The organism is Rhodanobacter sp. UC4437_H4 (assembly GCF_052978425.1).
The window spans coordinates 3,730,691-3,785,273 of sequence record NZ_CM129673.1 but is presented as its reverse complement, the minus strand read 5'-3'; the positions used below and the strand labels follow the sequence as shown (position 1 = coordinate 3,785,273).

General features: G+C 66.2%; 58 protein-coding genes and 2 pseudogenes (2 of these 60 cut by a window edge). 30 read left to right on the top strand and 30 right to left on the bottom strand.

Translation table 11 applies throughout. The features are described from left to right. The 4 genes in view from ACVCL3_RS17190 to ACVCL3_RS17175 are tightly spaced (at most 53 nt apart) and all read left to right on the top strand, a layout consistent with a single transcriptional unit that may run on beyond the window. Positions 1–743, top strand: the 3' portion of a protein-coding gene (locus tag ACVCL3_RS17190) for a saccharopine dehydrogenase NADP-binding domain-containing protein (RefSeq protein ID WP_447100068.1). The gene continues 268 nt to the left of window position 1, outside the view; 743 of the gene's 1,011 nt are visible here — the last part of the coding sequence; its start codon lies beyond the left edge, outside the window; its stop codon occupies positions 741–743. Between the two features lie 53 nt (positions 744–796). After that, positions 797–1,678, top strand: coding sequence for an acyl-CoA thioesterase (locus ACVCL3_RS17185; protein ID WP_447098522.1), 882 nt, complete (start codon positions 797–799; stop codon positions 1,676–1,678). A gap of 36 nt (positions 1,679–1,714) precedes the next feature. Further along, positions 1,715–2,107 carry a hypothetical protein gene (locus tag ACVCL3_RS17180; RefSeq protein WP_395119432.1) on the top strand — a complete coding sequence of 131 codons (393 nt, stop codon included), beginning with the start codon at positions 1,715–1,717 and terminating at the stop codon, positions 2,105–2,107. A 29-nt stretch (positions 2,108–2,136) separates the two neighbouring features. Then, complete coding sequence (locus ACVCL3_RS17175; protein ID WP_447100067.1) at positions 2,137–2,844, top strand: arginyltransferase; 708 nt, start codon at positions 2,137–2,139, stop codon at positions 2,842–2,844. Positions 2,845–2,929: 85 nt separating this feature from the next. Here the strand turns inward: ACVCL3_RS17175 and ACVCL3_RS17170 are convergent, their stop codons facing one another. Continuing rightward, a complete protein-coding gene (locus tag ACVCL3_RS17170; protein ID WP_395119436.1) occupies positions 2,930–4,450 on the bottom strand; it encodes an FMN-binding glutamate synthase family protein in 1,521 nt (506 codons plus the stop codon). A 68-nt stretch (positions 4,451–4,518) separates the two neighbouring features. Then, complete coding sequence (gene purT / locus ACVCL3_RS17165) at positions 4,519–5,700, bottom strand: formate-dependent phosphoribosylglycinamide formyltransferase (protein ID WP_447100066.1); 1,182 nt, start codon at positions 5,698–5,700, stop codon at positions 4,519–4,521. 139 nt (positions 5,701–5,839) lie between these two features. Here purT and ACVCL3_RS17160 point away from each other — a divergent pair, with 139 nt between their 5' ends. Continuing rightward, on the top strand, positions 5,840–6,715 hold the full coding sequence (locus tag ACVCL3_RS17160) for an SPFH domain-containing protein (protein ID WP_395119438.1): 876 nt from the start codon (positions 5,840–5,842) through the stop codon (positions 6,713–6,715). A gap of 3 nt (positions 6,716–6,718) precedes the next feature. Continuing rightward, the gene (locus ACVCL3_RS17155) at positions 6,719–6,910 is read left to right on the top strand and encodes an Arc family DNA binding domain-containing protein (RefSeq protein WP_447100065.1); all 192 of its coding nucleotides are present in this window, start codon (positions 6,719–6,721) and stop codon (positions 6,908–6,910) included. A 36-nt stretch (positions 6,911–6,946) separates the two neighbouring features. Here ACVCL3_RS17155 and ACVCL3_RS17150 read toward each other — a convergent pair whose 3' ends face one another. Together ACVCL3_RS17150 and ACVCL3_RS17145 are read right to left on the bottom strand one after the other, a co-directional pair. Further along, positions 6,947–7,366, bottom strand: coding sequence for a hypothetical protein (locus ACVCL3_RS17150; protein WP_447098519.1), 420 nt, complete (start codon positions 7,364–7,366; stop codon positions 6,947–6,949). A gap of 49 nt (positions 7,367–7,415) precedes the next feature. Further along, complete coding sequence (locus ACVCL3_RS17145; protein ID WP_447098518.1) at positions 7,416–7,793, bottom strand: DUF423 domain-containing protein; 378 nt, start codon at positions 7,791–7,793, stop codon at positions 7,416–7,418. 82 nt (positions 7,794–7,875) lie between these two features. Here ACVCL3_RS17145 and ACVCL3_RS17140 point away from each other — a divergent pair, with 82 nt between their 5' ends. Both ACVCL3_RS17140 and ACVCL3_RS17135 read left to right on the top strand, forming a co-directional pair. Then, entirely contained in the window at positions 7,876–8,490 is a 615-nt protein-coding gene (locus ACVCL3_RS17140) for an SCO family protein (protein ID WP_395119449.1), read from the top strand. Continuing rightward, a complete protein-coding gene (locus ACVCL3_RS17135) occupies positions 8,487–8,963 on the top strand; it encodes a copper chaperone PCu(A)C (RefSeq protein WP_447100064.1) in 477 nt (158 codons plus the stop codon). Before ACVCL3_RS17140 ends, ACVCL3_RS17135 begins: the two co-directional genes overlap by 4 nt. Before the next feature lie 10 nt (positions 8,964–8,973). Here ACVCL3_RS17135 and ACVCL3_RS17130 read toward each other — a convergent pair whose 3' ends face one another. From ACVCL3_RS17130 to ACVCL3_RS17100, 7 genes are all read right to left on the bottom strand, one after another. Beyond that, entirely contained in the window at positions 8,974–9,837 is an 864-nt protein-coding gene (locus ACVCL3_RS17130) for a cytochrome c oxidase assembly protein (protein ID WP_447100063.1), read from the bottom strand. A gap of 120 nt (positions 9,838–9,957) precedes the next feature. Next, the gene (locus ACVCL3_RS17125; RefSeq protein WP_447100062.1) at positions 9,958–11,874 is read right to left on the bottom strand and encodes a GldG family protein; all 1,917 of its coding nucleotides are present in this window, start codon (positions 11,872–11,874) and stop codon (positions 9,958–9,960) included. A gap of 3 nt (positions 11,875–11,877) precedes the next feature. Next, positions 11,878–12,612, bottom strand: coding sequence for an ABC transporter permease subunit (locus ACVCL3_RS17120; protein WP_395119457.1), 735 nt, complete (start codon positions 12,610–12,612; stop codon positions 11,878–11,880). After that, positions 12,609–13,553, bottom strand: coding sequence for an ABC transporter ATP-binding protein (locus ACVCL3_RS17115; RefSeq protein WP_395119459.1), 945 nt, complete (start codon positions 13,551–13,553; stop codon positions 12,609–12,611). The genes ACVCL3_RS17120 and ACVCL3_RS17115 overlap by 4 nt, the downstream gene beginning before the upstream one ends. A gap of 192 nt (positions 13,554–13,745) precedes the next feature. Beyond that, entirely contained in the window at positions 13,746–15,113 is a 1,368-nt protein-coding gene (locus tag ACVCL3_RS17110) for a polyketide cyclase (RefSeq protein WP_395119461.1), read from the bottom strand. Between the two features lie 202 nt (positions 15,114–15,315). Further along, positions 15,316–15,957, bottom strand: a complete 642-nt coding sequence (locus tag ACVCL3_RS17105; RefSeq protein WP_395119463.1) for a response regulator — start codon at positions 15,955–15,957, stop codon at positions 15,316–15,318. Positions 15,958–16,079: 122 nt separating this feature from the next. Further along, positions 16,080–17,303 carry a sensor histidine kinase gene (locus ACVCL3_RS17100; RefSeq protein ID WP_395119465.1) on the bottom strand — a complete coding sequence of 408 codons (1,224 nt, stop codon included), beginning with the start codon at positions 17,301–17,303 and terminating at the stop codon, positions 16,080–16,082. A gap of 195 nt (positions 17,304–17,498) precedes the next feature. Here ACVCL3_RS17100 and ACVCL3_RS17095 point away from each other — a divergent pair, with 195 nt between their 5' ends. The 5 genes from ACVCL3_RS17095 to ACVCL3_RS17075 all read left to right on the top strand — a co-directional run bounded on the left by ACVCL3_RS17095 (position 17,499) and on the right by ACVCL3_RS17075 (position 20,632). Further along, positions 17,499–18,116: a GNAT family N-acetyltransferase gene (locus tag ACVCL3_RS17095; RefSeq protein WP_395119467.1), complete on the top strand. Its 618-nt coding sequence runs from the start codon at positions 17,499–17,501 to the stop codon at positions 18,114–18,116. Beyond that, positions 18,113–18,874, top strand: a complete 762-nt coding sequence (gene minC / locus ACVCL3_RS17090; protein WP_395119469.1) for a septum site-determining protein MinC — start codon at positions 18,113–18,115, stop codon at positions 18,872–18,874. Before ACVCL3_RS17095 ends, minC begins: the two co-directional genes overlap by 4 nt. Before the next feature lie 51 nt (positions 18,875–18,925). Next, positions 18,926–19,741, top strand: coding sequence for a septum site-determining protein MinD (gene minD / locus ACVCL3_RS17085; protein WP_395119471.1), 816 nt, complete (start codon positions 18,926–18,928; stop codon positions 19,739–19,741). 5 nt (positions 19,742–19,746) lie between these two features. Then, a complete protein-coding gene (gene minE / locus ACVCL3_RS17080; RefSeq protein ID WP_395119473.1) occupies positions 19,747–20,043 on the top strand; it encodes a cell division topological specificity factor MinE in 297 nt (98 codons plus the stop codon). Between the two features lie 91 nt (positions 20,044–20,134). Next, on the top strand, positions 20,135–20,632 hold the full coding sequence (locus tag ACVCL3_RS17075; protein WP_395119475.1) for a hypothetical protein: 498 nt from the start codon (positions 20,135–20,137) through the stop codon (positions 20,630–20,632). Between the two features lie 33 nt (positions 20,633–20,665). Here the strand turns inward: ACVCL3_RS17075 and chaB are convergent, their stop codons facing one another. From chaB to ACVCL3_RS17055, 4 genes are all read right to left on the bottom strand, one after another. Next, a complete protein-coding gene (chaB, locus tag ACVCL3_RS17070) occupies positions 20,666–20,893 on the bottom strand; it encodes a putative cation transport regulator ChaB (RefSeq protein ID WP_395119477.1) in 228 nt (75 codons plus the stop codon). 100 nt (positions 20,894–20,993) lie between these two features. Next, positions 20,994–21,569, bottom strand: coding sequence for a DNA-3-methyladenine glycosylase (locus ACVCL3_RS17065; RefSeq protein ID WP_447099441.1), 576 nt, complete (start codon positions 21,567–21,569; stop codon positions 20,994–20,996). A gap of 7 nt (positions 21,570–21,576) precedes the next feature. Beyond that, positions 21,577–22,038: a carboxymuconolactone decarboxylase family protein gene (locus tag ACVCL3_RS17060; protein ID WP_447098513.1), complete on the bottom strand. Its 462-nt coding sequence runs from the start codon at positions 22,036–22,038 to the stop codon at positions 21,577–21,579. Positions 22,039–22,043: 5 nt separating this feature from the next. Further along, entirely contained in the window at positions 22,044–22,874 is an 831-nt protein-coding gene (locus ACVCL3_RS17055; protein WP_447100061.1) for an isocitrate lyase/PEP mutase family protein, read from the bottom strand. Between the two features lie 161 nt (positions 22,875–23,035). Here ACVCL3_RS17055 and ACVCL3_RS17050 point away from each other — a divergent pair, with 161 nt between their 5' ends. The 10 genes from ACVCL3_RS17050 (at position 23,036) to ACVCL3_RS17005 (ending at position 32,282) form a co-directional block, all read left to right on the top strand. Beyond that, positions 23,036–24,178, top strand: coding sequence for a DUF2235 domain-containing protein (locus ACVCL3_RS17050; protein ID WP_447100060.1), 1,143 nt, complete (start codon positions 23,036–23,038; stop codon positions 24,176–24,178). Positions 24,179–24,388: 210 nt separating this feature from the next. Then, a complete protein-coding gene (gene crcB, locus ACVCL3_RS17045; protein ID WP_395119485.1) occupies positions 24,389–24,775 on the top strand; it encodes a fluoride efflux transporter CrcB in 387 nt (128 codons plus the stop codon). Positions 24,776–24,787: 12 nt separating this feature from the next. Next, a complete protein-coding gene (locus ACVCL3_RS17040; RefSeq protein ID WP_447098511.1) occupies positions 24,788–25,159 on the top strand; it encodes a DUF190 domain-containing protein in 372 nt (123 codons plus the stop codon). Between the two features lie 3 nt (positions 25,160–25,162). Beyond that, entirely contained in the window at positions 25,163–26,281 is a 1,119-nt protein-coding gene (gene cfa / locus ACVCL3_RS17035) for a cyclopropane fatty acyl phospholipid synthase (protein ID WP_447098510.1), read from the top strand. 133 nt (positions 26,282–26,414) lie between these two features. Beyond that, positions 26,415–26,732 carry a hypothetical protein gene (locus tag ACVCL3_RS17030; protein ID WP_447100059.1) on the top strand — a complete coding sequence of 106 codons (318 nt, stop codon included), beginning with the start codon at positions 26,415–26,417 and terminating at the stop codon, positions 26,730–26,732. A gap of 152 nt (positions 26,733–26,884) precedes the next feature. Next, positions 26,885–27,292, top strand: a complete 408-nt coding sequence (locus tag ACVCL3_RS17025) for an MAPEG family protein (RefSeq protein WP_447100058.1) — start codon at positions 26,885–26,887, stop codon at positions 27,290–27,292. A 379-nt stretch (positions 27,293–27,671) separates the two neighbouring features. Beyond that, positions 27,672–28,538, top strand: a complete 867-nt coding sequence (locus tag ACVCL3_RS17020; protein ID WP_447100057.1) for a TraB/GumN family protein — start codon at positions 27,672–27,674, stop codon at positions 28,536–28,538. Positions 28,539–28,551: 13 nt separating this feature from the next. Continuing rightward, a complete protein-coding gene (locus ACVCL3_RS17015; RefSeq protein ID WP_447101545.1) occupies positions 28,552–29,196 on the top strand; it encodes a carbapenem self-resistance protein CarG family protein in 645 nt (214 codons plus the stop codon). 82 nt (positions 29,197–29,278) lie between these two features. Next, positions 29,279–31,516 carry a DNA topoisomerase IV subunit A gene (gene parC / locus ACVCL3_RS17010; protein ID WP_447100056.1) on the top strand — a complete coding sequence of 746 codons (2,238 nt, stop codon included), beginning with the start codon at positions 29,279–29,281 and terminating at the stop codon, positions 31,514–31,516. A gap of 259 nt (positions 31,517–31,775) precedes the next feature. After that, positions 31,776–32,282, top strand: coding sequence for a hypothetical protein (locus ACVCL3_RS17005; RefSeq protein ID WP_447100055.1), 507 nt, complete (start codon positions 31,776–31,778; stop codon positions 32,280–32,282). 318 nt (positions 32,283–32,600) lie between these two features. Here ACVCL3_RS17005 and ACVCL3_RS17000 read toward each other — a convergent pair whose 3' ends face one another. Genes ACVCL3_RS17000 through ACVCL3_RS16990 form a run of 3 tightly spaced genes read right to left on the bottom strand, consistent with a single transcriptional unit; the run spans position 32,601 to position 34,947 of the window. Further along, entirely contained in the window at positions 32,601–33,947 is a 1,347-nt protein-coding gene (locus ACVCL3_RS17000; protein WP_447100054.1) for an ATP-binding protein, read from the bottom strand. Continuing rightward, positions 33,944–34,606 carry a response regulator transcription factor gene (locus tag ACVCL3_RS16995; RefSeq protein WP_447100053.1) on the bottom strand — a complete coding sequence of 221 codons (663 nt, stop codon included), beginning with the start codon at positions 34,604–34,606 and terminating at the stop codon, positions 33,944–33,946. Before ACVCL3_RS16995 ends, ACVCL3_RS17000 begins: the two co-directional genes overlap by 4 nt. Then, complete coding sequence (locus ACVCL3_RS16990; protein WP_447100052.1) at positions 34,606–34,947, bottom strand: PepSY domain-containing protein; 342 nt, start codon at positions 34,945–34,947, stop codon at positions 34,606–34,608. The genes ACVCL3_RS16995 and ACVCL3_RS16990 overlap by 1 nt, the downstream gene beginning before the upstream one ends. A 108-nt stretch (positions 34,948–35,055) precedes the next feature. Here ACVCL3_RS16990 and ACVCL3_RS16985 point away from each other — a divergent pair, with 108 nt between their 5' ends. From ACVCL3_RS16985 to ACVCL3_RS16975, 3 genes are all read left to right on the top strand, one after another. After that, positions 35,056–37,110 carry a TonB-dependent receptor plug domain-containing protein gene (locus ACVCL3_RS16985; RefSeq protein ID WP_293385562.1) on the top strand — a complete coding sequence of 685 codons (2,055 nt, stop codon included), beginning with the start codon at positions 35,056–35,058 and terminating at the stop codon, positions 37,108–37,110. Between the two features lie 165 nt (positions 37,111–37,275). Continuing rightward, a complete protein-coding gene (locus ACVCL3_RS16980; protein ID WP_293385565.1) occupies positions 37,276–37,521 on the top strand; it encodes a type II toxin-antitoxin system Phd/YefM family antitoxin in 246 nt (81 codons plus the stop codon). After that, a complete protein-coding gene (locus ACVCL3_RS16975) occupies positions 37,511–37,795 on the top strand; it encodes a type II toxin-antitoxin system RelE family toxin (protein ID WP_293385567.1) in 285 nt (94 codons plus the stop codon). The genes ACVCL3_RS16980 and ACVCL3_RS16975 overlap by 11 nt, the downstream gene beginning before the upstream one ends. Positions 37,796–38,012: 217 nt before the next feature. Here the strand turns inward: ACVCL3_RS16975 and ACVCL3_RS16970 are convergent, their stop codons facing one another. The 3 genes from ACVCL3_RS16970 to ACVCL3_RS16960 all read right to left on the bottom strand — a co-directional run bounded on the left by ACVCL3_RS16970 (position 38,013) and on the right by ACVCL3_RS16960 (position 40,860). Then, the gene (locus tag ACVCL3_RS16970) at positions 38,013–38,333 is read right to left on the bottom strand and encodes an alpha/beta hydrolase domain-containing protein (protein ID WP_447100051.1); all 321 of its coding nucleotides are present in this window, start codon (positions 38,331–38,333) and stop codon (positions 38,013–38,015) included. Positions 38,334–38,519: 186 nt separating this feature from the next. After that, on the bottom strand, positions 38,520–39,356 hold the full coding sequence (locus tag ACVCL3_RS16965; protein WP_447100050.1) for a transposase: 837 nt from the start codon (positions 39,354–39,356) through the stop codon (positions 38,520–38,522). 283 nt (positions 39,357–39,639) lie between these two features. Further along, complete coding sequence (locus ACVCL3_RS16960) at positions 39,640–40,860, bottom strand: eCIS core domain-containing protein (RefSeq protein ID WP_447100049.1); 1,221 nt, start codon at positions 40,858–40,860, stop codon at positions 39,640–39,642. Positions 40,861–41,518: 658 nt separating this feature from the next. On the opposite strand from ACVCL3_RS16960, the gene ACVCL3_RS16955 reads away from it, so the two are divergent. After that, positions 41,519–42,196: a transposase gene (locus ACVCL3_RS16955; protein WP_447100048.1), complete on the top strand. Its 678-nt coding sequence runs from the start codon at positions 41,519–41,521 to the stop codon at positions 42,194–42,196. Between the two features lie 490 nt (positions 42,197–42,686). Next, positions 42,687–43,892: an IS4 family transposase gene (locus ACVCL3_RS16950; protein WP_447100046.1), complete on the top strand. Its 1,206-nt coding sequence runs from the start codon at positions 42,687–42,689 to the stop codon at positions 43,890–43,892. Positions 43,893–44,110: 218 nt separating this feature from the next. Here ACVCL3_RS16950 and ACVCL3_RS16945 read toward each other — a convergent pair. Further along, positions 44,111–44,419, bottom strand: a pseudogene (locus ACVCL3_RS16945) (IS4 family transposase); the annotation flags it as partial. Positions 44,420–44,718: 299 nt separating this feature from the next. After that, the gene (locus tag ACVCL3_RS16940) at positions 44,719–45,171 is read right to left on the bottom strand and encodes a hypothetical protein (RefSeq protein WP_447100047.1); all 453 of its coding nucleotides are present in this window, start codon (positions 45,169–45,171) and stop codon (positions 44,719–44,721) included. Positions 45,172–45,454: 283 nt separating this feature from the next. On the opposite strand from ACVCL3_RS16940, the pseudogene ACVCL3_RS16935 reads away from it, so the two are divergent. Continuing rightward, a pseudogene (locus ACVCL3_RS16935) lies at positions 45,455–45,763 on the top strand (IS4 family transposase); the annotation flags it as partial. A 218-nt stretch (positions 45,764–45,981) separates the two neighbouring features. Here the strand turns inward: ACVCL3_RS16935 and ACVCL3_RS16930 are convergent. From ACVCL3_RS16930 to ACVCL3_RS16910, 5 genes are all read right to left on the bottom strand, one after another. Next, positions 45,982–47,187, bottom strand: coding sequence for an IS4 family transposase (locus ACVCL3_RS16930; protein WP_447100046.1), 1,206 nt, complete (start codon positions 47,185–47,187; stop codon positions 45,982–45,984). Positions 47,188–47,337: 150 nt separating this feature from the next. Then, complete coding sequence (locus tag ACVCL3_RS16925; RefSeq protein ID WP_447100045.1) at positions 47,338–47,724, bottom strand: hypothetical protein; 387 nt, start codon at positions 47,722–47,724, stop codon at positions 47,338–47,340. Positions 47,725–47,898: 174 nt separating this feature from the next. Beyond that, on the bottom strand, positions 47,899–48,078 hold the full coding sequence (locus ACVCL3_RS16920; protein ID WP_447100044.1) for a hypothetical protein: 180 nt from the start codon (positions 48,076–48,078) through the stop codon (positions 47,899–47,901). Further along, positions 48,065–48,604: a hypothetical protein gene (locus tag ACVCL3_RS16915; protein WP_447100043.1), complete on the bottom strand. Its 540-nt coding sequence runs from the start codon at positions 48,602–48,604 to the stop codon at positions 48,065–48,067. Before ACVCL3_RS16915 ends, ACVCL3_RS16920 begins: the two co-directional genes overlap by 14 nt. Positions 48,605–48,607: 3 nt before the next feature. Further along, the gene (locus tag ACVCL3_RS16910) at positions 48,608–52,177 is read right to left on the bottom strand and encodes a methylmalonyl-CoA mutase family protein (protein ID WP_447100042.1); all 3,570 of its coding nucleotides are present in this window, start codon (positions 52,175–52,177) and stop codon (positions 48,608–48,610) included. Between the two features lie 265 nt (positions 52,178–52,442). On the opposite strand from ACVCL3_RS16910, the gene ACVCL3_RS16905 reads away from it, so the two are divergent. Continuing rightward, on the top strand, positions 52,443–53,279 hold the full coding sequence (locus ACVCL3_RS16905; RefSeq protein ID WP_447100041.1) for a TonB family protein: 837 nt from the start codon (positions 52,443–52,445) through the stop codon (positions 53,277–53,279). Between the two features lie 91 nt (positions 53,280–53,370). On the opposite strand, the gene ACVCL3_RS16900 is transcribed toward ACVCL3_RS16905, so the two are convergent. Both ACVCL3_RS16900 and ACVCL3_RS16895 read right to left on the bottom strand, forming a co-directional pair. Continuing rightward, positions 53,371–54,276, bottom strand: coding sequence for an alpha/beta hydrolase (locus tag ACVCL3_RS16900; RefSeq protein ID WP_447098497.1), 906 nt, complete (start codon positions 54,274–54,276; stop codon positions 53,371–53,373). Between the two features lie 10 nt (positions 54,277–54,286). Continuing rightward, positions 54,287–54,583 carry the 3' end of a TetR/AcrR family transcriptional regulator gene (locus ACVCL3_RS16895; RefSeq protein WP_447100040.1) on the bottom strand. The gene runs 306 nt beyond the window's last position, so 297 of the gene's 603 nt are visible here — the last part of the coding sequence; the start codon falls outside the window, past its right edge; its stop codon occupies positions 54,287–54,289.

The following is a 54,583-nucleotide window of genomic DNA, read 5'->3' as shown; positions in this document are numbered from 1 at the left end:
CGTTGCGCGCACGCATCCACTATCTGGACGTGGCGGCGGAACAACGCGCCGTGCTCGATACGTTCGCACGCGATGCGGCGGCGAAAGCCGCTGGCGTGACCGTGCTGCCGGCGATGGCCTTCTACGGCGGCCTCGCCGACCTGCTCGCCAGCGCCGCGCTCGGCGGCGCCACCGATGCGGATGCCGTGGACGTCGCCGTGGCGCTCGACGGCTGGCATCCCACCCGCGGCACCCGCATCACCGGCGAGCGCAATCATTACCCGCGCACCTGCATCGAGCACGGCCGCAGCCGCACCGTGCCCGACCCCGCGCCGCTGCGCGAGACAGATTTCCCGGCCCCGTTCGGACGACTGGAAACCGTGCTGCTGCCCTTGTCCGAGGCCGTCGTGCTGCCACGGCACATCACCTGCGGCGACCTGCATTCATGGATGAACCTGGCTCCGCTGCGCGACCTGCGCGATCCGTCCACGCCGGCACCGGTGGCCGCCGACGGCAGCGGGCGTTCCGCGCAGCGGTTCGTGGTCGACGTACGCGTACACCGAGACCAGCGCCGCCTGCGCGCCGTTGCCAGCGGCCGTGACATTTATGCGGTGACCGCGCCGCTGCTGGTGGAGGCGTTGCAGCGCATTCTGGACGGCCGCGTCAGCGGTACCGGCGCACTCGCCCCGGGCCAGGCTTTCGACGCCCGCGACTTCCTGGCCGCGCTCGATCCCCGGCAGATCGCCGTCACCTTCGACCGCTGAACGGGGATCGCGAGGCGCCGCCGCTATACTGGCGCCCCCTGCAAGGATCCCCCATGAGCGAAGACCACGTCGCCGAACTCGTCGAACTGCTGCAGCTCGAACGGCTGGAAGACAACCTGTTCCGCGGCCAGAGCCGCGACATCGGCACGCGTTTCGTGTTCGGCGGCCAGGTGCTGGGGCAGGCCTTGTCGGCGGCGCAGCAGACAGTGGACCCGGCGCGCGAGGCGCATTCGCTGCACGCCTATTTCCTGCGCGCCGGCGACATCCGCGCACCGATCGTCTACAACGTGGAACGCACCCGCGACGGCGGTTCGTTTTCCTCGCGGCGGGTGGTGGCGATCCAGCACGGCCAGCCGATCCTCAACGGCTCGATCTCGTTCCAGCTCGCCGAGCACGGCGTGGAGCACCAGACCTCGATGCCCGAAGTGCCCGCGCCGGAAGACATCGAGCCGATGCATCCGCTGCCGGCCGACGAACTGGCGCGGCTGCCGGTGAAACTGCAGCGCTGGCTCGGCATCGACGGCCCGTTCGAGTTCCGCCAGGTGTGGCCGCGCGACGAGATGCACCCGGTCAAGCGCCCGCCGATCCAGCACATCTGGTTCCGGCTCACCGCGACGATCGACGATTCGCCGATCCTGCACCGCGCGCTGCTGGCGTACGCGTCGGATTTCCACCTGATCGGCACCGCCACCTTGCCGCACGGCATCTCGTACATGACCCAGAACGTGCAGATGGCCAGCCTCGATCATGCGCTGTGGTTCCATCGCCCGTTCCGCGTCGACGAATGGCTGCTGTACTCGTTCGACAGCCCCACCGCGCAGGGTGGGCGCGGCCTGGCACGCGGCCAGATCTTCAGCCGCGACGGCGCCCTGGTCGCCTCCAGCGCGCAGGAAGGGCTGATCCGCGTGCGCAACGGCGTGGCCGGGGACGACTGAACGCCCGGTTCAAGGCTGTTCGCGTAAACTTCCCGCATGCGCCAGATCTATACCTCCCCCCGCCCGGAAAACATCGATTCGGTGGTCGCCCTGATGGCCGAGCACGGCATCCAGGCGACGGTGTCCAATCGCTCCAACTACCATCGGCGCGGCTGGCAGCGGCACAGCTATTCGCCGCGCCGGCAGGATCGCAGCCAGTGGCCGCAGGTGTGGATCACCCACGCCGACGACTACAGCCAGGCGCGCAAGCTGCTGATGGGCCTCGGCATCGAGCCGGTGATCCGCCACGGCGAGGAACTGGCCGCCACGCGCAACGCCTCGCCGCTGGAGCGCCGCGCCCGCATCGCCACCCGCGTGCGCCGCGTGCTGCTGCTGGCCGTGCTGGCGGTGTTCGCGGTGCAGATGCTCCGCTACCTGCGCGTGTTCTGAACCGGGCCGCGCCGGCATAGAATCGGGCCATGCGCCGCTCCGATCCCGTCCGCCTTTTCCAGACCCTGCCGCATGCCTGCGGCTACTACGCCGAGCGCACGGCGCAGAACCTGGTGCTGGACCCGGCCGCGCCGCAACTGGATCAACTTTACGGGCCGGCGCTGGAACGCGGCTTCCGCCGCGCCGGCGGCCACCTCTACTACCCGCATTGCCCGCAGTGCCACGCCTGCACGCCCTGCCGCATCGACGTGGAAAACTTCCGGCCGGATCGCGCGCAGAAGCGCTGCCTGAAGCGCAACGCGGATCTCACGGTGGTCGAATGCATGCCCGGCTACAACCGCGAGCGCCACGCGCTGTACGAGCACTACCTGCGCACGCGTCATCCCGGCGGCGGCATGGATGATGCCGACGCCAGCGATTTCCGCCGCTTTCTCACCGCGCCGTGGAGCCCCACGCTGTTCCTCGAACTGCGCCTGGGCACGCGCCTGCTGGCGCTGGCGGTGACCGACGTGTGCCCGAACGGGATCTCCGCCGTCTACACCTTCTACGACCCCGGCGAAACCGCGCGCAGCCTGGGCACCTGCGCGATCCTGCAACAGATCGAACTGGCCCGCCGCCGAGGCATGCCCTGGCTGTACCTGGGTTTCTGGATCGACGGCCACCCGAAGATGGATTACAAGCGCCGCTTCAAGCCGCTGCAGATTCGCGGCACGGATGGCTGGCGCGATCTGGCGTAGGGCGGGCACTGCCCGCCGCTTCGCTGGCGGCAGAGGAAAGTGAGAGAAAGCGGGATGACGCAGACTGGATGCTTTCTCTCACTCCTCACTTCCAACCTCTCACTTCTCGCTCCATCGGATACGGGTAGAGCTTTTCCAGCGGCATAGAGATGCCGTCGTCGCCGACCACGCGGCAATGGCTGCGGTCGAGCTGGCGCGGGTCCTCGACGCCGCAGCTGTGCGCGATGATGCCCACCTCGTGCATCACGTTGCGGGCGTAGTTCGCCACCTTCTCGCACTTGTCGGTGACCACCAGGCCGCGCTGCAGCTTCGGGTTCTGCGTGGTGATGCCGGTGGGACAGGTATTGCGGTTGCATTGCAGCGACTGGATGCAGCCCAGCGCCAGCATGAAGCCGCGCGCCGAGTTGACAAAATCCGCGCCGGTAGACATCGCCCGCGCCACGTCGTAGGCGGTGATGCACTTGCCCGAGCAGATCACCTTGATGCGCTGGCGCAGGCCGCGCCGGATCAGCACGTTCACCAGTTCCGGCAACGCCTCGTGCAATGGCAGGCCGACGCCTTCCATCAGCGTCTGCGGCGCCGCGCCGGTGCCGCCCTCGGAGCCGTCGACGATGATGAAGTCCGGTGCGCTCTCGATGCCGCGCAGCTCGACCTCGTCGCACAGTTGCTCGATCCAGTCCATGCCGCCGAACACCGCCTTGAAGCCGGTCGGCTTGCCGGTGAGCTCGCGGATGTGCGCGATCGCATCCATCAGCTGCGCCACGTTGGCGATGTCCAGGTGGCGGTTCGGGCTCTGCGAATCCTCGCCGACCGGGATGCCGCGGATCGCCGCGATCTCCTCGGTCACCTTGGCGCCCGGCAGCAGGCCGCCCATGCCCGGCTTGGCGCCCTGGCCGAGCTTGATGCTGACCATCTTCACCTGCCTGTGCGCGCAGATCGCGAGCAGCTTGTCGTCGTCGAGCTTGCCGTCGCTGGTACGCACGCCGTACTTGGCGGTGCCGATCTCGAACACGAGGTCGCAGCCGCCCTCCAGGTGGTACGGCGCCAGACCGCCTTCGCCGGTGTCCATCCAGATGCCGGCCTTGGCCGCGCCGATCGACAGCGCACGCACCGCCGGCGCCGACAGCGCCCCGAAACTCATCGCCGAGATGTTGAAGAACGCGGCGTGATCGTACGGCTCGCGCGCGTACGGGCCGATGCGCACCGGCTTGGCATCCACGTGGTGATCGCCCAGCGCCGGGAACGGTGCGTTGACGAAGAACGGCACGCCTTCGGCGCGCAGGTCGCGGGTGGAGCCGAACGCGTTGGTGTTCTCGGCGTTTTTCGCGGCGCGATAGACCCACACGCGCTGCGCGCGGTTGAACGGCAGCTCCTCGCGATCGCTCGAATACAGGTACTGGCGAAAGAACTCGCCCAGGTGCAGGAACCAGTAGCGGAAGTGGCCGATCACCGGGAAGTTGCGCAATACCGCGTTGGCGGTCTGGTTGCGGTCGATCACCCATGTGGCCATCAGCACCAGCACCGCAACCGCCAGCAGCATCAGCGCCAGCAGCGCGAAGGTCTCCACCAGTACCACCAGCCAATGCGAAAAACCCGTCGATTGCATGCCGCCTCTCCCCCGTCGTCATCCGGTGCGATGCCGCAAGCGTAACCCAACGGCGCGCACCGCCTGGCTCACAGCTCGATGCGCAACGCCTCTTTCGCGCGCACCGCCTTGGCCACTGCCGCCTCCAGCGTGCCGGCGCGCGCCAGCGTCACCGCCATGCGCCGGCGGCCCTTCACCTCCGGCTTGCCGAAGATGCGCAACTGCGTGTCCGGCTCGGCCAGCGCCGCGGCCACGCCGTGGTAACGCGGCCCCGTGCCATCGCCTTCGACCAGCACTGCGCACGACGCCGACGGTCCGTATTGGTGGATCACCGGGATCGGCAGGCCGAGGATCGCGCGCGCGTGCAGCGCGAACTCGGAAAGCTCCTGCGAGATCAGCGTGACCAGGCCGGTGTCGTGCGGCCGCGGGCTGACCTCGGAGAAGATCACCCGATCGCCCTTGACGAAGAACTCCACGCCGAACACGCCCCAGCCGCCCAGCCCGGCGGTCACCGCCGCAGCCTGCCGCTGCGCCTCGGCCAGCGCGGCCTCGCTCATCGGCTGCGGCTGCCAGGATTCGCGATAGTCGCCGTCCTCCTGGCGATGGCCGATCGGTGCGCAGAAACTCACCCCATCGGCGTGGCGCACGGTGAGCATGGTGATCTCGTAATCGAAATCGACGAAGCCCTCGACGATCACCCGGCCCTTGCCGGCGCGCCCGCCGGACTGCGCGTACTCCCACGCGTGCTGCAACTCGTCGGCACCGCGCACCACGCTCTGGCCCTTGCCGGACGAACTCATCACCGGCTTGATCACGAACGGGTATCCGATCGCGGCCGCGGCCTCGCGGTACCGGGCCTCGTCGTCGCAGAAGCGATACGGCGAGGTCGGCAGCTGCAGCTCCTCGGCCGCCAGCTTGCGGATGCCTTCGCGGTCCATGGTGAGCCATGCCGCGCGGGCAGTCGGGATCACCCGCTGCCCTTCCTCTTCCAGCGCGAGCAGGGTCGGCGTGTGGATCGCCTCGATCTCCGGCACCACCAGGTCGGGCCGCTCGGCATCGATCACCGCACGCAGCGCGGCGCCGTCGAGCATGTCGATCACGTGGCTGCGATGGGCGACCTGCATCGCCGGCGCGTCGGCGTAGCGATCCACCGCGATCACCTCCACCGCGTAGCGCTGCAGCTCGATCGCCACCTCCTTGCCCAGCTCGCCGGCGCCCAGCAGCAGCACGCGCAGCGCGTGGTCGGTATGGGGCGTGCCGAATGGCTTCATCGGGTTCTCCGGTGCGGGCAAACCGGCATTGTATGCGGCCACGCGGGGCGTCCGGCGGCGGCGTTCACGGCATGCCGGAAGTTCGCTTGCATCAGATATCATTTTGATATCTAATTTTCCCACCTCAGGGAGACTGCTCATGAACGAACATCAAGGTTTTTCGGTCGCCGGCATTCCTTTCGTCGGCTTTTGCCTGGTGCTGGCCGGCATCGGCGTGTGGCTGGTGCTCGGCGCCATCCACGGCCAACCGGACGCGCCGCCGCTGGCGCGGTTGCTGGGCGGCGCGCTGCTGCTGGCGATCGACGGCTTTCTGCTCAAGGGCTTCTTCCAGGTCGCGCCGAACGAGGGCCAGGTGCTGCAGCTGTTCGGCAAGTACGCCGGCACCGTGCGGGTCGAGGGCCTGCGCTGGACCAACCCGTTCTACTCGCGCCAGCGCATCTCGCTGCGCGTGCGCAACTTCGAGAGCGGCAAGCTCAAGGTCAACGACAACGACGGCAATCCGATCGAGATCGGCGCGGTGGTGGTGTGGCAGGTGCTGGATACCGCCGAGGCGGTGTTCTGCGTCGACGATTACGAGGACTTCGTGCACATCCAGAGCGAATCCGCGCTGCGGCAGATGGCGCAGAGCTACCCCTACGACGCCCACGACGACGGCAAGCCCTCGCTGCGCAGCCACGGCGAGGTGATCAACAACCACCTGCGCGACGAGATCCAGGCGCGGCTGGAGAAGGCCGGCGTGCAGGTGATCGAGTCGCGCATCAGCCACCTCGCCTACGCCCAGGAAATCGCCCAGGCGATGCTGCAGCGCCAGCAGGCCGGCGCGATCATCGCCGCGCGCACCCGCATCGTGGAAGGCGCGGTCAGCATGGTCGGCATGGCGCTGGAGCAATTGCGTGCGCAGGGCGTCGTGGAACTCGACGAGGAGCGCAAGGCGACCATGGTCAGCAACCTGCTGGTGGTGCTGTGCGGCGAACGCGGCACCCAGCCGGTGCTGAACACCGGCACCTTGTACTGACCCGTGGCCGGCGAAAAAAAAGCCTACCCGCTGCGCATCAGCGCAGCCGTACTCGACGCCATGCAGCGCTGGTCGGACGACGAGCTGCGCAGCGTCAACGCCCAGATCGAGTACGTGCTGCGCGAGGCATTGCGCAAGGCCGGCCGGCTCAAGGCCGGCCCGATCCGGCCGACGCCGGACGACGATACGGACTGAAGCGACGTGGCCACGTCGCCGATCGGCGCCCGACCATCAACGCGTTCTGGCGCTCACCGCCTGCAATTGCGGCAGCTTCAGCAGGCGCACCTTCGGATGTTGCCCACCCGTCACGAACAGCCACGGCCCCTGCAGCACGATCGATTGCACGGGCGGCACGCCGTCTTCGGCGCCGAGGCGTTGCAGCGGCCGGCCGTCGCGGGCGTCATAGACGACCAGCTCGCGCGTCTGCGGATCGACCACCAGCAGCCAGTCGTGTCCGGCACCCTGCCAGTGCACCAGCTGGTTTGCCGCGGGAAGTTCCGTCGTTTCATCGGACGCCGGCAGCCACGACCACAGCAGGATCGCCGACAGCACGACGAGCAGCACGATGCCGGGCCGGCGCAGACGCTGCAGCAAGCGCCCGGGCCACGCGGCCGTGTCGGATGAATGCCGAAGGGCGATGCGCATGTCCATGCCGCCACCATCGCCGTCGACGATGACCGCCGCATGACACTTGCCGAAACTATTCGTGACGCGGGCGCAGCGCCCAACCCAGCGCCAGCCAGCCGATCACGAAGGCCAGCCCGCCGAACGGCGTGATGATTCCCGTCCAGCGCGGCGCACCGAGCGCCAGCGCGTACAGGCTGCCGCTGAACAGCACGATGCCGGCGGCAAACGCCACCGTCGCCACGCGCGCGCCGCGGCCGTGACCGAGCGCCACGGCGAGCGCCAGGGCCAGCGCGTGCCAGGCGTGATATTCCACCGCGGTATGCCACAGCTCGACGGCACGGGCGTCCAGCATGCCGCGCAAGGCATGTGCGCCGAACGCGCCCAGCAGCACCGCGCTCGCGCCGGCGAGGCCGACCAGCAAGGCAGTGGCGAGGTGGGCAGGTTGTCGCATGGGCGGTGAATCTCCCGCACCGTCGGCGCCGCGGCGCGGCCGGTGTCGTATGCTTGAACGGATGAAGCTGCAGGATTCTCGCATGAAGTCACTTCGCACCCGCCTTGCCGCCCTGCTTGCGCTGCTGGTTGCCGGCACGCTGCTCGCCGGTTGCCACGGCGCGACGCCGCTGCCGTTCCGCCTGACCGACCTCACCGGCCACATGCCGCAGCTCGAGTTCAACCTGACCAGTGACGAGAACAAGCCGGTGTCCGCCACCGACTATCGCGGCAAGGTGGTGCTGCTGTTCTTCGGCTACACGCATTGCCCGGACGTCTGCCCGCTGACCATGGCCCAGCTGCACGTGGTGATGAAGAAGCTCGGCGCGCAGGCCGACGGCGCACGCATCCTGTTCGTCAGCGTCGACCCGACGCGGGACACGCCGGCCGTGCTGCACGGCTACGTCAACGCGTTCGACAAACATGCGATCGGGCTCACCGGCGCACCGCGCGCGGTCGAGGCGCTGGTCAAGCGCTACCGCTCCGCGTTCACCCGCGAGCCGTCCGGCAAGGACGGCAACTACGAAGTGAGCCACAGCTCGGCGATCTACGTGTTCGACCGCGACGGCAACCCGCGCGTGTTGTACACCCCGGCCGACAAGCAGGACGACCTGGTACACGACCTGCAACTGCTGCTCGACCAGGGAGAACCGACATGAAGCACGCCCGCCTGTTTGCCCTGCTCGCCGGACTGTCGCTCGCTGCCGGCGTGCATGCCGCGGCCGCCGACCAGGTGCACGCCAGCCACGCCTGGATTCGCGTGTTGCCCGGCACGTTGCCGGCCGGCGGTTACGTCACGCTGGAAAACCGCGGCGACCAGCCGGTTGCGTTGACCGGCGCGCGCAGCACGGCATACGCGGAAGTGATGCTGCACCACAGCTCGACCCAGGGCGGCATGAGCCGCATGGCCATGGTCGAATCGTTGCCGATCCCCGCGCACGGCAGCGTCGTGCTGGGGCCCGGCGGCTATCACCTGATGCTGATGAAACCGGCCGCGGCGGTGTTACCCGGCAATCGGGTGCAAATGCAACTGCAATTCGACGACGGCAGCAGCCTGCCGGTCGACTTCGTCGCCCGCCCCGCCAATGCGCTGGGCGACGAGGCCCCCGCGTCTGCCCATTCCGGGCACTGATTCAATCCGCTCAGTCGTGCGCGCTGCCGGCGATCACCGCCGGCGGCAGCGGCTTGCGCGGCAGGCGCCCGTTGCGTGACAACCGCATCCAGTGGCGCAGCGCGATCAGGCCGCCGACCGACTCGATCAGCGCCGCCGGCACCCAGGTGATCAGCCCGCCGACCATCTGCCCGGTCAGCACGTTGAAGGTAAACGCGCGGCCGCAGATCTCGAAGATCGGATAGAGGTCGGTGCGCGAGAACGTGATGATCGCGCCAGCCAGGATCTGCGGCGTCATGGTGATCGCCGGCGACAGCACGCGCATGCCTGCCACCATGCGACCCGGCGGATGCGGGCGGTGATCGAGCACCAGTGCCCAATAGGCAAAGCCACTGAGCAGCATCGTCCAGTTCATGAAGCGGTACACGCGCCAGTCCAGCATCGCCAGCGTCTGCAGGCTCGGGATCAGCCAGATCAGCACGAACACCACGAACAGCACGGTGACGATCGTGGGATTCATCAGCACGCCCATCACCGACCGCCACGGCCACGACCGCTGCAACGGCCGCAGCCACCGCGCCCGCCACGCCAGCGGCAGGCCGGCGCGCAGCGCACTGGCCGGATAGGCGATGACGATCAGCAGCGGCGCCAGGTGGTGCAACAGCAACTGCTGCAGGCGATGCATGAAGAACTCATGCTCGGCGTAGTAATCGAGATAGGTGTGCAGCGACAGGTAGATGATTGCCATGCCGATCCAGAACGCCAGCCGCCGGCCGGACGGCACCGTCAGGCGGCGGCTGCCGCGCCAGTACAGCACGCAGGCCAGCACGAACGTGGCCAGGAACAGCCACGAGAACTCCCACGGCACCACCCATTTCAACAGCGTTGCAATCACGATCGGCTTGCTTCCACGTCCGTCAGCACCGGCACGACCGGCGACCACCGCCCAGCATAGTGCGCCGCGCCGGCCCCGTCTGCCCTGCCGCGGACGGTCGCTTGCGGCAGATTGCCGCCATCAGCGTCGACGCCGGCTGTGGCGGGTGCGACGCCAGCCGTACAGCAGGCCGATCAGCACCACCAGCGCCGGCACCAGCACGATGTTGATCACCTTCACGCGCAGGCCCAGCGCGTCGATCTCGGCATTGAGCTGGTGCTGCACGTCGCGCAGCTCCTTGTTGATGGCGAGCTGGCGCTGGCGGAACTGCTCGATCTCGCGGCGCTGCTCGGGGGTGACCGTGCTCGACCGCGCACCCTTGGCCGGCTGCAGCTCGTCCAGCCGGCGGCGGGTGTCGGCCAGCTCCTTCTCCAGCTCCTGCTCCTTCTGCAGGAACTTCTGGTCGGCCACGTTGCGCAGCGCCTGCACCCGGGTGAACGGCCGCTGCGAGGTGGAGCGCGCGCGGATCGACAGCAGCGCCGACGAGCCGCTGAGGTTGTCGACCAGGTTGGTGACGAAATCGCCGTTGTTGGCGAAGATGCGCACCATGGTCTGGCCCAGCACGGTCTGCGGCTCCACCCACAGACGATCGCTGAGCACGTCGGTGTCGGCCACCAGCACCACCTGTGCGTTGGCCGCCGAATGCGCACGGTGGCCCGGCTTGCCGGCGTCCTCGGGAAACGCGCTGACGAAGGTGCCGCGCAACCGCGCCGCCAGCACGTAGTGCGCGTTGTCCGCCTTGTAGTCTTCGAGCAGGCTGGTCGGGTCGCTGCTGGCATCCATCACCCGCTGGGTCGGCGCCAGCTCGGCGTCGGCACTGCTCTGCAGCAGCGGGACCAGCCGCGCGGTCGCGGTCCGGGTGAGGTCGAAATGGCCGATGCTGGAGACGTTGATGCGCTGCAGGCTGGCGGTCACCGGATCATTGCGGTTGAGCTCCTGGTCGCCCAGCCCGAGCATTGCCGGATGGTTGAGGCTGCTGCCGGCCAGCTCGATCTGCAGGCCGCGGCTGCGGTCCAGCACCACCTCGCGCGGCTGGTATTCCACGCCCCACGCGGCGAACAGGCGCGGCAGGTCCGAGGCGTGCGCAGGCAAGCCGCTGATGTCGGGCGTGAACGGTGCGGCGTCGAGCTCGGCATCGGGATCGACGAACACCACCAGGTGGCCGCCGCCCATCACGTACTGGTCGATCGCGTACTGCGCGGCCGGCGGCAGCTGCTTGGGGTGGATCAGCAGCAGCACCTTCAGGCGATCATCCACGTGCTGCAGGGTGGCGGCGTCGAGGGTCTTCAGCTCGAACAACTGGCCCAGCTGCTGCATCACCGCCCAGGGCTGCTCGCCCAGCGCCAGGTCTCCCTGCACCGGCAGCGAGCTGAGCACGCCGATCTCCGGCTTGCGCACCTGGTTCAGCTCGTACAGCAGCTTGGCGATGTCGTATTCGAGGAAGGCCTCGCGCGAGGGATCGAAGAACGCGATCGAGAGCGATTTTTCCGGCGTGCCGGCGTCCTCCGCACCACGCGCCTCGCCCGGCGCCATGGCGCTGCCGGCCAGTCCGAAGAACACCCGCTCGCCGTTGCTGCCGCCATTGGCGGCAATCAGCCCGCTGCCCTCGGCGCCCGCCTCGTCGTCCGAATACGGCACCGGGTCGATCACGCGCAGGCGGATGCGCCCGTGCGAGCGCGCCACCATCTCCTGCAACATCTCGTTGACGCGCCGCTCGTAGCTGCGCAGCTTGGGCAGGTCGCGGGTGGCGTGCTCGGAGAAGTACAGGGTCAGCTGCAGTGGCCGTTGCAGGCTGTCCACGATGTGCCGCGTGCCGGGCGTCAGCGTGTAGAGCTGGTCAGCGGTCAGGTCGATCCGCGTGGCATGCAGCCAGCGGCTGCTGGCCACCACCAGCGGCACCAGCACCAGCACCAGCGCCACCAGGCCGGCGTACAGCCAGCTGCTGCGGGTCAGGCGCAGCGGCGTGGTGAGCAGGCGGGGCAGGCGCAGGCGCGGCATCGTTCAGCGCGTCCGCTTGAGGTCGAGCAGCAACACGCCGGCGACCAGCCAGCCCAGCGTGCTGAGCACGAAGTACAGCAGGTCGCGCAGGTCGAGCACACCGCGCGAGATCGCCTCGAAATGACGCAGCATCGAAAGGTGCGCCACGGCGTTGATGAGGCGCCGCGGCAGCGCGCCCTGGAAGAAATCCAGCACCTGCGGCTGCCCGGCCAGGATCAGCAGCACGCAGACCAGCGCGGTGAGGATGAAGGCCACCACCTGGCTGCGCGTCAGCGCCGACAGGCAGGCGCCGATGGCGATGAAGTTGCCGGCCATCAGCCAGCTGCCCAGGTAGCCGGCCAGGATCACGCCGTTGTCCGGCGCGCCCAGGTAGTTGACGGTGATCCAGATCGGAAAGGTCAGTGCCAGCGCCAGCCCGATGAACAGCCATGCGGCGAGGAACTTGCCGAGCATCGCCTGCCACAGCGTCAGCGGCAGGGTCAGCAGCAGTTCCAGCGTGCCGCCCTTGGTCTCCTCGGCCCACATGCGCATGGTGATCGCCGGCACCAGGATCAGGTACAACCACGGGTGCATCACGAAGAACGGCTGCAGGTCGGCCTGTCCGCGCTCGTAGAAATCGCCGACGTAGAAGGTCAGGATGCCGGCGAGCACCAGGAAGATCACCAGGAAAACATAGGCCACCGGCGTCGCGAAGTAGCTGCCCAGCTCGCGCCGCACCACCGCGTTGACCGGACTCATGCCGCCACCCCGCGGCCGACTTCCTCACCGCTGGTGATCTGGCGGAACACCTCGTCGAGGCGGCCGCGTTCGAGCTGGATCTCGGAGACTTCAAGCCCCTGCTCTTGCAACAGCCGCTCGACCGGTTCCAGGATGCGCTCGCCCGGCTTGGGGAACACCGTGACGCGACCGTCCAGCGGATCGATCTCCACCCCGGCCACCTGCGGCAGCCGGCCCAGCATTTCCTGCGACATGCCGCTGCCCGGCGCACTGAACGATACCGCGCCGTGATAACGCGAGCGCGCCTCCAGCTCGGCGGGCGTGGCATCCGCCAGCAGCTTGCCGCGGGCGATGATCACCACCCGGTTGCACAGCGCGTGCACTTCTTCCAGCAGGTGGGTGGAGATCAGGATCGTGCGGTCGCGCGCCATCATGTCGATCAGCTGGCGCACCGCGTGCTTCTGGTTCGGGTCGAGGCCGTCGGTGGGTTCGTCCAGCATCAGCACCGGCGGGTCGTGCAGGATCGCCTGGGCCAGGCCCACGCGTCGGCGCAAACCCTTGGACAGCGTGTCGATGCCCAAGCCGAGCACCTCGTCCAGCTGCAGTTGCTGCACCACCGCATCCATGCGCCGATAGCCCGCCTCGCCGCGCAGCCCGCGGATGCGCACGATGAATTGCAGGAACTCGCGCACGGTCATCTCGCCGTAGCTGGGTGCGCCCTCGGGCAGATAGCCCAGCGCGCGCTTGGCCTTCAGCGGTTCGCGCATCGCGTCGTAACCGCACACCCGCGCGCTGCCGGAGGTCGGCACCAGGAAGCCGGCGATCATGCGCATGGCCGTGGACTTGCCCGCGCCATTGGGTCCGAGCAGCCCCAGCACCTGGCCCGGCTCGACGCGGATGCTCAATGCATCCACCGCCGTGAGGTTGCCGTAGCATCGGGTGAGTTTGTCGGTTTCGATCATGTCCGCGAGCGGGCTGTGGCCGGGCTGGCGACGCGCTGGCCGCCGGCCAGTCGGGGCGCCGGAGTGTCCCGGCAATGTACCGCAAGAGCGCCGCGACCGCGCGCACGTCCGGCGTGCAGTCGCAGGGGCGCCCAAGAAAAAGGCCCTTTCGTCACGAAAGGGCCTTCATCGAACAGCTGCCGTGCGCCAGGTTTATTCGGCGGCAGTGGCAGCCGCAGCCGGTGCGCTGGAGGCGGCCGGTGCGGGCGCCGAACCTGCGGCCGCCGGTGCACCGTTCTGCTCGGGCGGAAGCAGGCCTGCTTCCTGCTCCGGCGTCTGCGCCGGCGCGTCGAGCAGCGGCAGCGACACCTGGTGGCGTGCGTAGCTGGTGATCGCACCGGTGGAATCCCTCACCTCTGCCGCGACCACGATGTCGTAGGGCGGGTTCACGGTGCTGTCGAACTTGTAACCGTGGGTCTGCGCGTAGGCGGTGAGCATCTTCACGGTCTGCGGCACGCCGTTGAAGGTGCCTTCCCAGATGCCCTGCAGCGTGGAACCGCCGAAGGCCATCATGCCGCGCACATCGCCTTCCACCACCAGGTTGCCGAAGCGGTCGCGGGTGCCGGCCGTGGCGGCGGCCGCGGCGGCGGCTGCGGCGGAAGCGGACGGCGCCGGCTCGGCGGCGGCGGTCGCGTCCAGCGTGGGCGCGACGGGAGCGGTCAGCTGCTCGCTCTGGCCGTTGATGGTCAGCGTGCTGGAGTCGATCGGCAGGGCCACGTCGAAATCGAAATCCGGATCGCCGTAGTTGGTGATGAACAGGATCGCCGGGCCGGTCACGTTCACGCCCAGCTTCTTGGCCTGCGCCTTCAGCTCGGTCTGCGACTGCGCCAGGATGTCGTCGAGCACTTCGGAACCGCCCTTGCTGCGGTCGATGTGACGCGTGACGAACAGCACCGGGGTCGGCTGCGACTGCGCGATCTTCGGCATCAGGCCGCTGTAGTCGACGTTGGCCACGCCGGCCAGCACGTTCTGCAGGTTGTTCAGGCTGAACTGGATGAACGAGTCCGGATCGCCGTGGATATACAGGTTCGCGAAGCGGTTGATCAGGTTCCAGCCGTACTGCACGTCGTACGACCAGGTGATCTGGGTCAGGCGGCCGTGACCCTGGCGCTCGAGATCCAGCGTGAAATGCTTGTCCAGACCGCGCCAGTTGTTGTCCAGGTTCCAGACGATGGTCGCATCCTGCGTGTTGTTGTCGATCTGGTCGAACTGCGGCGTGGCGCTGGCGATGGTCAGGCCGCCGTCACCCAGCTTGGGGTCGGTGCTGGTCCAGCTGATCTCGGAACCCGGGCCATACGCCTTGCCGGAGAACTTGAACTGCACGCCGCTGTCCTGTGAACGGAGCACGGAGTAATCCGGGAAGCGCCGGAAATTGTTCAGCAGGTCGTACACCTGGCGCATGTCCTTGCCGACAACCTGTGAGCGTTCGACGTGCCCGCTGGAGGGCATGACCACCGCCGCCACCACGCCAATCACCGCGACGATGACCAGGGCAACCAGAAATTCAAAGACACGCATCATTCCAGAGTTCTCCGAAGCGTCTTTACGCCATACCTTGAGTGTGCCCCAACAGCTGCGCGGGCCCAGGGGGCAGCAGCGGGGGTCGGCAAACGCCGAAGCCGCCGATGTTACTTGCTCGCGGGCTTGAACGCCATCCGCCCGCAGAGGCTCCCGCCGCGGCCGCGAAGGCAGCTCCACCCAAGGCGCGCAACCCCGTCGGAGCTCATACGATGCCCAGTTCCAGCGCCTTCAGCACGGCCCGGGTGCGATCGCGCACGCCGAGCTTGGAAAGGATGTTGGAGACGTGGTTCTTGACCGTGCCCTCGGCCACCTTCAGCGAGTTGGCGATCTCCTTGTTGCTGTAGCCGCCGGAGAGCAGGCGCAGGATCTCCGTCTCGCGCTCGGTCAGCGGGTCGGGCTGTTCGAGGCTGGTGAACTGGTTCTGCATCCGCGCCACGCCGGCCATCAGGCGCTGGGTGACCATCGGCGCCACCAGCGAGCCGCCGGCGGCGACGGTGCGCACGGCCTCGACCAGCTGCTCCAGCGAGACGTCCTTCAGCAGGTAGCCGCGCGCGCCGGCCTTGAGGCCCTGCAGCACCAGCTGGTCGTCGTCGAAGGTGGTCAGGATGATGGTCGGCGGCAATTCGTTGCGCGCCGACAGCGCCTGCAGGACTTCCAGCCCGCTCATGTTCGGCATGCGCAGGTCCAGCAGCATCACGTCGGGCTTGATCCGCGGCACCTCCAGCACGGCCTGCGCGCCGTCGGCGCACTCGGCCACCACGCGGATGTCCTCGGCCAGGTCCAGCAGCGAACGGACGCCCTGCCGCACCAGGTTCTGATCGTCGACGAGACAGACGGAAATCATCGGGGATCCTCGGTCATGGGTGACTGGCGGCTGGCTGGGTGGTGCCCCTGGGGAAGCGCCGTATTGTTGCACGGCTTCCGCCGCGGGCGACCGCGCCTGCACGAGGGCTGCCGCCGAACCACTTACGAAACATCCAGCGCCGGCGGCTCGAACCGCGAGGGCGTGTGCGCCAGCGCCGCCTGCTCGCCCAGTGGCAGCCGCACGGTCAGCGCAAAGCCTCGGCTCAGGCCGGCATCCAGCGACACGCTGCCGCCGAACTCGGCCAGGCGCTCGCGCATGCCGGACAGGCCGTTGCCTTCGGCCACCTGGTCGGCGCCGCGACCGTCGTCGCGCGCGTGCAGCCCCAGCTGGCCGGCCTCGGCGTAGGCAAAATTGAGCCACAGGTTGCGCGCGCCCGCGTGTCGCGCGGTATTGGTGACGATTTCCTGCGCGCAGCGCAGCAGCACCTGGGCGCGCTGCGGGTCCTCCACGCTGAAGCGCGGCGGCATCGCCACGTGCACGTTCAGGCCGGGCACGCCCTCGGTGAGGCCGCGCAGCGCCTGGGTCAGGTCGATCGAGTCGTCCTGGCGCAACTCGCTGACCACCTCGCGCACGTCGGCCAGCAGCAGCTTGGCCGTGCTCTGCGCCTTGCGCACGTGCGCCGCGGCCGCCTCGTTGGTGAGGTGGCAGGCCACTTCCAGGTTCAGGCTGAGCGCGGTGAGATGGTGGCCGATCAGGTCGTGCAGGTCGCGTGCGATGCGCATGCGCTCGGCGATCCGGCTCGATTCGGCCAGCAACGCCCGCGTGGTGCGCAGCTCGGAGTTCAGGCGGCGCTGCACGTCGCTCTGCTCGGCCTGCTGGCTGGTCGCCAGCGAGGCGATGTAGGTCAGCGCCGAGATGCCCAGGTAGATGCTGGTCTGCAGGAAGGCCAGTCCGACGCTGTGGTCGTACTCGGGGAAGTTGACGAACACCGCGACCAGGCTGAGGTTCTGCAGCACGATGCACAGCACGCCCAGCCACACCGGCAGCAGCCACGGCAACGCCACCGCGCTGATCGCCATCAGCATCGCCGACAGGCCGCTGTGGCTGTACCAGCCCACCGCCATCGCGAAGAAGCTCATCGCCACCAGCCCGATCAGGCGCAGCCCCTGGTAACGGCGCTGGCCGAGGTTGCTGGTGACCACCCAGTACAGGAGGCCGAACAGCAGGTAGCACAGCGTCCACATCAGCAACGCGAGGTTGGGCCGATGCAGCAGGCTCACCCGTTCGGCCGCCCAGCTGGTGATCAGCGGGGTACCCACGCACAGGTAGGTGAACAGGCCGGCGTAGCGCAGCAGCCGCACGTGGTTGAAGTTGGACAATTGCATGCCCGGCATCATAGGGGAGCGCGCCACGCGCGCAATGCGCGGGAAGTCACGCCCGGCCAGGCCTTGCCGGCACCGCTTTACGCCGGTTTTACATGTTCCCGGCTTGATGCCAGCGCGACAGCCGCATGGCATAATGCGCCGTCCGGGAGCCGCACCGTCGACTCCTGTCCCGATTCCACCATTGCGGAGCAACGAATGGCCCTTGCCATCCGCGACGTGCGCGAGCACGACCTGGATGCCGTGCTGGCGCTCAACAACGCCGCCGGTCGCTCCATCCTCACCCTCGATGCCGGCCAGTTGCGCTACTTCTTCGAGCACGCGAACTACTTCCGTGTCGCCGAGATCGACGGCCACATGGCCGGTTTCCTGATCGCCCTGCGCGAAGGGCTCGACTACGACAGCCCGAACTACCGCTGGTTCGCGGCGCATTACCCGCAGTTCGTCTACATCGACCGCATCGTGATCGCCAACGCCTACCGGCGCCACGGGCTGGGCCGCATTTTCTACAGCGACGTGCACAGCTACGCCGAAGTGCGCGTGCCGCTGCTGACCTGCGAGGTGTTCCTGGAGCCGCGCGACGACGTGGTGGTGCTGTTCCACGGCACCTACGGCTTCCAGGAGGTCGACCAGCAAAAAATGGGGCCCGACGGCCCGCAGGTCAGCCTGCTGGCGAAGGACCTGCCCAGCTACGCCTACGTCCGCGACACCTGGCTGGAGCACGGCGGGCTGCCCGACACGGCGTGGCTGGCCGAGCGCGAGCTGCCGCACGACGACAGCGGCCAGCGGCGTATCGCCCGCGAGCGGCACGCATGAACGCCCGCGCCGAAACCAACGACGCCTGCGACCTGCGCTTCGGCCAGGTCGGCATCGCCTGCGTGCGCGTGCGCCGGGTCGACGCCGCCGCGCTGTGCGACGAACTCGAACGCCGCGTGCGCGCCGCGCCGCAGATGTTCGCCCGAGCCGCGGTAGTGCTGGACCTGAGCCACCTGTCGAGCCTGCCCGACGACGGCGCGGTCGACGCCCTGCTGGAGGCCGTGCGCAGCGCCGGCATGCTGCCGGTGGGCCTGGCCTACGGCACCAGCGAGACCGAGGCGCTGGCCAAGCGCATGGGCCTGCCGCTGATCGCCAAGTTCCGCGCGGCGTACGAACCGGCCGCGGCCGCGCCGGCGGCAGCCCAGCCGGCGCGCACCGAACCCGCGCCGCCGCCCGAACCGATCCTGTCCACCCCCGCCGCCGGCAACCGGCAAAGCACCGAGCACCACATCGGCACGGTGCGCTCCGGCCAGCAGGTCTACGCGCGTGACTGCGACCTGATCGTCACCGGCACCGTCGCCAACGGCGCGGAGGTGATCGCCGACGGCAACATCCACATTTACGGTGGCCTGCGCGGGCGTGCCATGGCCGGCGCGCAAGGCGACGAGAAGGCGCGCATCTTCGTCTCCGGCTTCCGCGCCGAGCTGGTCGCGATCGCCGGGCAGTACCGCGTGTTCGAGCAGATTCCGGCCGAACTCGAAGGTCAATCCGTGCAATGCTGGCTGGAAGGCGAAAAGCTGCTGATCGCCAGGCTGTGATCGTTCACCACGCATCCTGTACAACAAGAACAACCACGCGGAGATGGGCCCTTGACTGCTGAGATTATCGTTGTCACCTCCGGCAAAGGCGGCGTCGGCAAGACGACGACCAGCGCCTCGCTCGCCACCGGCCTGGCCATGGCCGGCAAGAAAACCGCGGTGATCGACTTCGACGTCGGCCTGCGCAACCTCGACCTGATCATGGGCTGCGAACGCCGCGTGGTGTACGACTTCGTCAACGTCGTGCACGGCGAGGCCACGCTCAAGCAGTCGCTGATCAAGGACAAGCGCTACGACAACCTGTACGTGCTGGCTGCCAGCCAGACCCGCGACAAGGACGCGCTGACCATGGAAGGCGTCGAGAAGGTGCTCGACGGCCTGTCCGCGGAGGGTTTCGAGTACGTGGTGTGCGACTCCCCCGCCGGCATCGAGAAGGGCGCCCACCTGGCGATGTACTTCGCCGACCACGCCGTGGTGGTGGTCAACCCGGAAGTGTCCTCGGTGCGCGATTCGGACCGCATCCTCGGCCTGCTCGCCAGCAAGACCCGGCGCGCCGAGAAGGGCGAGACCCCGGTCACCCAGCACCTGCTGCTGACCCGCTACAACCCGGCGCGCGTGGCGATCGGCGAGATGCTCAGCGTGAAGGACGTGGAGGAAATCCTCGGCATCGAGGTGGTCGGCGTGATCCCCGAATCGGAGAACGTGCTGACCGCCTCCAACAACGGCATCCCGGTAATCGTCGACGCCAACTCGCAGGCCGGCCAGGCCTACGGCGACACGGTGGCCCGCATTCTCGGCGAAGAGCGCCCGTTGCGCTTCATCGACGTGCCCAGGAAGGGCTTTCTCCAGCGCGTGTTCGGAGGTTGATCACGATGGGTATTCTCGATTTCCTGAAGCGCAAGCCCGAAGCCACCGCCACGGTGGCGCGCGAACGCCTGCGCATCATCGTGGCGCAGGAGCGCTCCACCCGCGGCGCACCGGACTACCTGCCGATGATGCGCAACGAACTGCTCGAAGTGATCAAGAAATACGTCCACGTCGACCTCGATGCGATCAACATCAACTTCGAGCGCGACAGCGGCCACGAGATCCTCGAACTCTCGGTCACCCTGCCGGAAGGCAAGCAGGCGGCCAAGGGCGAGAACAAGGACGAAGCCAGGACCGGCTGAGCCGCGGCCAGCCGGTTTTCATCATTCGACAGCCCGCCGGCACCCTGCCCGGCTCCACTCCGCCGCCACCGCACGCGCCCGGCGCACGACCATGCATCCCGACATCACGCGACCTTCCGGCGATCCGGCCCGCACCGTGCTGCGCATGGCCGACATCGGATTCGACGCGCCCGCGGCGCTGCTCGGCCGCTTCGGCCTGCACCTGCAGCGGGTGGCGGCGGGTGAACCGATTCCCGGCAGCTTCTGGGGCGAGGAGGAAGCCGGCATCATCGGCACCACCGTCTACGCCCGCGACGACACGCCGGCGCACTCGCTGCTGCACGAGGCCGGCCACCTGATCGTGCTGCCGGCGGACAGACGTCCGGACGTCCATACCGACGCCACCGATTCGATCGAGGAAGAAGACGCCACCTGCTACCTGCAGATCGTGCTGGCCGACGAGCTGCCCGGCGTGGGCCGCGAACGCCTGATGCGCGACATGGACGCCTGGGGCTATTCGTTCCGTCTCGGCTCGACCCGCGCGTGGTTCGAACACGACGCCGAAAATGCCCGCGAATTTCTCAAGGCGCGCGGCCTGCCGCACGCCTGACGCAAATCCCCGGCTCCGAACCCCGAATCCCGGCTACCTGGCGTGCCAGTTGCCGTCGCGGCCCTTCTCGTACTTCTGCTTGACCGCCGACCAGGCGACCTTGTGCGCCACTTCCTCGCGTGACTCGTCGCCGCGCCGCTCGTCCTTGTCGGCGTATTCGTCCCAGGCGCTGTTGAATGCTTCCTTGTAGATCTCCTGCGCGTGCCTGGGCAGGTGGTCGCGTACGGAATCGGGCAGGTTGCTGATGGAGGAATAAGGCATGGCCGCAGGCTCCGCAATGGATGGTGAGGCTGGGTACCGTGTACCGCGCGCGATCAACCTGCCGTCAATTCCATGTGGTCTGCGCGGAAAGCACCGCCGCTCAGCGACGCGAGACGTGCGGGTCGTTCGGCACGTACCAGCGCCACGGCTCGTCGACCGCGCGGGTGATGCCGACGCGCGGCGTGATCACCGGCGCGGCCGGCGGCGGCACGCCATCGTCGACGATGCTGAAGCCGCCGGCGCCGTCGACCAGGTCGATGCCGTCCTGCGCGCGGTCGATGCCCATCGCCTGGCACAGCCGCGCCGGTCCGCGGCACAGGTCGCGATCGCTGCGGCAGGCGGGGCGTGCGGCGCGCATCGCAGCCAGCCCGTCCAGCGGCGCCAGCGCGCGCAACAACACCGCCACGCCCTCGCCCTCCTCGCCGCAGACCGGGTTGCAGCACCAATGCATGCCGTAGGTGAAGTACACATAGAGCAGCCCCGGCATACCGAACATCGTCGCATTGCGCGCCGTGCGGCCGCGCCAGGAGTGCGCGGCCGGATCGGTCGGCCCGCAGTAGGCTTCGGTTTCCACGATGCGGCCGCTGCGGCCGTCGGCGTGCCGCAGCACCTTGTTCAGCAGTTCCGGCGCCACCGTGCGCGGGTCGCGCCGGTAGAATGCGCGCTCCAGCACCATGGCGCGATCAACCCGCCGGCTGCGGCTGGTAGTTGCCGACATCCGCGCGGAATCCGATGGCCAGCCGGTTCCAGCCGTTGATCGCGATGATCGCCAGGGTGAGATCGACCATGGCCTTGTCGTCGAACTGGGCGCGTACCTCGTCATACAGGGCGTCAGGCAGGTCGTTCGTCGATACCAGGGTGACCGCCTCGGCCCAGGCCAGCGCGGCACGCTCGCGCGCCGAGTAGAACGGCGCCTCGCGCCACGCCGCCAGCACGTGCAGCCGCTGCTCGGTTTCGCCGGCGGCGCGCGCGTCCTTGCTGTGCATGTCCAGGCAGTACGCGCAGCCGTTGATCTGCGACACGCGCATCTTCACCAGCTCGATCAGCGAATGCTCCAGGCCGCTGCCGCGAACCTGGGCTTCCATCGCCAGCATGGCCTTGAAGGCGGCCGGCGAGGCGGTCCTGTAGTCGATGCGTCCACTCATTCCTGTCACCTCTCGTCAGTTCGAACCGGTTCGAACAGTTGCTGCGCGTCGGCGTAGCCGAAGTCGGCAACCAGTCCCTCGAAATTTCCGCTCTCGCGCATGCGCGCCAGCGCGTGATCGACGGCCGCCAGCGCCAGCGTGGTCAGCCGCGTGGCGGTGCTGACCCGGGCCACGCCGAGCCGGAAAAGCTCGGCCAGGCCGGGCATGCCGGCGCCTGCCGCGACGTTGACCGGCGCGTCGAGCGCGCGCACCAGCGCGGCCAGCGTGGCCGGATCGGCCAGTCCGATCGGATAGATGCAGTCGGCGCCCGCGGCGAGATAGGCGCGGCCACGCTCGATGGCGTCGGCCAGGCGTGCGGCCGGCTCGGCGCCGTCATGCTGCATCCAGTGATCGACCCGTGCATTGATCACGATCGGCACCCCGGCCGCGTCGGCGGCCGTTCGTGCCGCGCGCACCCGCGCCGCCGCCGCGGACGCCTCGCGCAGCGGGCCGTGGCCCGGCATGCCGTCCTCGATGTTGATGCCGACGGCGCCCGCGGCAATCACCGACTGCACCGTCGCGGCCACCTCCGCCGGCGTCTCGCCGTAGCCGGTCTCGATGTCCACCGTCACCGGCACCTCCGCCGCGCGCACGATGCGGGCGACCGCCGCCAGCACCTCGTCCAGCGGCGCCTGCTCGCCATCGGCGTAGCCCAGCGACCACGCCACGCCGGCGCTGGTGGTGGCCACCGCGGTGAAGCCCCGCCGCGCGAACAGCCGCGCGCTGAGCGCATCCCAGGCGTTGGGCAGCAGCAGTACGCGGCTGCGGTCATGCAGGCGCCGGAACGCCTGCGCCATGTCTGTCCGGGCCCGTGACTGCATCGTCGCGCGTCGCCTCGTCTGGCGGAGTTGACCTTGCAGCATACGCCGCCGGCCACACTGGCGCATGGCGCCTGCTACAGTCGGCGCCGATCGACCCGAAGCTGTCGCGGGCTGCGCCCGTCGCGACGGAGGAATCCATGACCACGCGCCGACTGGTGCTGTTGTTCGACGGCACCTGGAACAAGCCGGAATCGAATACCAACGTGGAGCGCCTGCGTCGGCTGATCGCGCCGCGCGACGCACTGGGCAACGTGCAACAGGTCAACTACATCCCCGGCGTGGGGGTGAAGCGCGGGATCACCCACCTGCTCGGCGGCGCGTTCGGCTATGGCCTCTCGGGCAACGTGCTGGATGGCTACCGCTGGCTGTGCGACACGTGGCAGGCGGGCGACGAGATCTACCTGTTCGGTTTCAGCCGCGGCGCCTATACCGCGCGCAGCCTGGGCGGCCTGATCCGAAAATGCGGCCTGCTCAAGCGCGACGGCCGCGGCAAGCTGTCCCGCGCCGACGCAAGTCACGCCTACGATTTCTACCGCGACGTGGAGACCAGGCCCGACGACCCGGCCGCGCGGGCATTTCGCCAGCAGCACTCGATCGAGGTGGACATCCATTTCATCGGCGTGTGGGACACGGTCGGTTCGCTGGGCATCCCCGACACCGCCTCGTGGTTTCCGTTTGCACGCTCGCGCTACCGCTTTCACGACACCGAGCTGAGCAAGATCGTCAAGCACGCCTACCAGGCGCTGGCGCTGGACGAACATCGCGGCGATTTCCAGCCCGCGGTGTGGACGCGCAATCCGTACACCGTCAAGCCCGGCGAATCGCTGACCTCGAAGAAGCGCGAACAGATCGACGTCGAGCAACGCTGGTTCATCGGCTCGCACTCCGACGTGGGCGGCGGCAATCGCCGCGACGGCGCCGGCCGCAAGCCCGACCCGCTGCCCGACCTGGCCTTGGCCTGGCTGCAGACCCGCGCGATCAAGGCCGGCCTCACCTGCAGCGAACTGCTGGTGCCGCCGCCTGATGCATGCATGGGCGTGCCGCGCGACTCCTACAAGGAGTTCATGGACGGCCTCTACAAGGAGTTCAAGCCGCCGTTCGACCGCACCGTGGGCAGCGGCGTCAACGAGAAGGTGGACGAATCGGTGTGGCGTCGCTGGCTGGCCGACCCGGGCTACCGTTCGCCCAGCCTGGTTCGCGCCCTGGCCACCGCGACCGTGTTGATGTCGGTGGAAAGCGTGACCGACCCGGTCGCGCCGGTCGGCAGGCGCGGCGGTTGATCCACGCTTGACGGGCGGCCGGCGGTTTCCACTACGATGGCCCGATGGGAGATGGCATGCCTCCCGTTGCGGGCGCGCGACGCGTCCGCAACCAACCACCCCGGGTGCTTCCGCCACGAGGTTGATGATGCCTGCAACGCCGGTTCCCGGCGGCGCAGGCCTGCCTGTCGCTGCGGTCGCCGGAACCTTTCCTGCAACGGAGTAGCGCACGTGGGTCTGACTGGATTTGTCGCGATCGGGCTGGGCGGTGCCCTCGGTTGCTGGTGCCGCTGGGGCCTGGGCCTGCTGTTCAACCCGCTGTTCCCCACCCTGCCGCTGGGCACGCTGGCCGCCAACCTCACCGGCGGCCTGCTGATGGGCGTGGCAATCGGCCTGTTCCGCCATTTCCAGGCCGCGTCGCCGGAGCTGCAATTGTTCGTGATGACCGGCTTCCTCGGCGGCCTGACCACGTTCTCCACCTTCTCCGGCGAAGCGGTCACCCTGCTGCTGCGCCAGCAGTACCTGTGGTTCGGCGGCCACGTGCTCAGCCACCTGGCCGGCTCGCTCGGCATGACCGTGCTCGGCCTCGCCCTGACCCGCAACCTGCTGCGCCACTGAACGGGAGGCCCCATGAATCACCAAGCCCTGCAACACGGCGCGCACCTCACCTTCTATTGCCATGCGCGTGCGCGCCACGAAGGCATCCTGCTTTCCGAGTGGCTGCTGGCGCAGGCCAAGGCGCTGCATATCGGCGGCGGCTCGGTGTTCCGCGCGATCGCCGGCTACGGCCGCCACGGCGTGCTGCACGAGGAGCAGTTCTTCGAACTGGCCGACGACCTGCCGGTCAAGATCGAGTTCGTGCTGCTCGACGAGCAGGCCGAGGCGCTGCTGCAACGGCTGCGTGAGGCCCGCGTCGACGCCACGTATGCACGCTGGCCGGCAAGCTTCGCGGTACTCGGCGATTCGCCGCAGCCGCATGGGCATCATCAAGGCACGAGGTAGCGCATGAGCCAGGACGACCTCAAGAACCGCGCCGGGGAACTGCTGGCGCAAGCCGGCATCCACATCAACGGCCACGACGCGACCGACCTGCAGGTACACGACGAACGCCTCTACGCCCGCGTGTTTGCCCACGGTTCGCTGGGCCTGGGCGAGGCCTACATGGACGGCTGGTGGGACGCCGCCGACCTGCCCGGCCTGTGCACCCGCCTGCTCAGTGCGGGCATCGACCAGGGCCTGAAGACCCTCGACACCGTGCTCGCCCACCTCAAGGCGCGCTTCATCAACCTGCAGCGCGGCGAGCGCGCGTTCGAGATCGGCAAGGCCCACTACGACCTCGGCAACGACCTTTTCCAGGCCATGCTTGGCAAGCGCCTGGTGTACTCGTGCGGCTACTGGGCCAAGGCCGACAACCTCGACGACGCGCAGGAGGCCAAGCTCGACCTGGTCTGCCGCAAGCTGCAGTTGAAGACCGGCCAGCGCGTACTCGACATCGGCTGCGGCTGGGGCGAGGCGTTGAAGTATGCCGCCGAGCACTACGGCGTCGAAGGCGTCGGCATCACCGTCTCGCAACAGCAGGCCGACTACGCGCGCGAACTCTGCGCCGGCCTGCCGATCGAGATCCGCCTGCAGGATTACCGCGAGGTCGACGAGCCGTTCGACGCGGTGTATTCGATCGGCATGTTCGAGCACGTCGGCGGCAAGAACTACCGCAGCTATTTCGAAACCGTGCGCCGCTGCCTGAAGGAGGGTGGCCTGTCGCTGCTCCACTGCATCGGCAGCAACGGCGCGCCGGCGCAGACCGATCCGTGGATCGAGAAATACATCTTCCCCAACTCGATGATCCCCGCCGCCAGCCAGGTCGCGGCCGCGCTGGAAGACCTGTTCGTGGTCGAGGACTGGCACAACTTCGGCGCCGACTACGACCGCACCCTCACCGCCTGGCGCGCCAACGTCGAATCCGCCTGGCCCACCCTGCCGGAAACCTACGACGAACGCTTCCGGCGCATGTGGCGCTACTACCTCGCCGTCTCCGCCGCGGTCTTCCGCAGCCGCCGCGACCAGCTGTGGCAGATCACCCTGAGCCCGCACGGCGTGCCCGGCGGCTACCGCGTGCCGCGCTGACGCGCGCGCGGGCTCAAGTCATTGCCGCCGCGCCGTGCCGAATATCCAGGGGATGCCTGAGGGCTTTCATGTGCACCAGGGAACGGATGGAAGGGTCATGCGGAAAACCGGGGGCACCCGTCTCCAGGCCGGCATGCTGTCGCTTCTGGGGCTTGTGTTCGCGCTCCTGCTGCTACTCGATGTCGCCTATTTCATCCATGGGTCGCTGGAGCTGTTTCCCACGCAGGAACAGCAGGGGAAGATCAAGGGCATCGCGGCGCTGGCAGGGTTCGGTTTCGCGCTCGTCGAACTGGTGATCCTGGCCCTGCTCAGGCGGCTTTGCGCGCGCACCCATCGAACCCGAAACTCCGCGAAAGCATCCACGCCCGACGGCATGACGGGATTGAAGACAGCTTCGCTCCGTCCGGATTCGTTGCCACCTCCAGCGCGGGGCCCCACTGAATCGCATTGACGGCCCACGCAATGGCGGCTGCCAAAACAAGAGCATATTAGGGACGCGAACAAGGGGCGGAAGAAATGAATTGGCTGTAATCCAAACGAGCCCCGACCTAGCCGGCGGCTACCACCCATCCCACCCACTCCACGCAAATCGCAGGCGGCACCATGACCACCTCAGCTCTGGTACTCGCGCTGTTCCTCGCCTGGACATTACTGCTGCTGGTCGTGATGGAGGTGCTGCGCAGCTACCTCGTCGTCACCGGCCGCGTCCGCTCGAACGGGTTCGCGCCCGACAACGCGGGCCTTTCGCCGTTCATGCAGCGGCTCGCCCGGGCACATGCGAACTGCATCGAAAGCCTGCCCGTCTTCGGCGGTCTGCTACTTGTAGCGCTGGTGACGAACCGGACCGAAGTCACGGATGCGCTGGCCCCGTGGCTGCTGGGCGCGCGGGTCATCCAGTCCGGCATCCACCTGGCTTCGACCAGCGTCATCGCCGTCAATGCCCGCTTCACCGCCTTTGCCGTGCAAATGGGCATTGGTGTTTACTGGACGTGTGGGCTGCTCGGCCTGTAGGTCAAACGAGGTCGGCTTCATTCAAATTCAAACGCCACGCACTCTCCCAGGGGAGCCGAAATGAATAGCCGGAACAAGTATTGGTTTCCCGCCAAACGGTACGGCTGGGGTTGGGGCCTGCCGGCTCGGTGGCAGGGCTGGGTTTGCCTCGCCGTCTATGCGGGCTGTGTTGCGCTCGTCTTTCGTTTGCTGCCGCCAGCGGCCGATCCGGTCATGTTCGCGCTCAGCCTGGCATTGCTTACCCTCGGCCTGATCGCCGTGTGCTGGCTGAAGGGCGAACCGCCGCGCTGGCGTTCGGGCGACTGATCGGCATGGACGATCGCAGACAATCCGGGGTACCGGATTGAACCGCCACGCGCTTGCCGCAACACTCGCAGGCATGAAGCACCTGCTCGCCCACATCTCCCTCTGCCTGCTCCTGCTGCTGCCCGCGGCAGTCATCGCCCACCCCGCGCTGTGGGTAGTGAAGGATGCCGATACCACGATCTACCTGTTCGGCACGGTGCACCTGATGCCGAGCGACGCCAGTTGGCACGACCCGACGCTGGACCGGGCGATGGCAGACAGCCGGACGTTGTACATCGAACTGACCGACGACGACCCGGCGAACATGACGGCGCTGGTGCTGCGCTACGGGATGGATGCGACGCACCCGTTGTCCAGCCAGCTCAGCCAGTCGGAGGCGCATCGGCTGGACCTGCTGGCGAACAAGTTCGGCGTGCCCGGCGGCATGCAGACGCTGAACGTGATGCGCCCGTGGCTGGCCGCGCTGACGCTGGCGGTGACGCCGCTGCTGAAGGCCGGGCTCGACCCGGAGCATGGCGTGGACAAGCAGCTGAAGGCGCAGATGAGCGCTGCCGGCAAGCCGGTGCTGGGGCTGGAAACCGCCGAACAGCAGATCCGCTTTTTTGCCGACATGCCGCGCATGATCGAGCTGGCCCTGCTGCGCTCGACCATGCGCGACGCGGACAAGGGCACGTTTCGGCTCACCGAACTGATCGACGCCTGGAAGGCCGGCGACGTGGACGCCATCGCGCGCATCGGCAACGACGACATGCGCCTGCACGAGCCGAAGCTCTACCAACGGCTGCTGGTGCAGCGCAACCAAGTGTGGGCGACCAAGATCGCCGCCATGCTGCAGCAGCCCGGTACAGTCTTCATCGCCGTCGGCGCGGCACACTTGGCCGGGCCGGACAGCGTGCAGGTGCAGTTGCGAAAGCTCGGCATCTCCGCTCAACGAAATTGAGGCCATCGCCGTGATGAAGTCCGCAGGGATCGTTGCATTCGCACTGGTGTGTCCGCTTGCCTTGTGGGCACAAACGCCGGTGCAGCCATCGCACGGCCGAAATTTCAGCCACCTGCAGGTCATCGACATCGCCAACGGACCCAACGCGATCGACATCGATGGCGATGGCCGGAAAGATCTGGTCTTCAATGCCCACCGAAGCAACTTCAACGCACATGATTTCGAGCACATCACGTTCTACATGCTGGATCATGTTGAGGCCGGCGAAACGGATGGGACGGTGCAGGAGAAGCCGATGTGGAATGTCGTGCCGTTCTTCAACAAGAAGATTCCCGAATACGTGGCCTTCGACACCATCGAGGGGGCGGATTGCTGGCTGCGCGACATGGTCTTGCTGCGCAACCCGGAGGGTTCCGTCACCGTCATCACGGCTGATCGCGCGTTGGGGACGTCCTATGCCGACAAAGCGCGCATGACATTCTCGATCTATCGTGTTGCGCACAATACGGATGGTGTACCGGGATCACCGCCTGTTTATTTCCAGCGTGTCGACCAGTTCCAAAGCAGGAACCTCTATTGCGATGCGAATTACGCCATCGCCGCGGAGCTCGGTGTGAAGTTCAGGCACCCGCTCGAAGACAACGGCATCGATCACTGAAAGGTACCCGCAGGCACCGGCTTTCTGGCACCATCGTCCGGTTATCCGCGCAGCCTGCGCGCTACCTGATTGATCCAACTCCATGAACCTGCAAGCCAATTACGAACAGATCCCGCTGAAGGAATACGCCGAGCGGGCCTATCTGGACTATTCGATGTACGTGGTGCTGGACCGCGCCCTGCCGTTCGTGGGCGACGGCCTGAAACCGGTGCAGCGGCGCATCATCTACGCGATGAGCGAGCTGGGCCTGGCCGCCACCGCCAAGCCGAAGAAGTCCGCGCGCACCATCGGTGACGTGATCGGCAAGTTCCATCCGCACGGCGATTCGTCGTGCTACGAGGCGATGGTGCTGATGGCGCAGCCGTTCTCGTACCGCTATCCGCTGGTCGACGGCCAGGGCAACTTCGGCTCGCCGGACGACCCGAAAAGTTTTGCCGCAATGCGCTACACCGAATCCAAGCTCAGCCCGATCGCCGAGGCGCTGCTCGGCGAGCTGGCCCAGGGGACGGTGGACTGGGTGCCGAATTTCGACGGCACCATGGACGAGCCGAGCTGGCTGCCGGCGCGCGTGCCGCACGTGCTGCTGAACGGCTCGATGGGCATCGCGGTCGGCATGGCCACCGACATCCCGCCGCACAACCTGCGCGAACTGGCCACCGCGTGCATCCGCCTGCTGGACGATCCGGACGCCAGCGTCGCCGACCTGTGCGAGCACGTGCGCGGGCCGGACTACCCGACCGAGGCGGAGATCATCACCCCGCGCGCCGACCTGCTGGCGATGTACCAGACCGGCGGCGGTTCGGTGCGCGCCCGCGCGGTGTACCAGCGCGAAGAGGGCAACATCGTGATCACCGCGCTGCCGCACCAGGTCAGCCCGTCGAAGATCCTCGAGCAGATCGCCGCGCAGATGCGCGCGAAGAAGCTGCCGATGATCGAGGACCTGCGCGACGAGTCCGATCACGAGAATCCGATCCGGCTGGTGATCGTGCCGCGCTCGAACCGCGTCGACGCGGACGAGACCATGCAGCACCTGTTCGCCACGACGGACATGGAGAAGAGCTTCCGCGTCAACCTCAACATGATCGGCCTGGACGGCCGGCCGCAGGTGAAGGACCTCAAGCGCATCCTCACCGAGTGGCTGAGCTTCCGCACCAGCACCGTCACCCGGCGCCTGGAACATCGCCTGGCCAAGGTCGACCGTCGCCTGCACCTGCTCGAAGGCCTGCACACCGCCTACCTCAACCTCGACGAAGTCATCCGCATCGTGCGCAGCGAGGACGAGCCCAAGCCGGTGCTGATGGCACGCTTCCGGCTCAGCGAGGAGCAGACCGACTACATCCTCGAAACCCGGCTGCGCCAGCTGGCACGGCTGGAGGAGATGAAGATCAACGCCGAGCGCGACCAGCTCGAGGAGGAGCGCGCGCGCATCAACGTGTTGCTGAAATCGCCGGCCAAGCTGAAGGGACTGATCAAGGACGAACTGCGCGCCGATGCCGAGAAGTTCGGCGACGCACGCCGCTCGCCGCTGGTCGAGCGCGAGGTGGCGCATGCGCTGGACGAGAGCGCGCTGGTGGCCAGCGAACCGGTCACCGTGGTGCTCTCGCAGAAGGGCTGGGCGCGCGCCGCCAAGGGCCACGACATCGACGCCGAGGCACTGAACTACCGCGAGGGCGACGGCCTGCTCGCCGCGGTGAAGGCGCGCACCACGCAGCAGGTCGCGTTCATCGACTCCACCGGCCGCGCCTACTCCACGCCCGCGCACACCCTGCCCTCGGCGCGCGGCAACGGCGAACCGCTCACTGGCCGCTTCAGTCCCGCTTCCGGCGCCAGCTTCGACGCAGTCATCGCCGGCGACAACGACACCCGGCTGATCCTCGCCAGCGATTTCGGCTACGGCTTCGTCACCCGCTTCGAAGCGCTCACCGGCCGCCAGAAAGCCGGCAAACAGGTCATCAGCCTCAGCGACAAGGCAAAGGTACTGGCGCCGCAGGTCAGCGCCGACCCGGCGCGCGACCGCATCGTGGTAGTCACCAGCGAAGGCCACCTGCTGATGTTCTCGGTGGCCGAGTTGCCCGAGCTGGACAGGGGCAAGGGCAACAAGCTGATCGAGATTCCGAAGAAGCAGCTGACAGAAGGCGAACGTGTGGCGGGCGTGGCCGTCGTCACCGAAGGCAAAGGCGAAGTCACGATGTACGCCGGCGCCCGCAAGCTCACCCTCAAGTGGTCCGACCTGGTCGAATATGGCGGCAACCGCGCCACCCGCGGCGGCCTGCTGCCCCGCGGCCTGCGCCGCGTCGAGCGGATCGAGACCACCGGCTGAACCCCTGTAGGAGCGCACCCTGTGCGCGATGCTCTTCGCCACGTGACGAAAGGCATCGCGCACAGGGTGCGCTCCTACAAGTTCAGGTACCGTAGGGCGGGCACGGCCCGCCGGCTCTCCGACAGGGTACGCGGCGAACCGCGGCGGCCGTGTCCGCCCTACGGCGCGGCTGGAACTTGTCGACGCGCCGCCTTTCCAACAGGGATGTACACGCCAACGCGGCTTCGTGCGTTGGATACGTGATCACCCCGGAGTCCGCATGAACGTCCCCCGCCTTCTTCCCGCCTTGCTGGCCACCTTGCTGGCCGCACCGGCATGGGCGCAGAGCACGGCCCAGCCGCTGAACCTGAAACTGCCGCCCGGCGATCTGCCGGCCGCCAGCAGCACGGCGGCGGTACCGGCACGGGACGCGAGCGCAGCGGCCACCGATGTCGCGCCCGGCGCCGCCGCGGCAATGGCAGGCAGAACGACCACGAATCCGCGGCGCGACCCGCCGGGTGTCTATTACGGCGATACCAGCGGACGCATGGGCAACACCGAGGTCGCCCGCGACACGCGACCTGACTGCGACGACTCGACCTACAACCAGCCGCAGGTACACGGTAGCGTGGGCATGGGCGTGGTCGGCGGCAGTCGTTTCAGCGGCAATTACCAGACCGGCACGGTGAACGTCACCAAGGCGTTTGGCAGCTGCGACGACCCGGGTGGCGGCGTAAGCATCTCGGTCGGTGCCGGTACCGGCAATTTCCACGGGCGCGGGCATTGAATCCGGCGGAGCGCTTCGACTTCGTTCGCTGGCGCGAACTACGCTCAGCGTGATCGGTGTGGGGCGTCGTTCACCCGAATTATTTCGACCAACCTCACGCCACAACGCGCATCATTTGTAGGAGCGCACCCTGTGCGCGATGCTCTCCGTCACGTGACGAAAGGCATCGCGCACAGGGTGCGCTCCTACACACTCGCGTCAATCCATACCGCCGCGTTGTATTGATTTCTTGACGGGAATCGGGAATCGGCTGCCGCTCACCACCGTTCGGGTTGAGCGTAGTCCGCAGGACGAAGTCGAAGCCCATGCGCGGCAACCTCAATCCACCCGCGGCCCCCAGCAAAACTCCACCTTCAACCCGCCCAAGGTAGCCCGCGACATCGCGATCGTGCCGCCGGTGGCCTCGGTCAGTTCGCGGGCGATCGCCAGGCCCAGCCCGCTGCCTTCGTTCGCCTCGTCCAACCGGCCGCCGCGCGCCAGCGCATCGCGCGCATGTTCGGCGGCGATGCCGGGACCGTCGTCCTCGATGCTCACGCGCGCCCACTGCGGTCCGGCGGTTGCGCTGACGCGCACCTGGCGGCGCGCGTAGCGCACGGCGTTTTCCAGCACCGCGCCGAGGATCTCGGAGAGGTCGTCCGGCTGCAGCGCCAGTTGCAGGCCGGTGGGGATGTCCAGGGTGAAGGCCAGTTCGCCGCCGCGGTCGGTCTGTTCCAGCACGGTGAGCAGGCGCTCCACCGTGTCGCGCACCGCGGCGCTGCCGCCGGGCTGGCGACGGATCACGGCGATGCGCGCGCGCGCCAACTCGGCCTCGATCGCGCGACGGATCGCGGCGATGGCGCGATCCAGCCCTTCGGCCGCCTGCTGCGCGCCGGCCTCGCGCGCGCGCCGGCTTTGCGCGGCCATTGCCGCCAGCGGCGTCTTCAGGCCGTGCGCCAGATCCGCCGCGCGCTGGCGCGCCACGGCCAGGTCGCGCTCGCGCGCATCGGCCAGCGCGTTGATCGAATCGACCAGCGGCTGCACCTCGCGCAGGTGCGATTCCGGCAAGCGCGCGCTGGCGCTCTCGCGCAGTGCCGCCAGTTCGCTGCGCACGCGCCCCAGCGGGCGCAGGCCCAGACGCACCTGCAGCCATGCGGCGGCGGAGAGCACCAGCCACAGCACCGCCAGAAACGCTCCCAGCTCGCGGCCGAACTCGGCGCGCGCGCTGGCCAGCGGCGCGGCGTCCAGCGCCAGTTGCACCAGGGCCAGCCGTCCGTCGCCCAGCTCCACCCGGCGTTCGAGGATCGACACCTCTTGGCCGTATGGTCCGGCCGCGCGCTGCAGGCGCCAGTGATCGCTGGGCGCGGCGGCGGAGCGACGCAGGTCCGCATCCCACAGCGAGCGCGAACGCAGCGCGCCGGACGCGGTCGACACTTCCCAGTAATAGCCGCCGGCCGGCGTTTCCAGCCGCGAATCCACCGGCGGCCGCTCGATCTGCGGCGCACCGTCCGGCCCGATCGCCAGGCCGGCCACCAGGCGCAGGCCGTCGCGCGTCATCTCGGCCTGCAATCGCCGCTCCAGGTGATGCTCGAACAGCAGCGTCATGAACAGCCATGCCACTGCCAGCGCCAGCAGGATCGCCGCCATGGCGCCCACCAGCAGCCGCCAGTGCAGCGAGCGGGTGATCACGTGGTGGTTTCCAGCAGGTAGCCGAAGCCGCGGCGGGTGACGATGATGTCGGCGCCGAACTTGCGCCGCAGCCGCGCCACGATCGCCTCGATCGCATTGGTGTCGCCGTCCTCGGCCGCGCCGTAGAGATGGTCGGCCAGCTCGCCGGCGGAGACGGCGCGGCCGTCTTGGTGCGAGAGGTAATCCAGCAGGCGGAACTCCAGCGGCGACAGCCGCGCCGGCGCGCCATCGAACGAGGCGCTCATCCGCGCGGTGTCCAGCCGCAGGCGGCCGATGGCGACCACGTTGGACAGCCGCCCCGAGCCGCGCCGGATCAGCGCCCGCACGCGCGCGATCAGCTCGCCCATCTCGAACGGCTTGGCCATGTAGTCGTCGGCGCCGGCCTCGATGCCCTCCACCTTCTCGGTCCAGTCGCCGCGCGCGGAGACCACGATCACCGGAAACGCGCGCCCCGCCGCGCGCCAGCGGCGCAGCACCGACAGGCCGTCGAGCCGTGGCAGGCCGAGGTCGAGCACGGCCGCGTCGTAGTCCTCCACGTCGCCGCGATACCAGGCGCTTTCGCCGTCGCCACTGACGTCCACGGTGAACCCGGCCGCTTCCAGCGCGCGGGCAAGATCGGCCTGGATATCGGGGTTGTCCTCGACGACGAGGCAGCGCATCAGTCGTCCTCGACCTTGCGCACTTCGCCGGTGCGCGCGTTGAGTTTCACCTCGCGCACGCGACCCTGCGCGGTGAGCACTTTCACTTCGTACTCCCAGCCGTGGTGCTTGCCGTGTTCCAGCTCCACCTCCACCACGTCGCCGGGCACGCGCTGCTGCACGATGGCGAGGATGCGGCTGAGCGGCAGGATTTCGCCCCGCTGCAGCAACGCACGGGCTTCGACGTGGTCGTCATGGCTGCCGGCCTGCGCGCGCGGCGAAAGGCCCAGCGCGAACGCGGCCAGCAACACCGCGGCGAGCGAGCAGGGGATGGCGATGCGGCGGATCAGATGCATGTTCATGGGCCGATCCTGCGACAACCGCGCTGACAACAAGCTGACACCGGGCGTGGCGCGGATGTCAGCAACGAGGGCACAGACTGCGGGGAACTCCTGCGGATTGAAGTCTCCATGTCCATCGCTTCGCGTGCAAGCTGGTTCGTCCTGGCCGCCATCGCCGGGCTGTCGATCACCATCGGTGCGCAAGCGCAACCGCCGTCCGCCGCGCGCAGCGGCGACGTCACCATCTACTCACCCGCCGACTTCGCCGACAATGCGCCGGCCAACGCGTGGGACATGCTCTCGCGCCTGCCCGGCTTCGTTACCGTGGATGCCGACGAGGACGTGCGCGGCTACGCCGGCGCCCGCGGCAACGTGCTGATCGACGGCGCGCGCCCCACCAGCAAGCACGAGGACACCAAGACCCTGCTCAAGCGCATCCCGGCCAGCGCGGTGGAACGCATCGAGCTGATCCGTGGCGGCGTGCCCGGCATCGACATGGCCGGCTACGCCCTGCTGGCCAACGTGGTGCGCCGGCACGAGGCCACCAGCCAGTCCGCCATCGAGGCAGGCGTGCTCGCCGCCGCCGACGGCTGGATGGCGCCGAAGGGCCAATGGGAATACGGCCGGCGTTGGGACGGCCATGCGCTGGAGCTGGCCGCGAAACTCGACCCGGAACTGGACGACGACACCGGCCGCGGCCACATCGATACGCTCGCGCCCGACGGCACACTGCAGCAGCGCGAACGCTGGGACACCCGCACCATCAAGAAAAAAGGCGAAGCCAGCGCCAGCTGGCGCCAGCCGCTGGCCGGCGGCCAGCTCAGCCTCAACCTTGCCGCCCGCGGCGAACGCGCGCGCACCGATACCCGCCTCGATGCCCTGGCCCCGGCCGAAGGCAGCGAACGCGTGCACGAAGACGAGGACACCAACGAAGCCGAAGCCGGCGCGCGCTACGTGCGCAAGTTCGGCGAACGCACGCGGCTGGAACTGATGGCCACCCGCCACCAGGCCTGGCTGGACGATCGCGAGCGTTCGCACGACGACGATGAGGACGAAACCTTCGACGAGCACACCCGCACCGGCGAAAGCATCGGCCGCATCGACCTCACCCACGCCTGGTCCGATGTGCTCACCCTCAACGGCTCGTTCGAAGGCGCACGCAACACCCTGCGCAGCACCACCCGCCTGCAGCAGGACGGCGTCGCCATCGCCCTGCCCGGCTCCGACGTGCAGATCGCCGAGCGCCGCAGCGAAGCCGCCGCGGGCGCCACCTGGAAACCCGCGCCCGGCTGGATGCTCGACGCCGGCCTGCGGCTGGAGCAATCCACCATCGCGCAAACCGGCGACTCGCCGCGCCAGCGCCACTTCACCTACCCCAAACCGCGGCTTTCCGTGCAATGGGATGTCGACGCCAACGACCAGCTACGCCTCGCGCTCTCGCGCGAAGTCGGCCAGCTCGACTTCGAGGACTTCGTCGCCTCCGCCTCGCTGGAAAACGACCGCATCAGCGCCGGCAACGCCGAACTCAAACCCGACCGCACCTGGCGCAGCGCCCTCACCTGGGAGCACCAGCTGTGGCGCGACGCCGCCTTCACCGCAAGCTGGACCCACGAGCGCATCAGCGACGTGGTCGACCGCGTGCTGGTGATCACCGACGACGACATCTTCGACGCCCCCGGCAACATCGGCGCCGGCCGCCGCGACACCCTGGCCCTGGACATCTCGCTGCCGCTCGACGGTATCGGCTTCCACGGCGGCCGCCTCACCTCGTCGATGCAGTGGCGCCGCAGCCACGTCACCGACCCCACCACCGGCCGCCCCCGCCCCATCTCCGAAGAGAAGCCCGTCGAAGGCAGCATCGAACTCACCCAGGACCTCCCCACCCTGCGCACCCACTGGGGCATCGAACTGGAGCACATCGCCGAACGCAAGACCGAATACCGCTACGACGAGATCAAGCGCGAATCCGAAGGCATGGGCTGGACCGTGTTCGTCGAACGCGAACTGGGCACGCACTGGCGCATGCGCGCCGAGGCGACCGACCTGTTCGGGCGCGGGTTCAGGGAAACGCGGGAGAAGTACGACGGACCGCGTTCGATCGTTCCACTTGAGGAGATCGAGCGGAGGCGGCGGCGGTCGCCGGGGTTTGTGAGTTTGACGTTCCGGCGGAGCGTGGGGGGTTAGGGACACTCGACTCCGCGTCGTCCACCTACCAGGGTCGCTCGGAAGTGCGCTCAGGCGAGTGCCATTCCGCCTGACACGGGTTTCCGCGACACCGGACCGCGCAGCCACGCCGGTTGAGTCGCCCTTATGGATGTGCCATATTCGGCGCCAAATACGGAGCCAAACATGGAAACCATCCACGCCAGCGCGAGTGTCAGCATCACCGAACTCAAGCGCAACCCCAGCGCCGTGATCGAAGCCGCCGATGGCGAATCGGTCGCCGTGTTGGTGCATAACAAGCCCAGCGCCTACCTGGTGCCTGCAGAAACGTACAAGCGCCTGATGGATCGACTGGACGATCTGGAGCTGGCCGAACTGGTGCGCGCACGCAGCGGCGAGAAGCGGGTCAAGGTCAAGCTCGATGACCTATAGCCTGGAGTTCGTCGAGTCCGCGCTGAAGGAATGGCGCAAGCTGTCCGCCGACATCCGCAATCAGCTGAAGAACAAGTTATCCGAGCGACTGACACATCCGCACGTTCCGGCATCCCGTCTGCATGGATTGCCGGACTGCTACAAGATCAAACTGCGCGCATCAGGCTTCCGCCTCGTCTACCAGGTGCATGACAAAGTGCTTGTGGTCACCGTGATCGCGGTAGGCAAGCGGGAAAAAGGGCTGATCTACCTCGCGGCGAAGAAGCGGCTCTAGAAACCAGAGGGGACGTGGCCGAAACATCGGCAGGCCCACCCGGCTGATCACGCTGCGGTACCGCCGCCACGCGCGCCGTTTGACCGTGTCCGGCTCGACGGCACGGGGCGAGGCCAAGGCCAGCAGCAATTACGCCAAATACCTCTGGCGCGCTTATCGCCCGCCATGTTCGCCATGGCCAACTGCGGTTTGGAAAGAACGGAACCCGGTCATTTTGCTACCGCCCCTGCTTGCCCAGATACCAGTCGAACTTCATCGTGTCGTCCCAATGCCTTCCCATCTTCGCGAGGATGTCCTCGCGCTGGATCGGCAGCAGGAATCGCTTGGCGATCGCGTTGTCGATCGACGCGGCGGCGGCTTTCATGAAGCCGGCGCGATCGCCGTAGCGTTCCTCGATCGACAGTCTGGGATCGTGCGCGGCCAGGCGTTCGGCACGCGTGTGGGCGAACGGGATGAAGGCGCCGTAGAGGCTGGAAATGAAGCCGAAACGCGCGAGCTGCGGCGACGTCCAGTTCCAGGCGGTGTAAGAAGCGAGCAAGGGGTCAGGTCTAGAGAAGCGAGCAAGGGGTCAGGTCTAGCATCGTAGCATTTGCGAGCAAGCGAGCAAGGGGTCAGGTCTAGCATCGTAGCATTTGTTAGCTTGAGGCCCGTCATATGGCCAGACCTTCGTTTCGAATTCGGCACGCACCCCAAGGGTCAGATCCAGCATCATTGCATTCGGACATCAAACGGCTTGGCGGACGATTCGCCCAACCGTAGTGAAGTGAACGCCGAAGTAGGCGGCAATCTGCGTATAGCTGTATTCACCGGTCGCCCACGCCGCCCGCATGGCGCTATCACGGTCCGGGTGGGCTTTCGCAATCGCCTTCAATGGCGGTGCTGGCGGCCGCCGCTGAGCACGCGGAATATTGATGTCATCCGACCGCTGCCCGGCTCGTTGGTGTGCGCCAGCGACAAAAGCATCGTCACCGAGGAACACCTGGCGGTTCAGATGCTTCCAGATCGACTCGCCTTCCATCCCCTCGTGCACGAACTTCTCGTACGCCGCCACGGCCCGGGCACGGCGTGTTCCAAACTGCGCAAGAAGCCCATCAGTCTCCAGCCAAGCTGGCGCGCCCACCTCCCCCGTAATGGCTTGATAGCTGCTCCACGGCCACTTTGCGGGCGAGTCCACCATGTGCGCACGCACCGGATTCAACACCACGTAACGGGTCAACTCCAGTAGATAGCTGTCGGCATCGACCAGGATCGCCTTGTAGCGCCCTTGGAACAGGTGGCCCGTGCGGTGGTGACGGCGATTGCTCCATTGCGTGAACACGCCATTGAGTTGGCGCATCCCTTTCGACAAATTGCCATCCGGCGTCGCGATCACCAGATGATAGTGATTGCCCATCAGGCAGTACGCATGGCAACACCAATTGAACTGCCCAACCACCTGACCCAGCACCTCAAGGAAGTGCTCGCGATCCGCGTCATCTTCATAGATCGCCTCACGGCGATCACCACGCGCCGTCACGTGGTAGAGCGCACCACCGAATTCGAGACGAACGGGTCGGGCCATACGGCAGAGCCTACTCTCACAAATGCTTCGATACTAGACCTGACCCCTTGCTCGTCCGTGACCCCTTGCTCGTCCGCGATGACCGATGAGTGGTTGGGAGCAGCGGAGTCGCGATGCGGCTCCAACCAGAACGGTGACTGGCGCGATCTTGGCGCCGCATGAAACACAGCGGCGGGTGGTCAGCGGCAAGACGGGTATCTATCCTTCGGTATCACCGGGGAAGAGCATTTGCGTGCCTATTGACCCCGGCGGCGAAATGGTGACCCAGTTCGCTTCCGCCCGGTCACAATTGCCTCACGAATCCAACCTGCATGCCGTTATGCAATGGCGAAAGGATACGTCCATCAGGCATCACATCGTACTCGGCAAACATGGTCTTATAGGTCCACGCTGAGCCTGGGTATCTAGGTGGCGTTGCCCAACCAACCTGAAACCATTGCCCGGTCATCTGATTCACGACGATGATTTGACCCATTCGATTTACTAGAAACTGAATTGGTACATTCGGTAGGACGTCTTTAAAATAGCATTGCGCAATAAAGAATGGCACCTCAACATTCGGCACAGGAAGGGACGTACCTCGTTGAGATGGCTCTGCCGGAAGCGGCAAACCATTTGTAATAGAATATTGCTTGTATTGCCATTGGGATACCACAGTATTTGCATTTTCATTCGCCTGCGATTCAACCGAATTTCCCAAATCTCTGACATACTCCCAAGCGAAACGCTCGACCCCCCACATCCGGTACTGTCCAACATGCGTTAGTTCGTGCGCCCACCATATAGGATTTTCTGAGAAAGTCGGTGGTTCCGCATTAAAAACAATCACATCGTCTACTGTGACGGCATAGTCGCCCCCCATGAATCGCTGGCCTTGCCCAATAAAATTTGGGAGCGTTATGTCGATGCGGCCAATCGTGTATCTGGCCCGAGCCAAGGTCGAAGCTTGAAAGAGTCCCTGTAAGCCGCTAAGCACATCAGGAGGTAGCGGTCTCGATTGAGGATAGTGTTGGTCGCGCGCAGATCTAATAGCTGCGGCCAATGGTGCCGCGACTAGTTGTAGTGGATTCTCTCCTCGCAGCAAGTTTGCGGAACCACCTACACCCGACGCCCCAAGATCCATCATAAGATCATGGTTAAATGTTGCTATGTCGAAAACAAATGCACCTGTGTCGCCACCCCATTTTCTGGCGTATCGGCCTGCACGTTCATAGAGGAAGCGCTCCGGAGACTGGGCAAGAGAATAACCGCCCTCAACGGCGTCACCGTAATCACTCGCTGCCCTTTTATACGGCTCAAATATATAGCTAGGATTCTTCTCGCCCGTAATGACAGGCACTGTGTTGATGATGGACTGGATGGGTGCAGTTGTCCCGTGCCAAACGGCGGTTCCCACATCTCCCAATCTGTCCCGAGCTTGACTCCAGAAGTCAGCCATTGCCGAAGTAGACACGGACAAGAGGATGCCCGCAACACAAAGAGCCGCTTGGGTTCTATTGCGCATGATCTATTCTCCTCGCTTATGCTCGTAAGAACGCCGCTGTTTTTGTTGAGTGCAGCCAACTCGGGAAAAACCTTGGAGTAACATGAACAACGCACCTACGGCCCAAATGGATCCAAGGTAAATCACCATTTGAAGCGCTAATTCACTCCATCCCGTGCATTGCTAGCTCCAAAATCTCCAACCCTTCTTCTACTCTGATCACCCCGCATGAGCAACGCAGCCCGGCGAAACTGGGACGGAGGAAGTTAACCACCTTCAGGACCGGGTCGCGCCTACCCGTCACAGGACGTCCCGCCGATGCGATTCGCCGCTCGGCATGTCGACACTGAGGCCATCCCGTCTCCGGCCAATGACATGCCCCGCCAAGCTCGTCTGGAAATCCCCGGAGTTCCACTGCATCTCACGCAGCGCGGAGTGCGCTTCCAGCGCATGGTGGAAACCACCCTCGGACGCCCCGCCGCGATTCGCCCGCGTGGACGGCCGCCGCGCGCTATCGCCCAGTGACAGCCCAAGCAGGAACTTAATTAGCCACGTCCCCTTTTATTGCGCTTAGCCTCAATACGCGACCGCGAAAGCGCCATCAATTCCGCACGCCATTGGAGGTCTACAACGACCATCTTCGACTCACCGAAGCGAGCGCAGGAACGATTCACTGATCATGTTGCGCGTGGACCTTGAAACCGCCCACTTAATTAGCCACGTCCCCTTTAATTCAGACGCGGACGACTGCTACCATTTCAGGCGATTGTTGCGCAGGGCGTTCTGTGACCACGGCATCGCTCTGCATGCGTTCGTCCTGATGGACAATCACTTCCACCTCCTGGTTACTCCGGATGCCGCCGGAAGCCTGTCACGCGCGACGGGCTGGATTGGGCAATCCTACGTGCAGGCCTTCAACCTCCGGCACGGGCGCTGCGGCGCGCTCTGGCAAGGGCGGTTCAAATCGTGCCTGGTGCAGAACGAGCGCTACCTGCTGACGGTCATGCGTTATATCGAGCTCAATCCGGTTCGCGCCGCCATGGTCCACGCGCCAGAAAACTACCGCTGGTCGAGCGTGCACACGCACCTGGCCCGAGCGCGCGACCCGCTCATCACACCCCATCCGCTCTATCTCGTCATGGGACACGACCAGGCCGAACGCGCCATCGCGTACAAACAATGGCTGGACGCCGGCATCGCGCCGAAGGACCTGCAACATCTCCGCGCCTATGCCAGCCAGGAGCGTGCGCTCGGCGATGAACGCTTCCAACGCATGGTGGAAACCACCTTGGGACGTTCCGCCACATACCGCCCGCGTGGGCGGCCACGGCTTACCAGCGCGAGGGACGAGGCTTAATTAGCCACGTCCCCTTTATTTGGCTTACCAGCGCGAGGGACGAGGCTTAATTAGCCACGTCCCCTTTATTTGGCTTACCAGCGCGAGGGACGAGGCTTAATTAGCCACGTCCCCTTTATTTTGAATTCAAGGCGAACGGGTCGAGCCATGCCGCGGAGCCTACTCCAGCGAATGCTACGATGCTAGACCTGACCCCATGCTTTGTAATGCCTCGCTCCCCGTTGGATTTGGTCGCCCGTTGGTCCATTTTTCCCGGCCTCGAAGTAGGCTGTATCGTCCCATCCGAAACGATAAGCACGTCTTGAGCCGTTGCGATAGTCTCATAACTATGAGCAATCACAATGCGAGTGATGGGCAAAACAGGGGTCAGACTCTGAGGTTTCCCCACAAATCTCCCCACTCAATCAACACCTTGCGCGTGGATTGAGGGAACAGTGCACGCATGATGCGGTCATTCCTCACGGGTTACGAAGCCAGAGGAGACCACACCATGCGCGCCACCGAAGTATTGCAAAAGTGCCTGTGCGACGCACTCGGTTCGATGCACGCGCTACGCAGTCGAGTGTTGCTGCGAGCCGTCGAGGCCATGATTCACGGCAGACGTCTGACGCTGATCGATCTGGCACGTTCATGGCCAGGTGCGGAGCGCATCCGTGCGCCGCTCAAGGCACTGGATCGGCTACTTGGCAGCCACCACCTGCATGCCGAGCGCGTACACGTCTACAAGGCGATGACCCGTTGGCTGGTGCGTAGCAAGCAGCCCACCATCGTCATCGACTGGTCGGATCTGAAGGCCGATCGAAGCTGGCATCTGCTGCGAGCGGCGATACCGGTGGGCGGTCGTTCGCTGCCGATTCTGGACATGGTGTTTCCCGGCGGCCAGCAAGGCTCGCCGAAGGCCGAGAAGCAGTTCCTGCAACGCCTGGCACACGTATTGCCCCACGACGTGTGCCCGATTCTGGTGACCGACGCGGGCTTCCGCGGGCCATGGTTCCGGGCGGTCGAGGCGATGGGCTGGCAGTGGCTGGGACGCCTGCGCAACACGACGTATCTCAAGCCCACCGAGGTGTCGAATGAGCCGGCACAATGGGTGCCCTGCAAGGCCATGTATGTCTTGGCAACGCGCAAGCCGCGCGACTTCGGGGCCATGGAGGTGGCGCGCGGCAAGCCACTGACGGCGCGGGTGGTGCTGCACGCCAAGCCGCCTAAAGGTCGCAAGCATCGCAACCGGCAGGGCGTGCCGGCGCGCAATGCCAACAGTCGCAAGAACGCACAACGTGAGAGCGAACCATGGCTGCTGGTGGCCTCTCCTTCGCTGGCGCTCAGTGCGCGCCAGCTGATCGCGCTGTACGGGCGACGCATGCAGATCGAGCTGTCGTTCCGTGATCTGAAATCCCATCGCTACGGGCAGGGCTTCGAGGACAGCCTCACGCGCAAGGGCGCGCGCATCGAAGTGCTGCTGTTGCTCAGCGCGATGGCTGCGTTTGCCAGTTGGCTCGTGGGCATGGCATGCGAGAGCTGCGGTATCGACGCATGGCTGGCCCCGTTCCGATCGAAACGACGCCTCTACTCCATCATGCGGCTGGGACGCGAGGCGCTGGTGCGACGATGGTCGAGCGCGCGCCTAAGTGAACTCATCGATCAGCTGCGACACCCCAGCCCACAACTACTGGATCAACTGCGCCTGCCAGCATGAAAACGTGGGGAAACCTCAGGGTCAGACTCTGGTTTTCAAAATAAGTGCACTCTGACCCCTGTTTTGGCCCGGACGCATCGAACCCCGAGCCGTCAAACGAAGACCCAAACCGTTGCCACTCCTCACTCAACCACGTGCCATCGCTCGCGAAAAAATACGACGGTTTGGACATCCTAAGCGGCTTAAGTAAGTGCCATTCGAACCTGACCCCTTTTTCAATCGGCTTTCAAGTCGGACCAGTCCACGATGATGACGGGCCGCTCGCTGCGAACCAGCCAGCGCGCCATGGCCGCGTGAATGCGCTCGCGCTCGGCGTGCAAATGATGGTTGCCAAGCAGGCGATCCAATGCCTTCAGCGGCGCACGAATGCGCTGCGCATCCGGCCACGCGCGGGCGAGGTCGATCAAGGTCAAACGACGTCCCGAAATGGTGGCTTCCACCGCGCGCATCAGTACGCGAGAACGCAATGCATGAAGGGCGTGGAGTGATTCTCCCAGGCACTTTTGCAATACTTCGGTAGCACGCATGCGGCGGTCTCCTCTGGCTTCGTAACCCGTGAGGTAAGACCGCTTCATGCGTGCGCTGTTCCTTCAATCCACGCGCAACGTGTTGATTGATCGAGGAGATTCGTGGGGAAACCTCAGAACCTGACCCCTTTTGTGGACCCCTTTTGTGGTGGGGCGCGAAGCCTTGGTGAGACGATGGTCGAGTACGCGCTTGAACGATCTCATCGATCAGCTGCGACACTCCAGTTCACAACTGCTCGATCAACTCGGTGTGCCGACATGAATTCGTGGGGAAACCTCAGACTCTGACCCCTGTTTTGCTAACGCCTTGGGGCCTTGCGTTGAACTTGAATGTTGAAATCCTCGATCGGAATGATCCGACTGGTGTCGGGCGTGCCAGAGTACGGGTCGTCCAGATCGAAATCCACCTCAAGGTAAATTTGGTCGTCCGAGGTGCAATCGAACACCTTCTGATAAAGGTCGTCATCGAGAAAGATCGTATACGAAAGACCCAGGCTGGTCCCCATCTCGTCGTCGACAAGCAGCAGCGCATCAACCTCCCCGACATCATCCCAGCCATCCTCATCGGAGCTTTTCTGTTTGCCTGGAGGGACCGGTTGAAAGAGGACCGACGAAGAAAATATGTACGGCTCACCCAAGGCACCCCTGGGTGGTGGCTCGACCACTTTGAAATTCAGCTCACTGCGCCAAAATCCCGACCCGCTCCGCATCTCACGCCAAGACTTAAACTCAATTTCAAATTTGACTCTCATGGTCCCCTCCCTGATAGGCGAATGCTGCACGGTCAGACGCTAGGGATCAAGCAGTGCGTGGCCGACGATTGACCCCCGTTCTTACGTTCCTGGGGTCGGCCAAGAGCGGCCGACCGAGGAAAACACCTTCCGTCCAAAACCCGACCGGAGAAAGTGCACTCTGATCCTGAGGTTTCCCCACGAATCTCCTCGATCAATCAACACGTTGCGCGTGGATTGAAGGAACAGCGCACGCATGAAGCGGTCTTACCTCACGGGTTACGAAGCCAGAGGAGACCGCCGCATGCGTGCTACCGAAGTATTGCAAAAGTGCCTGGGAGAATCACTCCACGCCCTTCATGCATTGCGTTCTCGCGTACTGATGCGCGCGGTGGAAGCCACCATTTCGGGACGTCGTTTGACCTTGATCGACCTCGCCCGCGCGTGGCCGGATGCGCAGCGCATTCGTGCGCCGCTGAAGGCATTGGATCGCCTGCTTGGCAACCATCATTTGCACGCCGAGCGCGAGCGCATTCACGCGGCCATGGCGCGCTGGCTGGTTCGCAGCGAGCGGCCCGTCATCATCGTGGACTGGTCCGACTTGAAAGCCGATTGAAAAAGGGGTCAGGTTCGAATGGCACTTACTTAAGCCGCTTAGGATGTCCAAACCGTCGTATTTTTTCGCGAGCGATGGCACGTGGTTGAGTGAGGAGTGGCAACGGTTTGGGTCTTCGTTTGACGGCTCGGGGTTCGATGCGTCCGGGCCAAAACAGGGGTCAGAGTGCACTTATTTTGAAAACCAGAGTCTGACCCTGAGGTTTCCCCACGTTTTCATGCTGGCAGGCGCAGTTGATCCAGTAGTTGTGGGCTGGGGTGTCGCAGCTGATCGATGAGTTCACTTAGGCGCGCGCTCGACCATCGTCGCACCAGCGCCTCGCGTCCCAGCCGCATGATGGAGTAGAGGCGTCGTTTCGATCGGAACGGGGCCAGCCATGCGTCGATACCGCAGCTCTCGCATGCCATGCCCACGAGCCAACTGGCAAACGCAGCCATCGCGCTGAGCAACAGCAGCACTTCGATGCGCGCGCCCTTGCGCGTGAGGCTGTCCTCGAAGCCCTGCCCGTAGCGATGGGATTTCAGATCACGGAACGACAGCTCGATCTGCATGCGTCGCCCGTACAGCGCGATCAGCTGGCGCGCACTGAGCGCCAGCGAAGGAGAGGCCACCAGCAGCCATGGTTCGCTCTCACGTTGTGCGTTCTTGCGACTGTTGGCATTGCGCGCCGGCACGCCCTGCCGGTTGCGATGCTTGCGACCTTTAGGCGGCTTGGCGTGCAGCACCACCCGCGCCGTCAGTGGCTTGCCGCGCGCCACCTCCATGGCCCCGAAGTCGCGCGGCTTGCGCGTTGCCAAGACATACATGGCCTTGCAGGGCACCCATTGTGCCGGCTCATTCGACACCTCGGTGGGCTTGAGATACGTCGTGTTGCGCAGGCGTCCCAGCCACTGCCAGCCCATCGCCTCGACCGCCCGGAACCATGGCCCGCGGAAGCCCGCGTCGGTCACCAGAATCGGGCACACGTCGTGGGGCAATACGTGTGCCAGGCGTTGCAGGAACTGCTTCTCGGCCTTCGGCGAGCCTTGCTGGCCGCCGGGAAACACCATGTCCAGAATCGGCAGCGAACGACCGCCCACCGGTATCGCCGCTCGCAGCAGATGCCAGCTTCGATCGGCCTTCAGATCCGACCAGTCGATGACGATGGTGGGCTGCTTGCTACGCACCAGCCAACGGGTCATCGCCTTGTAGACGTGTACGCGCTCGGCATGCAGGTGGTGGCTGCCAAGTAGCCGATCCAGTGCCTTGAGCGGCGCACGGATGCGCTCCGCACCTGGCCATGAACGTGCCAGATCGATCAGCGTCAGACGTCTGCCGTGAATCATGGCCTCGACGGCTCGCAGCAACACTCGACTGCGTAGCGCGTGCATCGAACCGAGTGCGTCGCACAGGCACTTTTGCAATACTTCGGTGGCGCGCATGGTGTGGTCTCCTCTGGCTTCGTAACCCGTGAGGAATGACCGCATCATGCGTGCACTGTTCCCTCAATCCACGCGCAAGGTGTTGATTGAGTGGGGAGATTTGTGGGGAAACCTCAGACTCTGATCCCTGGTTTAGCAGCGATAGTCGGATTACTTTGCAGCCTCACATCCCGCCTCATCACAACGGATTGCTACGGGCGGCTTACCTTTTTCATAATTCAAATATAATTTTTTCTTTTCAGGTGCCACATGACCGGGTATACCCACTTCAGGGTACCGCAAATCTTTAGCTGTGATAGCCCGCGTTGGCGGCGAACTTTTGTATGTTACCTTGGGTGAATCGTCACCGAATATGGCTTGGTACCCCGTGACACCCAATCCAATAATACAAAGTGCCGCAATGAGGCCGAGTGAGAGATATGCTCTATCCTTTAAGTTTTTGATTTCCTTTAATGTGAACATAAGCGCGACAAAACATAGTGCTATAAGAACAATTATCGCGAAGGCGGTCTCAATAAAAGATGAAATTGCATCCATTATAATTTCTCCAAGGTAAATCCTTAGCTCTGCTGGGCGACTTTCAAAGTTCAACTTTTATGGCGGCCCAGAGAAATGTGTGGGAACCGGGGTCGAATAAAGGGGACGGAGGTAATTGAATCAGAGTAACGGGTAAACCGAGACGAAGGAAGTCAAACCCCGCCTTGGCGCTCTTCAAAGCTTAAACTCGGACTGCTTCACCATCTGGTGTCTTCCCGCTGGCCACACCGGACACAACGCCTCCACCACCTCCATCAACTCCACCCAATCGGAAAGGTCCCCCTTCCCCGGCAGCGAAGCCGACGCGACATAGCCGCCGACCAGCGGCTCGGCCACCCGGTCAGGATGCTTCATCGGCAATTTGGGCGAGGAGTTCATCCAGCAATTCCGTGCGGTCGAACAAGGCGAAGTATTCGCGTACCTCTGCCATGTTGAGCTTTCCGCGCTGAGCCCGCAACAACGCGCGAATGTCGTCGAGGTCACGCGTGCGGGACGGGTTGTTGGCCAGTGCCTGCAACTTGAAGCCGATCAAGCCCTCTGCGCTGATCACCCGCAGGGTACCAAGCGCCGTAGCGCGTTCGCTGGCTTCACCCAGCAATCGCCTCGCGATGGGGCGATGGGCGTAGAGCAGGTCCAGCCCTTCATCGCCGCGCAGATAGTTGGCCGCATCCTCGCTGCGATGCGCGCAGCGATAACCCAGGCCCAGCAGGATGCCGTGCAGGCGATCCGCGTCGCCCGCATCGACGAGGAAGTCTACGTCCCGAGTGGCGCGTACCACCTGGTGCGCCGCCAACGCCAGCCCGCCGATCAACGCGGGCGTCGTCTTGCAGCCGACAAACGCGGCTACGGCCTGCTTGATCTGATCAACCAAGCGCGACATGCGTTACATGTTCCGTCGGTATTCGCCACCCACGTCATACAACGCATGGCTGATCTGCCCCAACGAGTGCGTCTTCACCGCCTCCATCAGTGCCGCAAAGACATTCTTGCGATCCCGCGCGGTGTTCTGCAGGTAGGCCAGGCCGTGGTTGTCGTGGACGTGCTGCACGGGTGCGTCGGTGGAATCGGTGCCGTGCGTGTGCGAGGTCTCGCCCGCCGGCGCCAGCACATTGCGTGCCTTCTGGAACGCCTGCACGTTGGCGATCTGCTGCCCCTTCTCCTCCTCCGTCGACCGGATCAACTCAATCTCGGTGGCAATCTCCCCGCCATGATCCTTCGGCAGGAACGTATTGACGCCGATCAGCGGCAGCGAGCCGTCGTGCTTCTTGTGCTCGTAATACAGCGACTCTTCCTGGATCTTGCCGCGCTGGTACATGGTGTCCATCGCGCCGAGCACGCCGCCGCGCTCGCTGATCGCCTCGAACTCCTTGTACACGGCCTCTTCCACCAGGTCGGTGAGTTCCTCGACCACGTAGCTGCCCTGCCAGGGGTTCTCGTTGAAGTTGAGGCCGAGTTCCTTGTTGATGATCATCTGGATCGCCACGGCGCGGCGCACGGACTCTTCGGTGGGCGTGGTGATCGCTTCGTCGTAGGCGTTGGTGTGCAGGGAGTTGCAGTTGTCGAACAGCGCGTACAGCGCCTGCAGCGTGGTGCGGATGTCGTTGAACTGGATTTCCTGCGCGTGCAGCGAGCGGCCGGAAGTCTGGATGTGGTACTTCATCATCTGGCTGCGGCTTGAGGCGCCGTAGCGCTCGCGCATGGCGCGGGCCCAGATGCGGCGGGCGACGCGGCCGATCACGGTGTATTCCGGGTCCATGCCGTTGGAGAAGAAGAACGACAGGTTGGGCGCGAAGTCGTCGATCTTCATGCCGCGCGCGAGGTAATACTCCACGATGGTGAAGCCGTTGCTCAGGGTGAAGGCGAGCTGGCTGATCGGGTTCGCGCCCGCTTCGGCGATGTGGTAGCCGGAGATGGACACCGAGTAGAAGTTGCGGACCTTGTGCTCCACGAAGTACTGCTGGATGTCGCCCATCATGCGCAGGGCGAATTCGGTGGAGAAGATGCAGGTGTTCTGCGCCTGGTCCTCCTTCAGGATGTCGGCCTGCACGGTGCCGCGCACGCGGGTCAGCGTGTCGGCCTTGATGCGGGCGTAGGTTTCCGCATCGACCAGCTGGTCGCCGGTCACGCCGAGCAGGCCCAACCCCAAGCCGTCGTTGCCCTGGGGCAGTTCGCCGGCATACTGCGGGCGGCCGTTGGGGTACATCGCGGCGATGGTCTTTTCCGCCGCGGCCCAGCGCGCGGGATCTTCCTTGAGGTGTTTCTCCACGTTCTGGTCGATCGCGGTGTTCATGAACATCGCCAGGATCATCGGCGCCGGGCCGTTGATGGTCATGGACACCGAGGTGCTGGGCGCGCTGAGATCGAAGCCGGAGTACAGCTTCTTCATGTCGTCCAGCGTGGCGATGTTGACGCCGGAGTTGCCGATCTTGCCGTAGATGTCCGGACGCGGCGCCGGATCCTCGCCGTACAGCGTGACCGAGTCGAACGCGGTGGACAGGCGCGTGGCGGCGCCGCCCTGGCTGAGGTAATGGAAGCGGCGGTTGGTGCGCTCGGGCGTGCCCTCGCCGGCGAACATGCGGGTGGGGTCTTCGCCGCTGCGGCGGTACGGGTACACGCCGCCGGTGTAGGGGTAGTGGCCGGGCAGGTTTTCCTTGCCGAGGAACAGGAGCTGGTCGCCCCAGCTGTCGGTCTTCGGCGGCGCCACCTTGGGGATCTTCTGGTGGCTCAGCGACTCGCGGTAGTTCTCCACGCGGATCAGCTTGTCGCGCACCTTGTATTCGTTGACGTCCTTGGTGACGGACTCGCGCAGCTTCGGCCAGTCACGCAGCAGGTGGATGGACTCGTGGCTGAGCTCCTTCAGCGCGACGTTGTAGCGCTGGCGCAGCAGCAGCAGGGTGCGGTCCACGGCGCTGCCATCCTGGGGGTGCAGATCCTCGCCGTGGTACAGCTCCAGCGGCTTCGGCAGCTTGGCGTCGCCCAGTTCCTTCAGCGACTCGTAGTAGTGCTGCGCCTTGCTGGCGGCCTCGGCCTGGTGCGCGACCGAGGCGTTGATGCTGCGCCCCTGTTCGGCGATCTCGGCCAGGTAACGCACGCGGCTGCCGGGGATCAGCACGGTGGCGCGCGGCTCCTTCAGCGTGGTGTCGAGCTGGGGCTTGAAATCGCAGCCCGCTTTTCCGATTCCCGATTCCCCATTCCCGATTCCCAACTTGTGCCGCATCAAGCGGCACAAGTTCACGAACATCCAGGTGATGCCGGGATCGTTGAACTGGCTGGCGATGGTGGGGTACGCCGGCACGTCCTCGTCTTTCACGTTGAACGCGGTGCGGTTGCGCTTCCACTGCTTGCGCACGTCGCGCAGCGCGTCCTCGGCGCCGCGCTTGTCGAACTTGTTGAGTACGATCAGCTCGGCGAAGTCGATCATGTCGATCTTCTCCAGCTGGCTGGCGGCGCCGTAGTCGCTGGTCATCACGTAGGCGGGGAAATCGACCAGGTCGACGATCTCCGAATCGCTCTGGCCGATGCCGGCGGTCTCGACGATGACCAGGTCGTAGGGCTGGCTCTTGAGGAAGTCGATGCAGTCGTGCAGCACGGTGTTGGTGGCCGCGTGCTGGCGGCGGGTGGCCATCGAGCGCATGTAGACGCGATGGCTGCGCAGCGAGTTCATGCGGATGCGGTCGCCCAGCAGCGCACCGCCGGAACGGCGGCGGGTGGGATCGACGGCGAGCACGGCGATGCGCATGTCGGGGAAGGCGTGCAGGAAGCGCAGCAGCAGTTCGTCGACCACGCTGGATTTGCCGGCGCCGCCGGTACCGGTGAGGCCGAGCACGGGCGTGTGCTTGCCGGCCAGCTTCCACTGCTTGCGCAGGCGGTCGAGTTCGGCGTCGGTGTAGCTGCCGCCTTCCAGGCTGGTCAGCACGTGGCCGATGCTGATCTCGTCGTCGACGTCGGGCGTGGCGTGGCTGGCCGCCTCGCGCTGGGTGAGGCGCGACTCGCGGCCCTGCTGCGCGCGGCGGATCACGTCCTCGATCATCTCCACCAGGCCCAGCTTCATGCCGTCGTTGGGGTGGTAGATGCGCTCCACGCCGTAGGCTTCCAGCTCCCTGATCTCTTCCGGGGTGATGGTGCCGCCGCCACCGCCGAACACGCGGATATGGCTGGCGCCCTTCTCCTTGAGCATGTCGACCATGTACTTGAAGTACTCGACGTGGCCGCCCTGGTAGGACGACATGGCGATCGCGTCGGCATCCTCCTGCAGCGCGGCGCGCACCACGTCCTCGACCGAGCGGTTGTGGCCGAGGTGGATCACCTCCGCGCCCTGGGCCTGGATGATCCGCCGCATGATGTTGATCGCCGCGTCGTGGCCATCGAACAGGCTGGCCGCGGTGACGAACCGCAGTGGGGTGGTTTCCGTCTGCGGGGCGCTGGCGGGGACGTGCTTGGCGGGGGAACTCATGGCAACTCCGGACATCGTGTGCTTGAACCGTTCGATTCTAGTGGGAATCGGCATCAAGGGCTTGGACGGGGTCAGCCTGATGCGAGGCGCGCCGGGGTGTTCCTCCGGCATCCGGCGGCGCCCCACGTGGTGGCTGCCACCACGTTTTGCCGACATACTCGGCTCAGACAGGTGACGCCATCGGCGCGCCGACCAAGGCGAACGGGTAACGGACCGCGGCAGGGAGCGGCGCCAGGCAACTTAAACGCACTGGAGGAATGCACGCATGAAGAAGGTGATATTCGCGGCCATCTTTGCCTTGGTCGCGGTGGTCGCGCAGGCCAGCTCGGTCAAGGATCTCGAATCCTCCGCCGTCATCGACGGCAGCATCGTGGTGACCACGGATGGCTCGGTGCGGACCACGCAGATCGATGAGCCCGAGAAGTACGGTCCCATCGCCGAGATGGTGCGCAACGCCGCGCTGAAGTGGCGCTTCCAGCCCGTGCTGCGCCATGGCGAACCGGTGGTGGCGAAAGCCAGCATGCATGTCCGCGTGGTGGTCAAGAAACTGTCCAAGGGCCGCTATGCCGCGCGCATCACGGGCGCGACGTTCGGCGACGACGACCTCGTGCCCACCAACGAGCTGCGATATGCGGACAGCCAGCGGGTCATGCCGATCTACCCCGCCGCCCCGGCCAAGGCCGGTGTGGACGCCACGGTGTACGTGGTGTTGCGCGTGAACCGCAGCGGCCGCGTCGCCGATGCCGTGGCCGAACAGGTGAACCTTGGCAGCCCCGGGGCCGAAGTTCTGGCGCGCAGATACCGCCGTGCCTTCGCCGAGGCGGCGCTGGAGGCGGCGCGCAAGTGGACTTTCAAGGTCCCCACCACCGGCGAGCTGGCCGCCAGATCGGACTGGACGGCTCGCGTCCCGATCAATTTCCACATCGAATCACCGCGCCATGGCGATGCCGTGCCGGTCTGGCAGACCTACGTTCCCGGGCCGTACACGCCCGCCCCATGGGTTCACCGCCCGGGGCAAGACGCCGGCGATGCCATTGCCGAGGGTGCGCTGCAGACCGATGGCACCGGCCCGGTACTGCTCAGCAAACCGGACCAGGGCTGACAAGCGGCGAATAGCGCGCCGTCCGGTGGCGCGGAAGCGGCGCTTGCCCAAGGACACGCCATGGTAGCGATCACGCCGCCGCAGGCGTGGCTCAGGCCTGGTCGCAGAAGAGGTTCGGCGAACCCACCACGCGCGCGCCCACCGTTTCCCCGCGCAGGAAAGCAAACGCCGCGTTGATCACCTCGGGCGCATCGAGCACGCGGCGGTGACCGAGGCCCTGCGTCGTGTACAGCCGCGCGCCGGAGCAGTACTGGGCGTAGCGCTCGCCCTCGCCCCAGGGCACCTCGGTGTCATCGAGGTCGTGCACGATCAGCACGGGCTGGCCCAGCGCGGGCAGGTGGCGATGCACCTGCAGTTGTTCGACGCTGACGCCGGTGCGGCGCAGCAGCCAGTCGAAGAATGGTTGTTGCAGGTGTTCGCCCAGGCGCACGAAGCGGAAAAAACGGCTGGCCGCGGCCTTCATGTCTGCCGCCGGCGCCACCAGGATCAGCCGCCGCGCATGCCAACTCTCGTCCTGCGCGAAGACGACAGCGGCGCCACCCAGCGAGTGGCCGACCGCCAGCGCGGCGTTGCCGTAATGTTCGCCGATCGCGTGGATGGTCGCGGTGAACTCCGGCAGCGTGCACAGCGTGCCGCTGCTGTGGCCGTGGCCGGGCTGGTCGAACGTGACCACGGCGAATCCCAGCGCGCGCAAGCGCGCCACCCACGGCAGGAAGCGCAGGCCGAAGCTGGACCAGCCGTGCGCCAGCAGCGCATACGGCTGGGTCGAGGGATCGCCCCAGACATAGGTGGCGATGGTTTCGCCGTTGACGTGCAACTCGCCGCGGCGCATGTCCGCGTCGCCTTGCACGGCTTCGGCGCGGCTGCGGCTGCTGGCGAACGGGGTGGCAAACAGGCGCGCGGCGCGGTTCACGGTGCGCCCGGGCGCGATCCGCCCGCCCAGCACGAAGCCGGTGCGCACGGTGCCGAGCCTGATTTTTTCGATGACGGTGGACATGGGTCTCGCCTCAGGTTTGCCAGCTGCGCCACAGGCGCTCGAAGGCCGCGCGGGTGCGCTGGCCGGCTTCGTCGAATCCGAACAGCCCGGCGTCGTGGTGCAGGCCGAGCATCAGGGCGTAGATCTCGAAGGCGAGCTGGGCGACGTCGGTGTCGCTGCGCAGGTGGCCCAGTTCCACCGCCTGCGCGATCGCCTTCTGCAGTTCGTCGCGCCAGCCGGCCTGCTGCCGCACCACGCCGTCGTGCAGCGCGCCGTCGCGGCCGTCGTACTCGCTCACGGCCGACAGCAGCACGCAGCCGCTCTGGTG

Coding starts and splice junctions, on each gene's coding strand:
- ACVCL3_RS17185 (WP_447098522.1), top strand. CDS start 797: ATGAGCGAAGACCACGTCGCCGAACTCGTCGAACTGCTGCAGCTCGAA.
- ACVCL3_RS17180 (WP_395119432.1), top strand. CDS start 1,715: ATGCGCCAGATCTATACCTCCCCCCGCCCGGAAAACATCGATTCGGTG.
- ACVCL3_RS17175 (WP_447100067.1), top strand. CDS start 2,137: ATGCGCCGCTCCGATCCCGTCCGCCTTTTCCAGACCCTGCCGCATGCC.
- ACVCL3_RS17170 (WP_395119436.1), bottom strand. CDS start 4,450: ATGCAATCGACGGGTTTTTCGCATTGGCTGGTGGTACTGGTGGAGACC.
- purT (WP_447100066.1), bottom strand. CDS start 5,700: ATGAAGCCATTCGGCACGCCCCATACCGACCACGCGCTGCGCGTGCTG.
- ACVCL3_RS17160 (WP_395119438.1), top strand. CDS start 5,840: ATGAACGAACATCAAGGTTTTTCGGTCGCCGGCATTCCTTTCGTCGGC.
- ACVCL3_RS17150 (WP_447098519.1), bottom strand. CDS start 7,366: ATGGACATGCGCATCGCCCTTCGGCATTCATCCGACACGGCCGCGTGG.
- ACVCL3_RS17145 (WP_447098518.1), bottom strand. CDS start 7,793: ATGCGACAACCTGCCCACCTCGCCACTGCCTTGCTGGTCGGCCTCGCC.
- ACVCL3_RS17140 (WP_395119449.1), top strand. CDS start 7,876: ATGAAGTCACTTCGCACCCGCCTTGCCGCCCTGCTTGCGCTGCTGGTT.
- ACVCL3_RS17135 (WP_447100064.1), top strand. CDS start 8,487: ATGAAGCACGCCCGCCTGTTTGCCCTGCTCGCCGGACTGTCGCTCGCT.
- ACVCL3_RS17125 (WP_447100062.1), bottom strand. CDS start 11,874: ATGCCGCGCCTGCGCCTGCCCCGCCTGCTCACCACGCCGCTGCGCCTG.
- ACVCL3_RS17120 (WP_395119457.1), bottom strand. CDS start 12,612: ATGAGTCCGGTCAACGCGGTGGTGCGGCGCGAGCTGGGCAGCTACTTC.
- ACVCL3_RS17115 (WP_395119459.1), bottom strand. CDS start 13,553: ATGATCGAAACCGACAAACTCACCCGATGCTACGGCAACCTCACGGCG.
- ACVCL3_RS17110 (WP_395119461.1), bottom strand. CDS start 15,113: ATGATGCGTGTCTTTGAATTTCTGGTTGCCCTGGTCATCGTCGCGGTG.
- ACVCL3_RS17105 (WP_395119463.1), bottom strand. CDS start 15,957: ATGATTTCCGTCTGTCTCGTCGACGATCAGAACCTGGTGCGGCAGGGC.
- ACVCL3_RS17100 (WP_395119465.1), bottom strand. CDS start 17,303: ATGCAATTGTCCAACTTCAACCACGTGCGGCTGCTGCGCTACGCCGGC.
- ACVCL3_RS17095 (WP_395119467.1), top strand. CDS start 17,499: ATGGCCCTTGCCATCCGCGACGTGCGCGAGCACGACCTGGATGCCGTG.
- minC (WP_395119469.1), top strand. CDS start 18,113: ATGAACGCCCGCGCCGAAACCAACGACGCCTGCGACCTGCGCTTCGGC.
- minE (WP_395119473.1), top strand. CDS start 19,747: ATGGGTATTCTCGATTTCCTGAAGCGCAAGCCCGAAGCCACCGCCACG.
- ACVCL3_RS17075 (WP_395119475.1), top strand. CDS start 20,135: ATGCATCCCGACATCACGCGACCTTCCGGCGATCCGGCCCGCACCGTG.
- chaB (WP_395119477.1), bottom strand. CDS start 20,893: ATGCCTTATTCCTCCATCAGCAACCTGCCCGATTCCGTACGCGACCAC.
- ACVCL3_RS17065 (WP_447099441.1), bottom strand. CDS start 21,569: ATGGTGCTGGAGCGCGCATTCTACCGGCGCGACCCGCGCACGGTGGCG.
- ACVCL3_RS17060 (WP_447098513.1), bottom strand. CDS start 22,038: ATGAGTGGACGCATCGACTACAGGACCGCCTCGCCGGCCGCCTTCAAG.
- ACVCL3_RS17055 (WP_447100061.1), bottom strand. CDS start 22,874: ATGGCGCAGGCGTTCCGGCGCCTGCATGACCGCAGCCGCGTACTGCTG.
- ACVCL3_RS17050 (WP_447100060.1), top strand. CDS start 23,036: ATGACCACGCGCCGACTGGTGCTGTTGTTCGACGGCACCTGGAACAAG.
- ACVCL3_RS17040 (WP_447098511.1), top strand. CDS start 24,788: ATGAATCACCAAGCCCTGCAACACGGCGCGCACCTCACCTTCTATTGC.
- cfa (WP_447098510.1), top strand. CDS start 25,163: ATGAGCCAGGACGACCTCAAGAACCGCGCCGGGGAACTGCTGGCGCAA.
- ACVCL3_RS17030 (WP_447100059.1), top strand. CDS start 26,415: ATGCTGTCGCTTCTGGGGCTTGTGTTCGCGCTCCTGCTGCTACTCGAT.
- ACVCL3_RS17025 (WP_447100058.1), top strand. CDS start 26,885: ATGACCACCTCAGCTCTGGTACTCGCGCTGTTCCTCGCCTGGACATTA.
- ACVCL3_RS17020 (WP_447100057.1), top strand. CDS start 27,672: ATGAAGCACCTGCTCGCCCACATCTCCCTCTGCCTGCTCCTGCTGCTG.
- ACVCL3_RS17015 (WP_447101545.1), top strand. CDS start 28,552: ATGAAGTCCGCAGGGATCGTTGCATTCGCACTGGTGTGTCCGCTTGCC.
- parC (WP_447100056.1), top strand. CDS start 29,279: ATGAACCTGCAAGCCAATTACGAACAGATCCCGCTGAAGGAATACGCC.
- ACVCL3_RS17005 (WP_447100055.1), top strand. CDS start 31,776: ATGAACGTCCCCCGCCTTCTTCCCGCCTTGCTGGCCACCTTGCTGGCC.
- ACVCL3_RS16995 (WP_447100053.1), bottom strand. CDS start 34,606: ATGCGCTGCCTCGTCGTCGAGGACAACCCCGATATCCAGGCCGATCTT.
- ACVCL3_RS16990 (WP_447100052.1), bottom strand. CDS start 34,947: ATGAACATGCATCTGATCCGCCGCATCGCCATCCCCTGCTCGCTCGCC.
- ACVCL3_RS16985 (WP_293385562.1), top strand. CDS start 35,056: ATGTCCATCGCTTCGCGTGCAAGCTGGTTCGTCCTGGCCGCCATCGCC.
- ACVCL3_RS16980 (WP_293385565.1), top strand. CDS start 37,276: ATGGAAACCATCCACGCCAGCGCGAGTGTCAGCATCACCGAACTCAAG.
- ACVCL3_RS16975 (WP_293385567.1), top strand. CDS start 37,511: ATGACCTATAGCCTGGAGTTCGTCGAGTCCGCGCTGAAGGAATGGCGC.
- ACVCL3_RS16965 (WP_447100050.1), bottom strand. CDS start 39,356: ATGGCCCGACCCGTTCGTCTCGAATTCGGTGGTGCGCTCTACCACGTG.
- ACVCL3_RS16960 (WP_447100049.1), bottom strand. CDS start 40,860: ATGCGCAATAGAACCCAAGCGGCTCTTTGTGTTGCGGGCATCCTCTTG.
- ACVCL3_RS16955 (WP_447100048.1), top strand. CDS start 41,519: ATGTTGCGCGTGGACCTTGAAACCGCCCACTTAATTAGCCACGTCCCC.
- ACVCL3_RS16950 (WP_447100046.1), top strand. CDS start 42,687: ATGCGCGCCACCGAAGTATTGCAAAAGTGCCTGTGCGACGCACTCGGT.
- ACVCL3_RS16940 (WP_447100047.1), bottom strand. CDS start 45,171: ATGAGAGTCAAATTTGAAATTGAGTTTAAGTCTTGGCGTGAGATGCGG.
- ACVCL3_RS16930 (WP_447100046.1), bottom strand. CDS start 47,187: ATGCGCGCCACCGAAGTATTGCAAAAGTGCCTGTGCGACGCACTCGGT.
- ACVCL3_RS16925 (WP_447100045.1), bottom strand. CDS start 47,724: ATGGATGCAATTTCATCTTTTATTGAGACCGCCTTCGCGATAATTGTT.
- ACVCL3_RS16920 (WP_447100044.1), bottom strand. CDS start 48,078: ATGAAGCATCCTGACCGGGTGGCCGAGCCGCTGGTCGGCGGCTATGTC.
- ACVCL3_RS16915 (WP_447100043.1), bottom strand. CDS start 48,604: ATGTCGCGCTTGGTTGATCAGATCAAGCAGGCCGTAGCCGCGTTTGTC.
- ACVCL3_RS16910 (WP_447100042.1), bottom strand. CDS start 52,177: ATGAGTTCCCCCGCCAAGCACGTCCCCGCCAGCGCCCCGCAGACGGAA.
- ACVCL3_RS16905 (WP_447100041.1), top strand. CDS start 52,443: ATGAAGAAGGTGATATTCGCGGCCATCTTTGCCTTGGTCGCGGTGGTC.
- ACVCL3_RS16900 (WP_447098497.1), bottom strand. CDS start 54,276: ATGTCCACCGTCATCGAAAAAATCAGGCTCGGCACCGTGCGCACCGGC.